Below are 57,671 nucleotides of genomic sequence, written 5' to 3' on the forward strand. Positions count from 1 at the left end.
TTTCCAGAAAGGGATGCAGCTCTATTTCGAACGTCATGACGGCAGTGCCGCCACCTGCGACGATTTTGTCCAGGCGATGGAAGATGCGTCTAACGTCGATCTGTCCCATTTCCGCCGCTGGTACAGCCAGGCCGGTACGCCAGTTGTTACCGTCAAAGACGACTACAACCCGGAAACCGAGCAGTACACGCTGACCATCAGCCAGCGCACGCCGCCAACGGCCGAGCAGGAAGAGAAGCACCCACTGCACATTCCGTTCGCCATTGAGCTGTATGACAGCGAAGGCAAGGTGATCCTGCTGAAGAAAGGCGGGCACCCGGTGCACAACGTGCTCAACGTGACGCAGGCCGAGCAGACGTTTGTCTTCGATAACGTCTACTTCCAGCCGGTACCTGCGCTGCTGTGCGAGTTCTCCGCGCCGGTCAAGCTCGAGTACAAGTGGAGCGATCAGCAGCTCACCTTCCTGATGCGTTACGCGCGCAATGACTTCTCCCGCTGGGATGCGGCCCAGAGCCTGCTGGCAACCTACATCAAGCTGAACGTGAACCGTCATCAGCAGGGGCAGCCGCTGTCATTGCCGGCCCATGTTGCTGATGCCTTCCGCGCGATCCTGCTGGATGAGAAGATTGACCCGGCGCTGGCGGCTGAAATCCTGACCCTGCCGTCGGCGACTGAAATCGCCGAGCTGTTCGACATTATCGACCCGATTGCGATTGTGGCCGTGCGTGAAGCCCTGACCCGTACTCTGGCCGCTGAGCTGGCGGATGAGTTCCTGGCGGTTTACAACTACCACAAACTGGATGCGTATCGCGTTGAGCATGCCGACATCGGCAAGCGTGCGCTGCGTAACACCTGCCTGCGCTATCTGGCGTTTGGGGAAACGGCGCTCGCCGACGAACTGGTGAGCAAGCAGTATCACACGGCCGACAACATGACCGACGCCCTGGCTGCGTTGGCCGCGAGCGTCGCCGCTGAACTGCCTTGCCGCGATGCCCTGATGCAGGAGTACGACGACAAGTGGCATCAGGACGGCCTGGTGATGGACAAGTGGTTTATTCTGCAGTCCACCAGCCCGGCGGCCGATGTGGTGAACAAGGTGCGCAGCCTGCTCAACCACCGTTCATTCACAATGAGCAACCCGAACCGCGTCCGTTCCCTGATTGGCGCGTTTGCCAGCAGCAACCCGGCTGCCTTCCATGCGGAAGATGGCAGCGGCTACCAGTTTATGGTGGAGATGCTGACCGAACTTAACAGCCGTAACCCGCAGGTGGCGTCGCGTCTGATTGAGCCGCTGATCCGTCTGAAACGCTATGACGCCAGACGTCAGGCGAAGATGCGTGCCGCGCTGGAGCAGCTGAAAGGGCTGGAGAACCTGTCCGGGGATCTGTACGAGAAGATCAGTAAGGCGTTAGCTTAAAAGAAATGCCCGGTGGCGCTACGCTTACCGGGCAGTGATCCTGTAGGCCCGGTAAGCGTAGCGCCACCGGGCATCAGGCCGCACAGCAGTGCCGGGTGGCGGCTTTGCCTTACCCGGCCTACAAAAAATAACCGTAGGCAGTTACCCGGCTTTTTTTATCCGTGCTTTCTGGCGGGTACCTCGCTGGCACCACGCTTCATCACCCGATCCAGCACCTCTGCTTCCAGCTCCGCCAGTCGCGCGGATCCCACCCGGCGAGGGCGAGGCAGATCCACCGTCAGATCCAGGCCAATCTTGCCCTCTTCAATCAGCAACACCCGGTCAGCCATGGCGACGGCTTCGCTCACGTCATGGGTCACCAGCAGTACCGTAAAGCCATGCTCCTGCCATAACGAGACGATCAGATCCTGCATCTCGATCCGCGTCAGCGCATCCAGCGCCCCCAGCGGCTCATCCAGCAGCAACAGTCCCGGGCGATGGATCAACGCTCTGGCCAGCGCCACGCGCTGTTTCTGTCCGCCGGACAGGGCGGCAGGCCACTCTTCGGCGCGATGGTCCAGCCCGACGGCGGCCAGCGCCTGGCGGGCGGATGCTTTCCAGTTGCCTTTCAGCCCCAGCCCGACGTTATCTATCACCGTTTTCCACGGCAGCAGTCGCGCGTCCTGGAACATCATGCGGGTATCATCCTGGATGTCAGCCAGCGGAGTATTCCCGGCCAGCAGTTCGCCGCCATTCGGCGCCTCCAGCCCGGCCAGCAGGCGCAGCAGGGTGCTTTTCCCACCGCCGCTGCGGCCCACCACCGCCACAAACTGTCCGGCGGGAATATGCAGTTCCAGTTCGTTCAGAATGGTGTTATTGCCGTAGCGTTTGGTCACGCCATTTAACAGCAGCGGCGTACCCTGATTTAAGCGAGCCGTGTTCATGCGTGTGCCTCCTTCTTAACGTAGGCTGGATTCCAGCGCAGCCAGCTTCGTTCCAGCCACTGGGCGCTGACATCTGCAAGTTTACCGAGCAGGGCATAGAGAATAATGGCCACCACAACGACGTCGGTTTGCAGGAATTCGCGTGCGTTCATCGCCAGATAGCCGATGCCGGAGTTGGCGGAGATAGTTTCCGCCACGATCAGCGTCAGCCACATCAGACCCAGGGCAAAGCGCACGCCCACCATAATCGAGGGCAGGGCACCCGGCAGGATGACGTGGATGAACAGGGCGAAGCCGGACAAGCCGTAGCTGCGCGCCATCTCCACCAGCCCGCGATCGATATTACGGATCCCGTGCCAGGTATTGATATAGATCGGGAACAGGGTGCCGAGGGCGACGAGGAAGATCTTCGCCGTCTCATCGATGCCAAACCACAGGATCACCAGCGGGATCAGCGCCAGATGCGGCACGTTACGCAGCATCTGGATTGAGGTGTCCAGCAGACGCTCGCCCCAGCGGGAGAGGCCGCTGACCAGGCCGAGCGTCAGGCCAATCGTCCCGCCGATGGAAAAGCCAATCACCGCGCGCCAGGAGCTGATCGCCAGATGCTGCCACAGCTCTCCGCTTGAACTCAGCGACCAGAAGGCCTCCACAACGCCTTCGGGTGAGGGCAGTATGCGGCTTGAGAGCCAGCCCACGGAGGAGGCCAGCTGCCAGATAAGCACAATACCGACAGGGAGCAGCCAGGGCGCAATGCGCAGCAGCCATTTTTGGGAAGGATTAGCCATAGTGACTCCTTAGCTCTGGGCGACTTTACGCGGGATAAATTCGTTAGCGACCGCTTCGCCCTGCTGCAACAGCCGCTGCGGCTGCGGGATTTCCGGGATGGCGACATCCAGATGCGGGAACAGCAGTTCCCCCACCTTCCAGGCCTCTTCCAGATGCGGATAACCGGAAAGAATAAAGCTGTCGATACCGAGGTCTGCATATTCATTAATACGCGCCGCCACCGTCGGGCCATCGCCCACCAGCGCGGTCCCCGCGCCGCCGCGCACCAGCCCCACGCCCGCCCACAGGTTCGGGCTGATCTCCAGGTTTTCTCGCTTGCCGTTGTGCAGGGAGGCCATCCGGTGCTGCCCGACAGAATCGGTGCGGGCAAAGGCGGCCTGCGCTTTGGCAATGGTCGCATCGTCCAGATGGGAGATCAGACGGTCGGCGGCCTGCCACGCCTCTTCGTTGGTTTCGCGGACAATCACGTGCAGGCGGATCCCGAACCGGACCTTACGACCGTGGGCCGCGGCTTTGGCGCGCACCTGCTCAATCTTCTCTTTTACCAGCGCCGGCGGCTCGCCCCAGGTGAGGTAGAGATCCACCTGTTCGGCAGCCAGGTCCTGGGCAACGTCGGACGAACCACCAAAATAGAGCGGTGGACGCGGCTGCTGAACCGGCGGGAAGAAGAGTTGAGCATCACGGACATGAATATGCTTGCCCTCGAAGGTCACGTTCTCCCCCTCCAGCAGACGACGCCAGACGTGGGTGAACTCAGAAGAGGCTTCATACCGCTCGGTGTGATCCAGGAAGACGCCGTCGCCCGCCAGCTCCTGCGGATCGCTGCCGGTGACCAGGTTAAACAGAGCGCGTCCGTTCGACAGACGATCCAGCGTCGCGGCCTGACGTGCGGCCACCGTCGGGGAGGTCACGCTTGGACGCAGGGCCACCAGAAACTTCAGGCGCTGGGTCACCGGGATCATCGACGCCGCCACCAGCCACGCATCCTCGCAGGAGCGCCCGGTGGGGATCAGCACCCCGGTAAAGCCAATCCGATCTGCGGCCTGGGCGATCTGCTGAAGATAAGCATGATCCACCGGGCGGGCGCCCTCTTCGGTGCCAAGATAGTGACCATCACCGTGGGTAGGTAAAAACCAGAACAGATTCAGACTCATGACTTATCTCCTTTAGAGGAAGTGGGGTGCCAGATGCGGTCGCGAATATCGATTTTTTTCGGTACCAGGCGGTTCTCGTAAAACAGGTCGGCGGTTTGCTGCTGTAACACGGCGGTTTTGGCATCCACCGGTTTGATGACGGTTGGCGGGCGATGGTCAAGGTAGGAGGCAATGACCGGCTCCGGAAGACCCATCGTTTTTGCCAGCAGTGCGATACTGGCCTGACGCTGACTCTGGGTAAGGGCGTCTGCCTCGCTGAAGGTATTCAGTACGCCCTGAACAAATGCGCCGTTTTTCTCCGCATAAGGACGCGCGGCAAGGTAGAAGGAGCCGGTCTGTTTCAGGGTTTCACCGTCCTTCAGCACCTTCACGCCACCCTGCAGCAGGGCGGCAGAGTAGTAGGGATCCCAGATAGCCCAGGCGTCGACATTATTTTGCTGGAAGGCGGCGCGGGCATCCGCCGGGGAAAGATAAACCGGCTGAATATCTTTAAAGGTCAGTCCCGCCTGCTGCAGGGCACGCAATAAAAGATTGTGCGAGCTGGAACCCTTCTGGAAAGCCACCTTGTGGCCTTTAAGATCCGCCACGGTTTTAATCGGGCTGTTTTCAGGCACCAGGATCACTTCGGCTTTGGGCTTTGGCGGCTCAACGCCAACGTAGACCAGATCCGCCCCGGCGGCCTGAGCGAAGATCGGCGGGATGTCACCGGTACTGCCCAGATCGATACTGCCCACGTTCAGCGCCTCGAGCATCTGCGGGCCTGCCGGGAACTCCACCCAGGAGAATCTGGTGTCCGGGTAGCGTTTTTCCAGCAGCTGATGGCTTTTCGCCAGCACCATGCTGACGCTGCCTTTCTGGTAACCAATACGCAGGCTTTCAGGGGCGGGCTCTGCGGCGTGCGCCAGGCCAGAGAGGGCCACCAGGCCTGCCAGGCTAAGGCGGGCAAGAGATTTAAACATGGGCGACTCCTTTCTGAAGGCCAAAGGCAGGAACCTCGACGTCGCGGCGATGCAGCGCCTGCCAGAAGGTCTCCAGCGCGCTGTCGAGGCGGGTTTGCAGGTTCGGGGTAAAGTGCGGCTTGTGCTGGTAGTCGATCACCTGAGAATCGTCGGCAAACACGCCGTGGAGGATCTCCTGGGCTTTCAGGGCGTTGAGCACCGGCTTCAGGGCGTAATCCACCGCCAGCAGATGGGCTACGGTGCCGCCTGTCGCCAGCGGCAGCACGATTTTGCCCTCCAGCGCGCGCTCCGGGAGCAGGTCCAGCAGGGTTTTCAGCGCACCGGAAAACGAGGCTTTATACACCGGGGTGGCGACAATCAGCCCATCGGCATCCTTCAGTTGTTCATTGAGGGTCTTCAGCGCCGGGCTGTCGAAGCGGGCATAGAGCAGATCTTCCGGGGCAAAATTATGCAGGTTCCAGTGGAACACCTCCACATCCAGAGAGGTAAGCTGCTCCCGGGCATACTCCAGCAGCGCGCTGGAGCGGGAAGGGAATCGCGGACTGCCGGCCAACGTAATGACGCGCATACATGCTCCTTATAACCAATTGTTTGCTTTTATCTAACATTGATAACATTTGTTGGCAGTGTGGCACCGCTGGCTTATTCCACTAAATGATTTATCCGCAAGTGAAATGCCAGAAAATGAATAAAGGAGGGATGAAAAGTAAACGATTGCGCGGCATGCGGCTTTTTTTGCCTCAGGTCAATTCCCTTTCCCGCTGCGATCGCAGATAATACGCCCCCGGTTTGCACACCGGGAATCCAGGAGAGTTCATGTACTACCCCTTCGTTCGTAAAGCCCTTTTCCAGCTCGATCCTGAGCGCGCTCATGAATTTACATTCCAGCAATTACGCCGTATTACGGGAACCCCGCTCGAAGCGCTGGTGCGCCAGAAAGTGATGGAGAAGCCGGTCACCTGCATGGGGTTAACTTTTAAAAACCCTCTGGGTCTGGCGGCAGGTCTGGATAAAAATGGCGAATGTATTGATGCGCTGGGTGCGATGGGCTTCGGCTCCATTGAAATTGGCACAGTCACGCCGCGTCCGCAGCCGGGTAACGACAAGCCACGCCTGTTCCGCCTGGTCGAGGCCGAAGGGCTGATCAACCGCATGGGGTTCAATAATCTCGGCGTCGATCACCTGGTCGAGAATGTGAAGAAAGCCCATTTCGACGGCGTATTAGGCATTAATATCGGCAAAAATAAAGACACGCCGGTAGAGCAGGGCAAAGATGACTATCTGATCTGTATGGAGAAAGTCTATGCTTACGCCGGGTATATTGCGGTGAATATCTCATCGCCTAACACCCCGGGTCTGCGCACTCTGCAATACGGTGAAGCGCTGGATGACTTATTGGTCGCCATCAAAAATAAGCAAAATGAACTGCAGGCGACGCACCATAAATATGTCCCGGTGGCCGTTAAAATTGCCCCGGATCTGACAGAAGAAGAGCTGATTCAGGTAGCCGACAGTTTAGTTCGCCATAATATTGATGGCGTTATTGCCACCAATACTACGCTCGATCGTTCTCTGGTTCAGGGGATGAAACATTGCGACGAAATGGGTGGGTTGAGCGGACGTCCGGTACAGTTAAAAAGCACCGAAATTATCCGTCGCCTGTCGCAGGAGTTAATGGGTCGCCTGCCGATTATTGGCGTGGGCGGGATTGATTCGGTGATGGCTGCCCGGGAAAAAATGGCCGCTGGCGCTTCGCTTGTTCAGATATATTCAGGCTTTATTTTTAAAGGCCCGCCGCTGATTAAAGAAATCGTTAATCATATCTAATCTTTTATCGCTATTGACAACCAGGGCTTTATTTCCAGCTCTGGTTGTTTTATATTCCCGGACTGTTGCTTTATTAGACATTGTAGTCTTTTATTATTGAAGTTAAAAAGCGAAGCGGCAATAAGGACTTTCTTACTACAGGACGTTTCGGGAACGGGAGAGACAGATGCGAATTAAACCTGACGATAACTGGCGATGGTATTTCTGCGAAGAGCACGATCGTATGATGCTCGATCTGGCTAATGGTATGCTGTTCCGCTCGCGTTTTGCCCGCCGGATGTTAACCCCGGACGCCTTTGCCGATACCGGTTTTTGCGTCGACGATGCCGCGCTCTATTTCTCTTTTGAAGAGAAATGTCGGGATCTGGACCTCTCTAAAGAACAACGCGCCGAACTGGTGCTCAATGCGCTGGTGGCGATCCGCTTCCTTAAACCTCAGATGCCAAAAAGCTGGCACTTTCTTGCTCACGGTGGGCGCTGGACGCCGGTCACCGGTGATGCCGCGTGCGTCAGCCTGAGCGAGAATGCCGAGCAGGTGAATTTGCTGGTAGTGGAGCCAGGCGACAACGCCGCGCTCTGTTTACTGGCGCAGCCGGCGGTAACTATCGCCGGGCGCACCATGCAGCTGGGGGACCCGATTAAAGTGATGAACGACAGGCTGAAACCGCAACCGGTCAGCTTCAGCCTCGAGCAGGCCGTTTAGGCTTCGAGCTGTAACGACGTTTTAGGTACGCAGCTGCAGCACAGAATGGTGCCGTCGCTGCCAATGGCTGATTTCTTCAGTGCACTCACTTCACCTTCTACCAGCGTGATGCGACAGCATCCGCAGATCCCCGCACGACAGGAATAGGGCACGCGAATACCGGCCTGTTCAAGCTGCTCCAGTAATACCTGCTGATTGTTGCCCCGAATGGTCTGCCCTTGCCACTGGATAGTCACCGCCGTTGCGGGCTGGGTTTCCACTTCAGTGGGCTCTTCCTCGGCGCCAGCACCGTAAATACGGCCCGGCCCGGTCGAGAGGATCTCCACCTCATCGCCCACGCGGATCACCCCGCTGGAGCGTGGGATCAGGTTCTGCCCAAAATCGACATCGCCGTTATCCTGCGCGGTGCGGAAGGATTGCAGGGTCTTCAGCGGTTCGCCGGCCGGGTGCTTCTGCCCCTTTTCCGGGCTGACGGTGGTAAAGATGCAGCGGCTGCACGGTTTCACCACATCGAAAATCACGTCGCCGATGCGGATCGTTTTCCAGGTGTCTTCTTCCCACGCGGCCGCGCCGGTCACCACCAGGTTAGGGCGGAACTGCTCCATCTGCACGCTGGCCGGGCAGCGCTGTTGCAGATCGCGCAGCGAGGCCTCGTTGGTCAGCAGGAAGGGGAACCCGTCGGCAAACGACAGCGGCACTGCGGCAAACTTCTCCACGCGGCGCGTCAGCTCAGGCCCCACCCAACGGAGCTGGACCGGGCGCGAAAAGAACTCGCTCAGCCAGCGGTTAATCTCGTCCGGGGCAATGCGGGCGGTAAAGTGGTTGCCCCAGACTTCGGTGGGGGCGTCTGCTGGCGCAAAGTCGCTGAAGCGGACGATACTACTGGAACCATCCGGCGCGGTGAGATGCAGACCGTCATGCACCGGCACCGGCGTGAAGCGAACCATTTGCGGGAACTGGCGTGCGGTAATGAACGTGCCGTCCGGTTCGGTGACCATAAAAATGCGGTCAAAGGCAAAGCCGCTCATGTCTGCGAGGGCATGAGTGAGCCCAATACCGCGCATGGATTTAACCGGATGAATGAAAAGCCTGGATAACGTCGCCACGGCACCGCCCCCTAAAATGAAAATAAGCCCTCAACTTTATGACATAGAGCCCAGATTGGCTATAATGCGCAGCAATTTTCTTAGAGTAAAAGTGACGATATGAATTCTCTGTTTGCCAGTACGGCCCGTGGGCTGGAAGAGCTGTTAAAAACTGAACTGGAAAGCCTGGGTGCACAAGAGTGCCAGGTGGTTCAGGGTGGTGTCCATTTTCAGGGCGACACACGGCTTATTTACCAGAGCCTGATGTGGAGTCGCCTGGCCTCACGCATCATGTTGCCGATGAGAGAGTGCAAGGTTTACAGCGATCTCGATCTTTACCTGGGCGTGCAGACTATCGACTGGACAGAGATTTTTGCGCCGGGTGCCACTTTTGCCGTCCACTTCAGCGGCCTGAATGACGAGATCCGCAACAGCCAGTACGGCGCGCTGAAGGTCAAAGATGCCATCGTCGACTGCTTCACCCGTAAAAATCTGGAGCGTCCGAACGTCGATCGTGAAAACCCGGATCTGCGTATCAACGTTCGCCTGAATAAAGAGATTGCCAGCATTGCGCTGGATCTCTGTGGCGAAGGCCTGCACCAGCGCGGCTACCGCGATCGTGCCGGTATCGCGCCAATCAAAGAGAACCTGGCGGCCGCCATCGTGATGCGTTCCGGCTGGCAGCCGGGCACGCCGCTGCTGGATCCCATGTGTGGTTCCGGCACGCTGCTGATCGAAGCGGCGATGCTGGCGACCGACCGTGCGCCGGGCCTGCATCGTGGCGCGTGGGGTTTCAAAGGCTGGGCACATCACGACGAAGCAGTCTGGCAGGAAGTGAAAGCCGAAGCCCAGACCCGCGCCCGTGCCGGGCTGGCGGTCTATGAATCCCGCTTCTACGGCTCTGACAGCGACGCCCGCGTGATTGAACGCGCGCGCAGCAACGCCCGTCGCGCCGGGATCGGCGATCTGATTGCCTTCGAGGTAAAAGACGTTTCTCAGCTCACTAACCCGCTGCCAAAAGGCCCGTACGGCACGGTGATCAGCAACCCGCCTTACGGCGAACGTCTGGACAGCGAGCCAGCGCTGATTGCCCTGCACAGCCTGCTGGGGCGCACCATGAAGGATCTGTTTGGCGGCTGGAATCTCTCCCTGTTCAGCGCCTCGCCAGAGCTGCTGAGCTGCCTGCAGCTGCGCGCCGAGCGCCAGTTCAAAGCCAAAAACGGCCCGCTGGACTGCGTGCAGAAGAACTACCATCTGGCCGAGAAAGAGGCCGACAGCAAGCCGTCCAGCATCGCGGAAGATTACGCTAACCGTCTGCGTAAGAATCTGAAGAAATTTGAAAAATGGGCGAAGCAGGAAGGCATCGAATGCTATCGCCTGTATGACGCCGATCTGCCGGAGTACAACGTGGCGGTCGACCGTTACGGCGACTGGGTGGTGGTGCAGGAGTATGCTCCGCCAAAAACCATCGATCCGCAGAAAGCCCGTCAGCGTATGCTGGATATTATTGCCGCGACCATCAGCGTGCTGAATATTGCCCCGAACAAGCTGATCCTCAAAACCCGTGAGCGTCAGAAAGGCAAAAACCAGTACGAGAAAATGAACAGCAAGGGCGAGTTTATCGAAGTGGGCGAATACAACGCGCGCCTGTGGGTGAACCTCACCGACTATCTCGATACCGGCCTGTTCCTCGACCACCGCATCGCCCGTCGTATGCTGGGTCAGATGAGCAAAGGCAAGGACTTCCTGAACCTCTTCTCCTATACCGGCAGCGCCAGCGTGCACGCGGGTCTGGGCGGCGCGCGTACCACCACTACCGTGGACATGTCCCGCACCTATCTGGAGTGGGCAGAGCGCAACCTGCGCCTCAACGGCCTGACCGGCCGCGCGCACCGTCTGCTGCAGGCCGATGTGCTGGGCTGGCTGCGTGAATCTGAAGAGCAGTTCGATCTGATCTTTATCGATCCGCCAACCTTCTCCAACTCCAAACGCATGGAAGAGTCTTTTGATGTCCAGCGCGACCATTTAACGCTGATGAAAGACCTGAAACGTATGCTGCGTAAAGGCGGCACCATCATGTTCTCGAACAACAAACGCGGATTCCGCATGGATCACGAAGGGCTGGAAAAACTGGGGCTGAAAGCACAAGAGATCAGTCAAAAAACCCTGTCCCAGGATTTTGCCCGTAACCGTCAGATCCACAACTGCTGGCTGATTACCGCGGCCTGAAAGGAAAAGTAAATGTCATTAATTAGTATGCATGGGGCGTGGCTGTCGTTCAGCGACGCGCCGCTTCTCGATAATGCTGAACTGCATATCGAAGATAACGAACGTGTCTGTCTGGTAGGCCGTAACGGCGCCGGTAAATCGACGCTGATGAAGATCCTGAATCGCGAGCAGGGGCTGGACGACGGGCGCATTATCTATGAACAGGATCTGATTGTGGCGCGTCTGCAACAGGATCCGCCGCGTAACGTTCAGGGCAGCGTCTACGACTTTGTTGCCGAAGGCATCGAAGAGCAGGCCGAGTATCTGAAGAGCTATCACGAGATCTCGCATCTGGTCATGACCGACCCGAGCACCAAAAACCTCAATGAGATGGCGCGCCTGCAGGAGCTGCTGGATCACCACGGCCTGTGGCAGCTGGAAAACCGCATCAACGAAGTGCTGGCGCAATTAGGTCTGGAAGCGGACATGCCGCTGGGCTCGCTCTCCGGCGGCTGGCTGCGTAAGGCCGCGCTGGGCCGGGCGCTGGTCAGCGGGCCGAAAGTGCTGCTGCTCGATGAACCGACGAACCACCTGGATATCGAAACCATCGACTGGCTGGAAGGGTTCCTGAAAACCTTCAACGGCACCATCATCTTTATCTCGCACGACCGTTCGTTTATTCGCAACATGGCGACCCGCATTGTCGATCTCGATCGCGGCAAGCTGGTGACCTATCCCGGCGACTACGACACCTACCTGCTGGAGAAAGAGGAAAACCTGCGCGTTGAGGAGCTGCAAAATGCCGAGTTCGACCGCAAACTCGCCCAGGAAGAGGTGTGGATCCGTCAGGGTATTAAAGCACGTCGTACCCGTAACGAAGGTCGCGTTCGCGCCCTGAAAGCGATGCGCCGCGAGCGCAGTGAACGCCGCGAAGTGATGGGCAGCGCGAAGATGCAGGTCGAAGAGGCGAGCCGCTCAGGCAAAATCGTCTTCGAGATGGAACACGTCAACTACCAGGTTGATGGCAAAGTGCTGGTGAAGGACTTCTCCGCCCAGGTGCAGCGCGGGGACAAAATCGCCCTTATCGGCCCGAACGGCTGCGGTAAAACCACGCTGCTGAAGCTGATGCTGGATCAACTTAAGGCCGACAGCGGCCGCATCCACTGCGGAACCAAGCTGGAAGTCGCCTACTTCGACCAGCACCGCGCAGAGCTGGACCCGGACAGAACGGTGATGGACAACCTTGCCGAAGGTAAGCAGGAAGTGATGGTGAACGGTAAGCCGCGCCACGTGCTGGGCTATCTGCAGGACTTCCTGTTCCATCCGAAACGGGCAATGACGCCGGTGCGCGCCCTCTCCGGCGGGGAGCGTAACCGCCTGTTACTGGCGCGTTTGTTCCTGAAACCCAGCAACCTGCTGATCCTTGACGAACCGACCAACGATCTTGATGTCGAAACGCTGGAACTTCTGGAAGAACTGATTGATAGTTATCAGGGAACCGTGATGTTGGTGAGCCACGATCGTCAGTTCGTGGATAACACCGTCACCGAGTGCTGGATCTTTGAAGGCCAGGGCCGCATTGGTCAGTATGTGGGCGGCTACCATGATGCCCGCGGACAGCAGGCGCAATCGCAGGCGACAAAACAGTCAAAAGCGAAGGTTGAAGCGGAAGTTGCTGTTACAAAAGCAGAAAACATCAAACGCGGCAGTAATAAATTAAGCTATAACCTTCAGCGCGAACTGGAAGGCCTGCCGCTGCGTCTGGAAGAGCTCGAAGCCAGTCTGGAAAGTTTGCAGGCTCAGGTGGCCGACGCGTCATTCTTTAGCCAGCCGCATGACTATACTCAAAAAGTCCTGGCCGATATGGCCCAGGTTGAGCAGGCGCTGGAAGAAGCATTTGAACGCTGGGAATATCTTGAGGCTCTGAAAAACGGCGCATAAGTTAACCATGGAGCCAGTATGTGTGAACATCACCATGCCGATCGGCATATTTTATGCTCACAGTGCGACATGCTCGTGGCGCTTCCCGCGCTCGAGCATGGGCACAAAGCGGCATGCCCGCGCTGCGGGACAACGCTGACAACTGAGTGGGACGCGCCGCGGCAGCGTCCCACCGCGTATGCTTTTGCTGCGCTGTTCATGCTGTTACTCTCCAACCTCTTTCCTTTCATTTATATGAAAGTGGGGGGCATCACCAGCGAAGTGCATTTGCTGGAGATACCCGGCGTGATGTTCTCAGAAGATTACGCCAGCCTCGGCACGTTCTTTATGCTCTTCGTTCAGATCGTCCCGGCATTTTGCCTGGTGGTGATCCTGCTGCTCGTCAACCGCGTCGTGATGCCTATGGCGCTGAAAATCAGGCTGGCGCGGATCCTCTTCCAGTTAAAAAGCTGGGGAATGGCGGAGATCTTCCTCGCCGGTATTCTGGTGAGCTTCGTTAAGCTAATGGCCTACGGTGATGTCGGAGTGGGCCTCAGCTTTATCCCCTGGTGCCTGTATTGCATCCTCCAGTTACGCGCTTTTCAGTGCGTTGATCGCCGCTGGGCGTGGGACGACATCGCCCCTGCGCCCGTACTGCATCAGACGCTGAAAGCCGGGGTACCGGGTATTAATCAGAATCTGCGCCTGTGTCCGTGCTGCACGGCTATCCTCCCGGCCAACCAGGAGATCTGCCCGCGCTGCGAAACCAAAGGGCACGTGCGGCGTAAAAACAGCCTGCAGTGGACGATGGCGCTGCTTATCACGTCGATGATTCTCTATCTTCCCGCCAACATTCTGCCGATTATGATCACCGATCTACTGGGCGACAAAATGCCGTCGACCATCATGGCCGGGGTGGTGTTGCTGTGGGGGGAAGGCTCCTATCCGGTGGCGCTGGTGATCTTTATCGCCAGCATCATGGTACCGACGCTCAAAATGATTGCCATTGCCTGGCTCTGCTGGGATGCCAAAGGGCACGGCAAGCGCGACAGCGAGCGCATGCATCTGATTTATGAGGTTGTGGAGTTTGTCGGACGCTGGTCAATGATTGACGTGTTTGTGATTGCCGTACTCTCTGCGCTGGTGCGTATGGGAGGATTAATGAGCATCTATCCCGCCATCGGAGCGGTGATGTTTGCATTGGTCGTTATTATGACCATGTTTGCGGCCATGACCTTCGATCCGCGGTTATCGTGGGATCGTGAGTCAGAGCCGAGCCATGAGGATGAATAAAAGCATGGAAAATAAGAGTGGAGAGGCGAAAGTGCAGAAGGTCAGAAACTGGTCGCCGGTGTGGATTTTTCCCATCGTGACGGCGCTGATCGGTGCATGGATCCTGTTTTATCATTACAGCCATCAGGGCCCGGAAGTGACGCTCATCACCACCAACGCCGAGGGCATTGAGGGCGGTAAAACCACCATCAAAAGCCGCAGCGTGGATGTGGGCGTTGTCGAAAGCGCCACCCTGACCGACGATCTGACGCATGTAGAAATTAAAGCCCGCCTCAATGCTGGCATGGAAAAGCTGCTCCATGGCGACTCGGTATTCTGGGTGGTGAAACCGCAGGTGGGCCGTGAAGGCATTAGTGGTCTGGGAACCCTGCTATCCGGGGCCTACATCGAACTTCAACCGGGGAAAAAGGGCTCGCAGCCGGAGAATTATCAGCTGCTGGACTCTCCGCCGCTGGCGCCGCCGGATGCGAAGGGCATCCGTATAACCCTCGACAGTAAAAAAGCGGGCCAGCTCAGCCCGGGCGATCCGGTGCTGTTCCGCGGTTATCGTGTGGGATCGGTGGAAACCAGCACCTTCGACGCCCAGAAGCGCACCATCAGCTATCAGCTGTTTATTAGTGCGCCAAACGATCGCCTGGTCACCGGCAATGTACGCTTCTGGAAGGATAGCGGCATCGCCGTTGACTTAACCTCCGCAGGCATGCGCGTCGAGATGGGTTCCCTCTCCACGCTGTTCGGCGGCGGAGTGAGCTTTGACGTGCCGGAAGGCATGGATCAGGGCCAGCCGGTGGCGCAACAGACCGCGTTCAGGCTCTATGACGATCAGAAGAGCATTCAGGATTCGCTCTATACCGACCATATCGACTACCTGATGTTCTTCAAGGATTCGGTCCGCGGCCTGCAGCCGGGCGCGCCGGTTGAATTCCGTGGTATCCGTCTCGGAACCGTCGGTAAGGTGCCGTTCTTCGCGCCGGGCCTGCGTCAGGTGCTCGATGACGATTACCGTATTCCTGTGCTGATCCGCATCGAGCCAGAGCGCCTGATTAATCAGGTTGGTGATACGCCTGATATCGCTGAGCATATCGACGGGTTGATGAAGCGTGGCCTGCGCGGCTCGCTCAAAACCGGTAACCTGGTGACCGGAGCGCTGTACGTGGATATGGACTTCTTCCCGAAAGAGCCACCGGTTAAAGAGATCCGCGAGTTTGGCGGCTATAAAATCATCCCGACCGTGAGCAGTGGCCTGGCGCAGATCCAGCAGCGTCTGATGGAGACGCTGGATAAGATCAACAGCCTGCCGCTCAATCCGATGATTCAGCAGGCAACCAATACGCTTAGCGAAAGCCAGGCGACGATGCGCCGTCTGCAGGCCACGCTGGATAACCTGAACAAGCTGACCGCCAGCCAGTCGATGCAGCAACTGCCGCAGGACATGCAGAAAACCCTGCGTGAGTTGAACCGCAGTATGCAGGGCTTCCAGCCGGGCTCCGCCGCGTACAACAAGATGGTGGCGGATATGCAGCGCCTCGATCAGGTTCTGCGCGAACTCCAGCCGGTGCTGAAAACGCTGAATACGAAGAGCAATGCGCTGGTATTCGAAGCAAAAGACAAAAAGGACCCTGAGCCGAAGGGGGCTAAATAATGAAAAAATGGCTAATTATCACCGCAGTGGCGCTCCTGTCCGCCTGTAGCTCTTCCGAGAACAAGAGCTACTACCAGCTGCCGGTGGCAGCGCAGGCGGGCGGGCAGAGTATCGCCAGCCAGGGGAATCGCCTGCTGTGGGTAGAGCAGGTGGCCGTGCCTGACTACCTTGCCGGCAATGGCGTGGTCTATCAAACCAGCGATGTGCAGTATGTCATCGCCAACAACAACCTGTGGGCCAGCCCGCTGGATCAGCAGCTGCGTAATACGCTGGTCGCCAATCTGGGCAGCCAGCTGCCGGGGTGGGTGGTGGCATCGCAGCCGTTGGGCAGCGACCAGGATACGCTCAACGTCAACGTGACCAATTTCCACGGGCGTTACGATGGCAGAGTTATCATCAGCGGGGAGTGGCTGTTGAACCATCAGGGTCAGCTGATCAAGCGGCCTTTCCATCTGGAACTGGTACAGCAGAAAGATGGTTATGATGAGATGGTGAAAGTCCTGGCACAGGGCTGGGCGCAGGAATCCGCCAGTATTGCCAGGGAGATCTCCCGTCAGCCATAAGTAAAATTCATCGCACCGGGCCGCATTTAGCGTCATGCTAATTGCGGCTTTTTTTTCGTTTGAAGCTCAGGCGGTTACTTGTGCCGCATCACAGTTTTTGTACAAATGAACTTTTGTATAGGTCACATTTATGACACTGGCGTGAATTTTGCGCATTGACGCTAAGCGGGATTCGCGGTATTCGTTAGTCGTGATTGCATGTTTTGTAATCACTGTTTTCTTTTCCACCAGATCAAATAATGAGGGAAACGAGGCATGAAGAGACAGAAACGAGATCGCCTTGAAAGGGCTCATCAACGTGGTTATCAGGCTGGCATCGCCGGACGTTCTAAAGAAATGTGTCCCTATCAGACCATCAATCAAAGGTCGCAATGGTTAGGGGGCTGGCGAGAAGCCATCGGAGACAGGGCAGTACTTGCTTGATAGCGTCTCTTTAAGAAAAGAAACCTCCGCAGTGCGGAGGTTTCGCTGTTTTATGCTTTGAGAAAAGTAAAAATCAGAATGCGGAGGTATCCTGGAACAGACCCACTTTCAGGTCAGTTGCGGAGTAGATCAGACGACCATCAACCAGCACTTCGCCATCCGCCAGGCCCATGATCAGGCGACGGTTAACAATGCGTTTGAAGTGAATACGGTAGGTGACTTTCTTCGCGGTCGGCAGAACCTGACCGGTGAATTTCACTTCGCCCACGCCCAGGGCGCGGCCTTTGCCTTCGCCGCCCAGCCAGCCGAGGTAGAAACCAACCAGCTGCCACATCGCGTCCAGACCCAGACAGCCTGGCATTACCGGATCGCCAATAAAGTGGCAACCGAAGAACCACAGGTCCGGGTTGATATCGAGCTCTGCTTCTACGTAACCCTTATCGAAGTTGCCGCCGGTTTCCGTCATCTTCACGACACGGTCCATCATCAGCATGTTCGGGGCCGGTAACTGTGGGCCTTTAGCGCCAAACAGTTCACCGCGACCAGAGGCAAGAAGATCTTCTTTTGTATAGGATTCGCGTTTATCTACCATGTTCTCAGTAAGCCTTATTTTAGTGAAGGACGCAGGATAGCTAACACGTGTACGCTGAACAAGTCCGATCAGTTTGGCGTGAACCAGTTCAACCAGCGTAACGGCCAGGGATAACGATGACGTGCTTCCTGCTGCGTTGCCTGCGCAATGCGTTCCTGGATGGTTTGCATCAGTGATGTCTGCCCTTCGGCACCCCACACCAGGTTTGTCAGTAAGGGTAGCGCATCAGCAATATCTTCGATGGCCCAGAGGCTGAATTGTTCCTCTTCGACCGCTTTCAGCAGCTCCTGACTCAGGCTGAGGTGGCGCACGTTCGCCAGTGGAATGATCACGCCCTGTTTACCGCTCAGCCCACGCTGCTGGCAAATATTAAAGAAGCCTTCGATCTTCTCATTCAGCCCGCCGACCGGCTGCGCGCGGCCAAACTGGTCTACAGAGCCGGTAATAGCAATGCTTTGATTCACCGGCACATCGGCCAGGGCGCTGATAAGTGCGCACAGTTCAGCCATTGACGCACTGTCGCCATCCACTTCGCTGTAGGACTGCTCAAAGGTCAGCGAGGCGGTAAACGGGAGCTGCTGCTCAAGCTGTAGCTCCGACATCAGGAAAGCCTGCATGATCATCATGCCCTTGGCATGAATGTTCCCGCCCAGCTCTGCTTTACGTTCGACATCGATAAATTCACCGTCACCAATGTGCACCACGCAACTGATACGCGACGGCTCGCCAAAGGCGCGCGGATGGCCAGGGAATTCAATCACCGAAAGGGCGTTAATCTGTCCCACGCATTCGCCTTCGGTTTCGACCAGGATCTGCTCGAGCAGGATCTCATCCTGCATACGATCGGCGAGATAGCCTTCGCGCCACTCGCGCTGCACCAGCATTTGGGAGAGCTGCTCGCCGTTCACCGTATCGTCTTCGGTCATGGCAGCGGCTTCACGCAGCTGCTTGCCAAGCCAGAGAGGGCAAAGCGGCAGTGTCTCCTGATCGCCGGTATAGCGGACCGCTTCGCGAATCAGCACCGGCCATGCATCCGCAGCAGGCGTTGGCAGCTGCGCGCGTTGGCAGACGGCGTAAACCCACTGCAGCCACTGCTGCATGTCTTCGGCATCCGCAATTTGGGTGCTCTCTTCAAATTCGCTGTAGACCACCTGATCAGCCAGCTCGGGCTCCATCTCCTGGAAATCAGCCAGCGCTTCGCGATCGCCTGTCAGGACGACTTTCAGGGAGAGCGGCATCGACGGCACGGCGACCGGAAGAGGGCGCGACTCATCCCAGCCAACCCAGTCAAAGCGCTGCTGGCTAACGATATTTTTCAGGCGCATCCACAGCAGGGGCTGTGCAAGCAGCGAACGCAGGGAGATGATCAGCACGCCGCCGTTGGCCTGATGAACCAGACCAGGATGCAGGGTCAACTCACCGTTAAACTGGCGCAAGCAGCCGAACAACTGCTCTGCTTCTGTCCAGCCCGCCTGGATGACGTTGCCGGTGACAGCAAAACGGCCATCGGGTACGGTAGCGGGTGCAAAGGTAACGGTGTGCCCTTTAATGCTGTATTCACCACCAAAGACCGTTCCGGCTTCTGGCTGCAACTGCCGTACGGCATCCGCCAGAAGACTCAGATACTCCGCTTCGTCTGGCGCTTTCAACAACATGAATGGTGAGGTTGTCCATGGGCTTAACATCTGCTCCAGCGCGTAATGCAAACGGGGCTGAGTGTCGCTGAGGATGTATTCGTGTTCTTTCGCGAGATCTGGCTGTGCAAACAGTTCCTGATAGCTATCTGTATCCGGAACAAGGTCACGCCATGCAAGTTTCGTAATGGTCAAAGTTGATGTTTTTTAGTCAGATGTAAAACGATGGAGTATACCGTAAGGCGCAGGCTCTGCACATGAGGGAATGGGAGTTTCCGGGCATGAATGCGTTACCGCGCGTCACAGGATATGATTTCTTTTCAGCAGATTGCCAAAAAACTGATATTCTGAACACAGTTACACGGTCACACTGAGATCGCAATGAAATACCAACAACTGGAAAATCTCGAAAGCGGCTGGAAATGGAAGTATCTGGTCAAAAAACACCGTGAAGGGGAGTTGATCACGTGCTACCTCGAAGCCAGTGCTGCAAAAGAAGCTGTAGATTTATTGCTGACCCTCGAAAATGAACCCATTCTGGTCAATAGCTGGATTGAAAAGCATATCAATCCTGCATTACTGAACCGAATGAAGCAGACTATCCGTGCGCGGCGTAAGCGGCATTTCAACGCTGAGCACCAGCATACCCGTAAGAAGTCGATCGATCTGGAGTTTATGGTCTGGCAGCGTCTGGCTGGCCTTGCCCAGCGACGCGGGAAAACCCTGTCAGAAACCATCGTGCAGCTGATTGAAGATGCGGAACATAAAGAGAAGTACGCCAGTCAGATGTCGACCCTGAAAACCGATCTCCAGGCGCTGCTGGCCGGAAAGAAGTAGCGTTCTCCTTTTCTTCAGGCAATAAAAAACCCCGCAACATGGCGGGGTTTTTTGTCAGACGATAACTTATGCCGCTGGCTGAGTTACAACGTCTTTGATGCCTTTAACTTCGATCTCTACGCGACGATCTGGAGCCAGGCAGTCGATCAGTGCAGCGCGAGGTTTCACGTTGTCACAGGTAGAACCGGTAACTGGGTTAGATTCGCCCATACCACGTGGGGAGATCTTGTTAGCCGGGATACCTTTAGAGATCAGGTAATCAACAACGGACTGAGCACGTTTCTCAGACAGACCCTGGTTGTAAGCGTCAGAACCGATACGGTCGGTGAAGCCCAGAACCACTACGGAACCGTCTTTCGGATCCAGGTTGCTCAGCTGGGTGTACAGCTGATCCAGTGCCTGCTGGCCTTCTGGTTTCAGAGTTGCTTTGTTGAAGTTGAACAGAACGTCAGACTTCAGAGTGAAGTGCTTGGTCTGTACTTCTGGAGCTGGTGCTGGAGCTGGAGCAACAACTGGTGCTGGCTCAGCCTGACCGAAGCGGTAAGAAACACCTACGCTCAGCATGCCGTTGTCTGGACGAACACCAACGGTGTTGCCGTCGCCGATGTTGTTAACCCACTGGTATTCCAGACGGGTAGCGATGTCACGGGTCATAGCCCACTCAACGCCACCAGCGAATACTGGGGATACGCCAGTGTCGTGGTCGTCGCCAGCGATGCTGTTGCTGGAGTCTGCACGCCATACCATGCCGCCCAGACGGGTGTAGATGTCTACAGCGTCATTTACTGGGTAGCCCAGTTTAGCAGTCAGCTGAACGCCTTGAGCTTTGAATGCGCCGTTAACGTTGTCGCCTTTGTAAGGCATACGGCCCAGCCAGTCGTAACCCATTTCGAAACCAACGTACGGGTTAACCTGATAACCACCGAACGCGCCTGCGCCCAGCTGGCTTTCGTGAGTTGGGCCGTCGTTGTTCAGAGCGTCGTTATACCAGCCGGTGTCGTGGAACTGAGACCAGCCCAGTTTACCACCTGCGTACCAGGTATTATCTTTTGGAGCGGCCTGCGCTACGGTAGCGAAACCTGCCAGTGCCACTGCAATCGCGATAGCTGTCTTTTTCATTTTTTGCGCCTCGTTATCATCCAAAAATCGCCATGAGAATCTCAATGAGAGTCACGGTTAAATCCTTCACCGGGGGGCGGGGACAAAGAGTAAAACTTACCGATATCTTCGGTTTAGGCCGAGCACCCCTGGCGATGTAAAGTCTACAACGTACCTGAAAACTTACAAGTGTGAACTCCGTCAGGCATATGAAAAAAAAAGTTTTGTATACACAATATTTAACATTTATTGCGCAATTTGAGGCGTGCTAAAATGGAGGAAGCCGCGGCAGACAAGACTTTTCGCGGCTTTTACACAGGGAACCAACGGCGTACAGAGACGGCAAAAAAAATTCCAGGAAAACTCTTATTTTTACTCAATGATACAAATTCGAGTGAATTTTTAGCCCAGAAAGGTGTCCGTTGCTCAAAGTGTTCATTCGAATGGGACGCATAATGAAGCCGAGTGCATTCCCTTCTTCGGCAGCTTCAGCCAGACGGTGTTGTTCCGATTCCGTCAACTCATGCGTAAACCAGCCAATCACTACGCTGTAATTTCCGGTACGCAGCGCCCTCGCCATTGAGTCTACAGTATGGCATGGATCCATCTGACTAATCTGCATCACTTTCGTTAGCGGCAAGCCTACGGATTGCACCCATTCCCGACTTAATTTCTGCTGTGGCGTGAGCCACAACTGCCAGCGCGACTGCTGACCAAGCTGTTGCAACAGTGGCAGCAATAACAGCTGTGTCATCATGGGCTGGTCTTCACGGTAGAGCACTTCACTAATCAGCCCGATGGACATTTGCGCCGCGGAGTTCATCGCGCTTTTGCCAGCGGAAGTAGAGAAAGTTGTTGAACGGTTTGCATAGCCTGAAGAGTACATAATCAATCCAGCCCTGTAGTTACTGTATGGATATACAGTAACCCCTGTGCGACTAAAGATCAACCTCATTTTCGGAAAGCTCCTCGCAAATTTGGTTTGTAATTCAGGCGTATTGAAAATTCACCTTGCCGTTCGATCGTAAGTTACCTATTTTCTGGCTAACGGATCCGTTAATACTCGACTCAACCATTACGCCATGATTTAAAAGGGAAATATCATGAAAAAATTATCTTATGAACGGATCTATCAATCTGCAAAATATCTTTCACCCCTCGGCGAAGTTCATTATCGCGCCCTGTTTGGCGGATACACCCTGGCGGTTGATGACACGGTTTTTGCCATGGTGTCGGAGGGGGAGTTGTATCTGCGTGCCTGCGAAGAGAGCGCGTCTTACTGTGTAAAGCATGCCTCTTCTTTTCTGTCGCTGGTGAAGCGGGGGCGGCCCGTTTTGTTGAATTATTATCGCGTCGATGAAGGGCTCTGGCAGGATCAGGAGAAATTGCTGCAACTCTCCTCGTTTGCCCTGGAAGCTGCGCGGCGGGAACGCTGTGAACGCTACAAACGCGAGCGCCTGAAAGATTTACCCAATCTCACCTTTCAACTCGAAATCCTGCTGTTTGAGGCGGGTATCACCACCGAAGAGGCATTACGCACGCTGGGGGCTGAACAGTGCTGGCTCAAGATCAGGGCGCTCAACAAGCACCTGAGTTACAAGGTGCTGTTTGCGCTGGAGGGGGCAATCACCGGATTACACGTCGCAGCGCTCCCGGAGATAAGACGCCGGGAGCTGGTGGAGTGGTACAAAAGACTGCCGGCAGAGAGCAGTGCTCACTCCGGCAGTTGATTAACGTGCTGCTGTAATCGACAAATTTCTGGCAGCAACGCGATAAGCAGACCGATTTGCTGCAGAACCAGAGGCGCTTTGCTCTCGGCTCCCGGCTCGATATGTGAAATGCGTTGCGCCAGTTCGGTTAAGGCCTGCTGAACACGAGGCTCATCCGCGGGGCGTTGATGTAGCGCATCATCAACGTAGCAGACAGCATCGTCCAGTAATCCGAGGATTGCGGGGCTGGTGAGCCGCTCTCGGTGTGCGCCCAGTGCGGCGATATAGCTGGTAAACGTATGGTTCAGGCACAGCAGACGGAACGCGACTTCCCGGGTTTCCGCTGTTGCCCTCGGTTCCGTAGACATATTCGACACCACAGACGCCAGCTCCGCGTCGCGGTTATAGGCGTCACGTCGTGCGATACGATACGCCAGGCGGTTATCACGCCCCTGATGATACTGCTCCAGGATAGCATCAAGATAACGGCAGTTGGCGTTCATGGCCTGATCCAGCACGCGGGGCAGATTACGGAACCGCCAGTCCGGCCAGATAAAGCTTACCGCAGCCCAGGCGATGGCGCAGCCAATCAGGGTATCAATGACGCGCGGCAGGGCAACTTCAAAGCCTTCCCCGAGCAGGTTGAAACAGAGCAGCACCAGCAGGGTGATAAACATCGTGGCGTGCGCATACTGCACGTTGCGAAAGGCGAAGAACAGCACGCCGGTGATCACAATTAAGATCAGCTGTCCTTCCAGCGAGGGGACAAAGTAAAGGATGGGTAACCCGATGGCGACCCCCACCAGAGTGCCGATAATACGCAGCGCCAGACGATGCCGGGTGGCGTTGTAGTTGGGCTGACAGACAAACAGGCTGGTGAGCAGGATCCAGTAGCCATGGTCCAGGCCGGTTATCTGTATAAAAGCATAGCCAATGCAGAGCACCACGGACATCCTTACCGCATGGCGAAACAGCGCCGATTCCGGGGAAAAGTTGCGGCTCAAACGCAGCCACATATCGCTAAAACCATGCAGGCTGTCGTCCGCAAGCTGATTTTCCACATCATTACCGGGTGTAGCCAGCGCCTGTTCGGATTCGATGGTGGCGAGCTGGGCATCAATGGCGCGCAGGTTATTCAACAAAAAGCCCAGCGCTTTCATCTGCTCGGCAGAGGTACCGCTGGCCTGAACCCTGTCGAGGGCCGCATCGAGATGGGTAAACGCCCGTTCAAATCGCGGATCGTGCTGATAAGGGGTACGCAGCAGGATAGAGCGCGACAGCTGGTGGCAGGCCTGCGACTGCATGGACAACAGACGCTGGAAGCGAAACATTACGTCGCTGTAGCGAAATTTCTCGCGAAGATCGGCGTACTGAATATGCGATGAGCTGGCGCGCTCGTGGATATCCTGCGCCACAAAGTAATAGTGCAGGGTCCGGCGGGTGCCGCGCTGACCGCGATCGCCGCGCAGGCGGGTAAGTAACGAGGCCTTGGTCTGGTTTAAGGTTGTCACCAGTTGCCCGTTCGCCAGCGCCAGATCGTACAGCGGCCCCTGGCCGTCACCTTCGATATCCGGATCGAACAGCCGGGACTTTAACTCAAGGTAATGGGCCAACTGCTCATAGCTGCGGGCCAGATTGTCCTGCAGCGGGCGAATGGGAAATATGAGATGCCCGGCCAGCGTCAGCAGGTTATACCAGACCGCGCCCAGCAACAGCAGCAACGGCTGTTGATACCACTGGTCGTACAGCGATACCCCCAGCATGGTGTAGATGGCAATAAGCAATGCGCCGAAAGCGATGGTGGCGTAGCGCTGGCCTAGCCCACCGAGCAGAATAAACACGCTGGTGGAGAGCATCAGCCCAATCGCAAAAAGCCAAGGCCATGGGAAGAGCAGCTCCACCGACGCCGAGGCGATAAAAAAGCAGATCAGGGTGATGACCAGATTGCGCAGCCGACCGGTAAGGCGGTCATCCAGATCGGCCAGCGCGCCGGCAACCACCCCCAGCGTCAGGGGGATGGTCAGCTTCACGTCGCCCAACCACCAGGGCAGGGCGGTACTGCCACACAGGGCAATAAAGATCCTGACATTGTAGAGCCAGGCGCTGTTCAGGGTGTAGCGGCGAAGCAGTGGGCTTAGCATGTGCGCGCGGGGTCCTTGTTACGGAAAACGACGGCGGGCATTAGCTTCCCGCGCGGCGCGGGCCACTTCCACCGGGACAACCCGGCGTCCGACAGGCCACAGGGCGATGGCGGCAATTTTGAAATTGGCGATCCCGACGGGGATGCCGATAAGCGTCAGGCACTGGGCGATCCCCGCCGCAATGTGCATCAGACACAGCCACCAGCCGAAAAAGATCAGCCACAGAATATTGAGCAGCGTTCCGCCGGTGTTCATCAGCGCGCTTTTATTGCCAGGCTCCAGTTCGTCTACGTGAACCGCTTCGTTGCCGTATGGGACCAGCGAGAGTTTGGTAATTTCCCAGCAGGAGCGGGTTAGCGGAAGGGTGAATATCAGGACCACGCTGACCAGCGTCGCCAGCAGCCAGGAGAGAGTGGTGGCAAAACCACCCAACACAAAATTCAAAATATTCAGAATGGTACGCATAAAACCTCAATTCTTTCCGTAATGTTGAAGCCCTGATGATTGTAACGTTTTTTTGCGCTGGAGCACCTGAAAACTGGCAGTTAAACTGTTATGCAATTATTCACGTCGTGGATCAGGCTGGACATGGAACTGAAAGCAACATCGTTAGGCAAACGCCTGGCACAACATCCGTACGACAAAGTCGTTCTGCTCAATGCCGGGGTTAAAGTCTCGGGTGAACGTCACGAATATCTCATCCCCTTCAATCAGCTGTTAGCAATTCACTGTAAGCGCGGCCTGGTCTGGGGCGAGCTGGAGTTTGTGCTGACAGACGAAAAAGTGGTGCGGCTGCATGGCACCGAGTGGGCGGAAACCCAGCGTTTTCACCGCCATCTGAACACGCTCTGGCAGCAATGGAGTGCTGAAATGAGTGAGGTTGCGGCACAGGTGCTGCAAAACGCGCTGAATGACATTGCCGCCACGAATGAGCAAAACAGCTGGCTGACGCGGGAAAAAACGCTCGGCCTTCAGCAAAAAATCCGCCAGGCGTTGCAGGCCTTGCCGTTATCCGTCTCGCGGCTCGACGAGTTTGATAACTGCCGTGAAGCCTGGCGTCAGTGTCAGGCCTGGCTACAGGACATTGACCAGAGCCGGCTGGCGCACAATCAGGCGTGGACTGACACCATGCTCAGCCAGTATGCCGATTTTTTTGCCAGTATTGAGTCATCCCCATTGAACCCGGCCCAGGCCCGGGCGGTGGTCAATGGCGAACAGTCGCTGCTGGTGCTGGCGGGGGCCGGTAGCGGAAAAACCTCGGTGCTGGTGGCGCGGGCAGGCTGGCTGCTGGCCCGCAATGAAGCCGCTCCCGAGCAAATATTGCTCCTGGCGTTTGGGCGTAAGGCGGCTCAGGAGATGGATGAGCGAATCGAGGCGCGACTGCATACCCGCGACATCACCGCGAGGACCTTCCACTCCCTGGCCCTGCATATCATCCAGCAGGGCAGCAAAAAGGTGCCGGTGGTCAGCGAGCTTGAAAATGACACCGTGGCGCGGCAGAAGATTTTCATCGACGCCTGGCAGCAGCAGTGCAGCGAGAAAAAAGCCCAGGCCAAAGGCTGGCGACAGTGGCTCGAAGAGGAGCTTGACTGGAGCGTGCCGGAGGGCAGTTTCTGGCAAAACGAAAAGCTGGCGCGCCGACTGGCACCCCGGCTCGATCGCTGGGTGAGCCTGATGCGTATGCACGGTGGCGCGCAGGCCGAGATGATTGCCGGCGCGCCGGAAGAGGTGCGGGCCCTGTTCTCAAAGCGGGTCAAGTTAATGGCTCCGCTGCTTAAGGCGTGGAAAGCCGCCCTCAAGGCGGAGAACGCCGTCGACTTTTCCGGGTTGATCCATCAGGCGATCGTTATTCTGGAGAAAGGTCGCTTTATCAGCCCGTGGAAACACATTCTGGTGGATGAGTTTCAGGATATCTCTCCTCAACGCGCGGCGTTGCTGGCGGCGCTGCGGGCGCAAAACAAGTACACCACTTTGTTTGCCGTGGGGGATGACTGGCAGGCGATCTACCGTTTCAGTGGTGCGCAACTGTCGCTGACGACGGCGTTTCATCATTACTTTGGCGAAGGGGATCGCTGCGATCTGGACACCACCTACCGTTTCAATAACCGGATCGGTGAGATCGCCAACCGGTTTATCCAGCAGAACCCGCATCAGCTGGCAAAACCGCTGAACAGTCTGTCGGCTGGCGACAAGAAAGCGGTTACGCTGCTGGCAGAGGATCAGCTCGATGCCCTGCTGGATAAGCTGAGCGGTTACGCCCGGGCGGATGAGCGTATTCTGGTGCTGGCGCGTTATCACCACCTGAAGCCCGCCAGCCTGGAGAAAGCCGCGACCCGCTGGCCGAAACTTCAGCTGGATTTTATGACCATTCACGCCAGCAAGGGCCAGCAGGCGGACTATGTCATTGTGGTGGGATTGCAGGAAGGGAGCGATGGTTTCCCGGCACCTGCCCGGGAATCGGTCATGGAGCAGGCCCTGCTGCCAGTGGTGGAAGATTTTCCCGACGCCGAGGAGCGGCGATTACTCTACGTGGCTATCACCCGTGCTCGTCACCGGGTCTGGTTGCTGTTCAACAAAGAGCAGCCATCACGCTTTGTCGATATCCTCAAAGAAATTGATGTTCCGGTGGCACGCAAACCCTAGCGTTGTTTTGCCCGGTGGCGCTTCGCTTACCGGGCCTACGGGGCGTGCGGTCTGTTGCCCGGTGGCGCTTCGCTTACCGGGCCTACGGGATGTGCGGTTTGTTGCCCGGTGGCGCTTTGCTTACCGGGCCTACGGGGCGTGCGGTTTGGGGTTTTGTAGGCCGGGTAAGGCGGAGCCGCCACCCGGCGATGCCCACTTTTACTTCAGACGTTCAGCCAGATAGCGCTGATAGTCCGGGATCAGGATCTCGACCGGAGAGTTGAACTGCGGAGACTCGATAATAAAGTCAGCCGTAGACAGGTTAGTGGCGACCGGAATATTCCACACCGTTGCCAGACGCAGCAGGGCTTTTACATCCGGATCGTGCGGCACCGCATTGAGCGGGTCCCAGAAGAAGATCAGCACATCAATCTTACCTTCCGAAATCTGTGCGCCGACCTGCTGATCGCCGCCCATCGGACCGCTCAGCATGGCATTCACTTCAAGTCCGGTCTCGCGATGAATCAGGTTGCCGGTGGTCCCGGTGGCCGACAGCTGATGTTTTTCCAGCAGGGATTGATGACGCTGAACCCAGTTGAGCAGCATCTGTTTGCAGTGATCGTGCGCCACCAGGGCGATATGTTTTCGTTCCGGCAGTGTGCGGGTTGTGGATTCCATAATCTCTATCCGTTAGTTAACTGGTTACAGATTACTGGAAGCACCTGACGCTGCAAGAGAAAGGGAGAAAAAATGCGGCTCAGGACGAGGGTTGTTGCTTCGCCCATTGCAGGAAACGGCTTCGGGTTTCAGGATCGGCCTGGGCAAACCAGTATTTGAGACGCTGCTCCGTCATGCTCTGGGATTGCGGCGGCGGCATGTCCAGCTCAGACACCCCGGATAACAGCGTACTGTCATCCGCCATGGTGGTTGAAAACTGCGGCAGCGAGGCGCTCTGCCCTGCTTTGTTATAGCGCTCGGTATCATATTCGTAATTCACGCCGTTCGGCGTATCGGTGAGCGCCAGAATATCCAGCTTCACCGGGATCGGGGTCGCGTCGCCATCCAGCAACTCGATTTGCGGTGATTTATCAAAAAGTTGTGACTCTTTTTCTGTTTCCAGCCGTGGAAGGCTAAAATTAACCTGACTGATGCGCTGGGTGTTGAAGCTGGCGACAAGGGGAGGAGAGATATAGACCCGCTCCTCGTGATTGCCAAGGCGAATGGTTTTTTCTACCCGGAAGACGATCTGATGCGGGCCGTTATCCAGCTCAATACTGTCCGCACCGCGCAGCAGGGAACTGGAAACTTTTTTGCCATCCAATACCAGCAGGTCGATGTCCGTAGAGAGCCGCAGCGTTGTGGCAAAAACGCAAACCGGCATGAGCAGCGCAAACAGACTCCAGGCAATGCCGGTTTTCATAGAGAGCCCTCTTAAAAGACATGCGTCATGAATAATGTATCAAAATTTTTCGCTAATCATATTTACTAACATATAGACATATCCCGGCAATTTGCCCTCATGCAGACGTATGGGATGGCAGTTGCTGTAACGGCATTGATACCCAGATTGAACGAGCCAGGAGGACATAAATGAAAGAGAACGATATCGCTGACATCCTTACTACCACCCGTACCATTGCGCTGGTGGGGGCAAGCGACAAGCCGGATCGCCCGAGCTACAGGGTGATGAAATACCTGCTCGATCAGGGCTACCACGTGATCCCGGTTTCGCCAAAAGTGGCAGGTAAAACGTTGCTGGGCCAGCAGGGATACGGCACCCTGGCGGAAGTGCCGGAAAAAATTGATATGGTGGACGTGTTCCGCAATTCCGAAGCGGCCTGGGGTGTTGCTCAGGAGGCAATTGCGGTCGGGGCAAAAACACTTTGGTTACAGCTCGGGGTGATTAATGAACAGGCGGCGGTTCTGGCGCGCGATGCGGGCATGAATGTAGTGATGGACCGCTGTCCGGCCATTGAGATCCCCCGCCTGGGGATGGCGAAGTAATAAAAAACCCGGTCAGCCGTCGGCTACCGGGTTTTCATTAGTTGCGCAGGCGCGGAGCCTGTAACTGTCTGCGGATCGTTTGCGCCAGTTCATCCATAGATGGCTGCTCTGGGTGTTCATCCTGCTGTTCGCCACTTAACTGGGCTTCGGCAAGATAGGTATGCACGGCCTGTCCGTCGTCATCTTCCATGACCACGTGGTACCAGGGCGCGGCGCGGAGTTCTGCGTTCACCGCCAGCTCATCCGCTGACGGTTCGTCGAGGGAATATTCCGGGTCGATATCCACGACCACGCCCAGATAACCTAACAGGGAGTGGCGGACCTGCTGGCCGATACCGAATTTGCTGGCAATCATAGTCACCTCCCGGGAAACGTTACTTACACTATAGGTGTGGGCAACATTCCACTTTTCAAGTTACATGATGCGACAGGCAAATCCTTTCAGATACAGCCCTTCCGGATAGGTAGCGATCACCGGATGATCGGCCGCCTGACGGAACTGCTCTATAAATTGTACATCACGCCCAGCATCTACAGCGGCATCTGCGATAATTTTCTGGAATAATTCGGTGGTCATCAGGCCCGAGCAGGAGAAGGTCAGCAGCACGCCGCCCGGGTTAAGCAGCTGGATCGCCAGCATGTTGATGTCTTTATACCCACGACAGGCGCCCATCAGCTGGTTCTTGTTTTCCACGAACTTTGGCGGATCCATCACAATCACGTCAAACTTTTCACCCTGGTCGCGGTATTTGCGCAGCAGTTTGAAGACGTCGTCGCGGACAAATTCCGCTTTGCTCAGATCCAGCTGGTTCAGCTCAACGTTCTGCTTCGCCACGTCCAGCGCTTCCTGTGAGGTATCGACGCTCACCACCTGGCTGCAGCCGCCCATCAGGGCCGAAACCGCAAAGCCGCCGGTGTAGGAGAAGCAGTTCAGAACGCGTTTGTCGGCAACGTACTGGCGGGTTGCCAGGCGGCTGTCGCGCTGATCGAGGTAGTAACCGGTTTTATGGCCGCCCTGAATATCCACCAGCAGCTTCATGCCGTGCTCTTCGATAGGCAGCAGGGCAGGCGGCAGTTCGCCCGTCACCGGACCCTGGGTCAGCTCCATCCCCTCTTTTTTACGCACCGCAACGTCGCTGCGATCGTAAATGGCGCACTCGGGGAACAGCGTCTGCAGGGCGCTAATTAACGCCGCACGCTGATACTCAGCACCCGCGCTTAACAGCTGCAGCACCAGGAAGCTGCCGAAACGGTCGATGGTCACGCCCGGCAGACCGTCGGATTCGCCGGCGATCAGACGATAGCTGTCCAGCCCGTCGCGTTTTGCCAGCCAGTCGCGCCACTGCTGCGCCTGCTGCAGGCGGCGGACAAAGAAGTCGATGTCGATGGATTCATCTTTATCAAACGTCCAGACGCGGGCACGGATCTGCGAGGCAGGCGAGTATGCGCCGCGCGCTAACCATTTCCCCTGGTGGTCAACGATATCGATGGTTTCACCGAGGCTGGCTTTGCCTTCTATGCGGGCAACCGCGCCGGAGAAGACCCAGGGATGGCGGCGCAGCAATGACTTCTCGCGCCCTTTGGCTAACACTAAACGTACACTCATAATTTTCTGTTCTGTCGATTCCAGGGAAATGGCGCGTAGAGTAGCACAGATGGCCAGTGGCAATCATCTGCGGACACTATTGAGCGTTTCGGCACATTTTAAAATCGGTCAGGCACATTATGAGTGTGTCGCAGGCTTTACAGTGTGGTTTCCGGTTCAGCAAAAGGAGACAACAATGAAAAAGCATATTGCCATCGCCGTCAGCGCCCTGGCGACAATCAGTTTTACGGTTTCTGCAGCCCTGCCGTTTAGCCTCAGCAGCCAGGATATCGCCAACGGTCACCCCTTAACGCAACAGCAGGTCTTTGCCGGGTTCGGCTGCCAGGGGGGCAATGCCTCGCCACAGTTGGCCTGGCAAAATCCACCCGCAGGCACAAAAAGCTTCGCCATTACCGCCTACGATCCTGACGCACCCACCGGCAGCGGCTGGTGGCACTGGACGCTGGTCAACATTCCCGCTAAGACGCAGAGCCTGCCTTCAGGTGCCGGGAAAACGAACAGCGATAAATTACCGGCGGGAGCGGTGCAGGGACGTAATGATTTCGGTTATGCTGGCTTCGGCGGGGCATGTCCGCCTGAAGGGGATAAACCGCACCCTTATCAGTTCACCGTCTGGGCGCTGAATGTGGAAAAACTGCCGCTCGACGGCAACGCCAGCGGGGCACTGGTTGGCTTTATGCTCAACAGCCACATGCTCGCGAAAGCACAATTAACCGCAACATACGCACGATAAAGGTGGCCCGGTGCAGGAGTTTCATTTTCAACATAACCATCTGACAGCGGCTGAGGTCAATGCCAGCAAAATGCATCGCCTGCACCACGTAAAGCTCTTCTACCCGGCCATCTGTCACATTACGCACGGCAGTAAGGTGATTATCCAGGATGAGAGGCGCTTAGTGGCGACGCCGGATGAGCTCATTATCATTCCGGCGAACACCCCGATGGAGATTATCAATCAGCCTGCACAGGACGTGTTTCATTCCGATCTGCTGCTGTTATCCCCCGACCTCATCGCCGAGTTTAAAACGCGTTATCTGCAATCCTGGCCGCGCGCAAAAACGGACTCACTCTGTGCTCCGCTCAGCGAAGGACTCGCTTTCATGTGGGGCAACCTGCTGCATGCGGTGCGGCATAATTTTTCGGATGAGCTGCAAAAATACCAGGCCTTCGGGCTCCTGCTGGCGCTGCTGCATGATGGGGTGGCCGGTCCGCTGTTGATCGAGCGAAATATCAATCTTACCGAGCAGGTGCGGCATTTCATTATGCTGGCGCCCGCCCGGGCATGGACTGCTCATGATGTGGCCAGTCGTCTGGCCTTAAGCGTGCCGACCTTACGCCGACGCTTACGGGAAGAGTCGCAAAGCTTTCGCCAGATCGTGGAGGAGGTGCGTATGGCGGTTGCGCTCTCTCAGCTGCAGTCGACCCGTCTGCCCATTGGCGAGATCGCCATGCAGTGCGGGTATCTTTCCAGCTCCCGATTTACGGCCCGTTTTCGTCAGCATTACGGCTGTTTACCCAAAACGCTGCGCTAATTCTCCGGCCATAATTTGCTATTCTTTGGGTTCAGAGCCAGGCATGGATAAGGGGAAGGAGTATGGCAAAAGTCTGCATCATCGCGTGGGTTCACGGCACGGTTCAGGGGGTTGGCTTTCGATACAGCACGCAGCGTGAAGCCACTGAGCTGGGGCTGACCGGTTACGCGCGCAACATGGATGACGGAAGCGTCGAGGTGGTGGCGTGCGGGGAGGCGGAGCAGGTCGATAAACTGCTCGACTGGCTTAAGGCGGGCGGGCCACGCATCGCCCGGGTCGAAAAGGTTCTCTCAGAACCGCATCAACCCGGCCGGGAATACGTGAATTTCGGTATTCGCTATTAAATGCACTTCACGGGCTTAGGCAGACCGGCGATTTTGGTCGCCTGTTTTGCCGGGCCTTTCGGGAACAGGCGGTAAAGATAGCGGCTGTTGCCTTTCTCCTCGCCGTACTTATTGGCCATTGCTTTCACCAGCATGCGGATGGCGGGGGAGGTGTTAAATTCCAGATAGAAATCACGCACGAAGCGCACCACTTCCCAGTGCTCTGGCGTCAGGGCGATAGACTCTTTTTCGGCAATCACAGCCGCCAGCCCTTCGCTCCACTGGCTGGTCTCTTTCAGATAGCCTTCGCTATCGGTCTCAATCTCTTTACCTTCAAAGTTCAGCATAATCATCACGGGTTTATCGAAAACCGCGGCAGTTTACCAAAAAAGAAAGCCCCGCATAAGCGGGGCTCGTTATACAGCACTGTCGGTTAATCGCGGCTCGCAAAGCCCAGGATGCTCAGCAGGCTGACGAAGATGTTATACAGCGACACATACAGGCTCACGGTGGCGCGGATGTAGTTGGTCTCGCCGCCATGAATGATGTTGCTGGTTTCCATCAGGATCGCCCCGGAGGAGATCAGGATGAACACGGCGCTGATAGCCAGGTGCAGAGCTGGCAGCTGCAGGAAGATATTTGCAACCATACCGATCAGCACCACGACGATGCCCGCCATCAGCATCCCGCCGAGGAAAGACATGTCTTTGCGGGTGGTCAGAACGTAGGCTGAACAGCAGAAGAACACCGCAGCCGTACCACCCAGCGCCAGGCCGATCAGGTCGCCCATACCGGCAGACAGGTAGGTGTTAAGCATTGGCCCCAGGATGTAGCCCAGGAAACCGGTGAATGCGAAGGCGGACAAAATGCCTACCGGCTTATCCGCGGTTTTGTAGGTCAGGAACATCAGACCATACATGCCGACCAGGGTGAGGATCAGCCCCGGTGACGGCAGCATCAGCACGGTGCTGGCAGTTGCCGTCAGCGCGGAGAAGGCCAGCGTCAGGCTGAGCATAAAGTAAGTATTGCGCAGCACCTTGTGGGTGCTGAGTAGCGATGTGCGGTCGCGTGAAGAACTAATAATACGATCCATGAGTCACTCTCTTATGACAGATGTAATTAACGGCAAGAATAGAAAACGACGCGCCGGTTACAAAGTGATTTTACCCATCTTTACTCAACGTCTTAGGCCTCGATATAGCATGATGTGTTCCATAACGCCTCTAACGCAGAATGAACCCCGGTTTGTCAGGATTAATCAGATCAAGCTCTTATAGGTCACTGAAATATATTGCCTTATTCCAGCCGCAGCGCTAAGAGTTATTTTGCATCGTCAAAACTAAACTATAAGGCGAAGGACATGAAACCCTCATCACAAGTAACATTTACCCTCTCTTTGCTGACAGCAGGCATCCTGTGCGCAAGCGCAACGGCGTTTGCAGCCAGCGTGCCGGCAGGAACCGAGCTGGCTGAGAAGCAGGAACTGGTCAGGAATAATGGCAATGAGCCGGCATCGCTCGATCCGCATAAAGTCGAAAGCGATGTCGAATTCAATATTATCAGCGATTTGTTCGACGGGCTGGTCAGCGTCTCGCCGCAGGGGGAGATCCAGCCGCGGCTGGCCGAGAAATGGGAGAACAAGGACAACACCGTCTGGACCTTCCATTTGCGCCCGGGCATTACCTGGAGCGACGGCACGGCCATTACCGCCCAGGACGTGGTCTGGAGCTGGCAGCGGCTGGTGGATCCGAAAACCGCCTCGCCGTACGCCAGCTATCCGGGCAATATGCACGTGGTTAACGCCGCCGATATCGCCCAGGGCAAAAAGGCCCCCGACACCATGGGCGTGAAGGCGCTGAACGACACCACGCTTGAAGTGACGCTGACCCAGCCCAACGCGGCGTTCCTGGCCATGCTGGCGCACCCGTCGCTGGTGCCGGTGGATAAGGTCCTGATTGGCCGCTATGGCGATAAGTGGACGAAACCGGAGCACTTTGTCAGCAGCGGCGCCTATAAGCTCAGCCAGTGGGTGGTCAACGAGCGGATCATCGCCGAGCGCAACCCGCGCTACTGGGACAACGCCCATACCATCATCAACAAGGTGACGTATCTGCCGATCACTTCTGAAGCCGCCGATGTTAACCGCTACAAGGCGGGGGAGATCGATATTGCCTACACCCTGCCGATCAACCAGTTTGCCCAGCTGCAAAAGACGCTGGGTAAAGAAGTAGATGTCTCACCGCAGCTGGCAACCTACTACTACGAATTCAACACCACCCGTCCGCCTTTTAACGATCCGCGCGTGCGTAAGGCGCTGAACATGGCCCTGGATAAAGACATTATTGCCGGGAAAGTGCTGGGGCAGGGGCAGCGTCCGGCGTGGGTCATTAGCCAGCCGGATATCGGCGGAGTGCAAATAAAAAATCCGGATTACGCCAGCTGGCCGATGGATAAACGCATCGCTGAGGCGAAAAAGCTGCTGACCGAAGCGGGCTTTAACGAGGGCCATCCGCTGAGCTTTAATCTGCTCTATAACACCTCGGAATCACACCAGCGTATTGCCATCGCCGTCAGCTCAATGTGGAAGAAAAACCTTGGGGTAGAGGCGAAGCTGCAAAACCAGGAGTGGAAAACGATGCTGGATACCATGCACACCCACAACTTTGATGCCGTACGCTACGCCTGGATTGCCGATTACGACGATGCGGCGACCTTCCTGAACAACTTCCGCACCGGCGACAGCGAGAACACCAGCCAGTACAGCAATCCGGCCTATGACGAAGCGCTGGTCAACGCCGCCAAAGCCAAAACCACCGCCGAGCGCGGAGCATTCTACCAGCAGGCGGAAGATCTGCTGGCGCGGGATGTTCCGGCGATCCCGGTCTATCACTACGTGCGTACCCACCTGGTGAAGCCGTGGGTAGGCGGATTTACGCCGGATAAGCTCGGGTACTACTTCACAAAGGATATGTACATCAAAAAGCACTAAGGGTCATTACTGAGATCCGGTGCTGAGAAAATGGCCAATGCGTTGTCTATTCAACCGATTAAACAGGTTTTGGCTATTTTTCAGGCGAACGATTGGGTTCATACTTTACAGCGCACACGGAGGTGTTTATAGTTCGCCTCACTTAGGAAGCGTGGCCGAGCGGTTGAAGGCACCGGTCTTGAAAACCGGCGACCCGAAAGGGTTCTAGAGTTCGAATCTCTACGCTTCCGCCAAATTTGAAAGCCCTGCGATAGCAATATCGCGGGGCTTTTTCTTTTATCTTTGTTACCAAAGAATAACGTAATGTCAGCCAGATTCAGACCCGTACTGAATAAAATTAACCCCAGAAAACTCAGGAGCATAAAAAAGTAACTCTGCCATCATCAACTGCACAAGCAGACTCGTTTTGCTAAGCTGAAAGAGATGATTCCTCTCATCCGGAGCGGTTTCAGTTTTAATGGAATACATAACATATGAGTGAAAATACCCCCATCCCAAAGCAGTCCACAAGCAAGATTAACAAAGCGGTCTTCTATACATCTGCTTTGTTAATTTTCCTTCTCGTTGCATTTGCAGCGATTTTCCCTGACGTTGCCGACAAAAATTTCAAACTGCTGCAGCAGCAGATATTCACTAACGCCAGCTGGTTCTACATCCTGGCGGTCGCGCTGATATTACTGAGCGTGACGTTTCTTGGTTTGTCTCGCTACGGCGATATCAAGCTGGGTCCCGACCATGCCCAGCCCGATTTCAGTTATCACTCCTGGTTTGCCATGCTGTTTTCCGCAGGGATGGGGATAGGCCTGATGTTCTTCGGCGTCGCCGAGCCGGTCATGCACTATCTCTCTCCGCCGGTAGGCACCCCCGAGACCGTTGCCGCTGCCAAAGAAGCAATGCGGCTAACCTTCTTCCACTGGGGGCTTCACGCCTGGGCTATCTATGCCATTGTTGCGTTGATCCTCGCCTTTTTCAGCTACCGCCACGGCCTGCCGCTGACGTTGCGCTCGGCGCTCTATCCTATCATCGGTGACAAAATTTATGGGCCGATAGGCCACGCCGTCGATATTTTTGCCGTTATCGGCACCGTTTTTGGGGTGGCGACCTCGCTGGGCTATGGCGTATTGCAGGTGAATGCCGGGCTTAATCATCTCTTCGGTGTGCCGGTCAATGAAACGGTGCAGGTGATCCTGATCGTCGTCATCACCGGTATGGCGACCATTTCCGTGGTCTCCGGGCTGGATAAAGGCATCCGCATCCTGTCCGAGATTAATCTGGGTCTGGCCTTGCTGCTGTTGGCGCTGGTGTTGTGCCTGGGGCCTACCGTCCTGCTGCTGAAATCTTTCGTTGAAAACACGGGCGGCTATCTCTCTGAACTGGTAAGTAAGACGTTCAACCTTTACGCCTACGAGCCAAAATCCAGCAACTGGCTGGGAGGCTGGACGCTGCTGTACTGGGGCTGGTGGCTCTCCTGGTCGCCCTTTGTCGGGATGTTTATTGCCCGAGTCTCCCGCGGCAGAACCATTCGTGAATTCGTGACCGGCGTGCTCTTTGTCCCTGCGGGTTTCACCCTGATGTGGATGACCGTTTTCGGCAATAGCGCGATTTATCTCATCATGAGCCAGGGGGCAACCGATCTGGCGAACACGGTGCAGCAGGATGTGGCGCTGGCGCTGTTCAATTTCCTCGAGCACTTCCCGTTCTCATCCATACTGTCGTTTATCGCCATGGCGATGGTCATTGTCTTCTTTGTCACCTCAGCCGACTCGGGTGCAATGGTGGTGGATACGCTGGCGTCCGGCGGCGAGCCGAATACGCCCGTCTGGCAGCGCATTTTCTGGGCCGCGCTGATGGGGGTGGTGGCGATTGCGCTGCTCCTTGCAGGTGGGCTAAGCGCGCTGCAAACGGTCACCATTGCCAGCGCGTTACCGTTTTCCGTCATCCTGCTTATCTCCATCTACGGGCTGTTGAAGGCGCTACGTCGTGATTTAACCAAGCGCGAAAGCCTGAGTATGGCGACTATCGCGCCCACCGCAGCCCGCAATCCAATTCCGTGGCAGCGGCGTTTACGTAATATCGCCTATCTGCCGAAGCGCTCCCTGGTGAAACGCTTTATGGATGAGGTGATCCAACCGGCGATGACGCTGGTTCAGGAGGAGTTGCAAAAGCAGGGCACGGTGAGCCGAATCAGCGATGTGCCGGACGATCGTCTTCGTCTGGAAGTGGATTTAGGCAATGAGCTGAACTTTCTCTATGAAGTCAGGCTGCGTGGCTATAACTCGCCGACTTTCGCCCTGGCGGCTATCGATAACGACGAACAGCAAGCGGAGCAGCACAGATACTACCGTGCAGAAGTCTACCTCAAAGAGGGGGGACAGGATTACGATGTCATGAGCTGGACTCAGGAACAGCTGATCAACGACATTCTGGACCAGTACGAAAAGCATCTGCACTTCCTGCATCTGGTTCGTTAATCTTCCGGTGCCGCCAACCCTGGCGGCATTTTTTTTGCCCTGCAACTTACGAAGAGAGGTCAACGATGATGTCGCGCTGGCGGTGGATACTGGCACAGGTCTTTAAAAAACTCTGGTTCAGGGCAACGCTGTTCGCCATTGCAGCCATTATCACCGCGCTGCTATCTATCGTCTTTAAGGCGATGATCCCGGAGTCCTTATCGGTCAAGGTGGGCGCCGAAGCGGTAGACAACATCCTCAATATCCTCGCTTCAAGCATGCTGGCGGTGACCACCTTTTCCCTCAGCATTATGGTCTCCGCCTACGGGTCAGCGACAACAAATGTTACCCCCAGGGCCACGCGCCTCGTTGTCGAAGATGTCACTACCCAAAACGTACTGGCCACCTTTATCGGCTCGTTTCTGTTCAGCCTGGTAGGGATCATCGCCCTGAATATGGGCGCATACGGGGAACGGGGGCGGGTGATTCTATTTTTCGTCACCCTGATCGTTATTGCGCTGATTCTGTTAACGCTGCTGCGCTGGATCCAGCATCTGACTTCCCTTGGCCGCGTCGGCGAGACAACCAAAAAAGTGGAGGATGCGGCGTTAGAAACCTTTATTGAACGCGCCAAAAACCCCTGTCTCGGCGGCTTTCCCTGGCCTGAAAGCGACACGCAGCCAAAAGGCACCACCGCTCTTTTTCCCCGGGATATTGGATACGTTGAATATATTGACGTCGACAGGCTTCAGGCGCTGCTGTCCGACAGTTCGTTGCATGTCTATCTGGTGGCGCAACCGGGCAGCTTCGTTCATCCTTCCCGGCCCCTGATCTACGTGACCGATAGCGTAGACGCGGCACTCAGTTCAGCGATCCTGTCAGCAGTTCGCGTGTCTGACGTGCGCTCCTTTAATCAGGACCCCCGTTTTTGCCTTTGCGTGCTGGCGGAAATTGCCTGCCGCGCACTTTCGCCCGCGGTGAACGATCCCGGAACCGCCATTGACGTTATCGGCCGCGGGGTGCGGGTACTATCTGAATATGCCCGCCACGCCAGCACCGGGAGCGAGGTGAAATTCCCTGCCGTTCACGTGGCACCTCTGCGGGACTGCGACCTGATGGAAGACTTTTTTTCACCCATCGCGCGCGACGGCGCGGCGATGCGGGAAATACAGCTGAGAGTGCTGAAAAGCCTCAGCATGCTGAGCTGCGGCTGGCCCGAACGCTTTGGCTCAGCCGCAGCGGGCATGGTCGAGGAGATGAAAGAGCGCATAGAAATCACGCCCTATATTGCGTCAGATAAACAACGGCTGAGAGCGGCCTGTCACGCTTTGTTTCCGGAGGCGGGATCTCCTCGTGACGTGCAGAGCTGAACGTCGTCTTGCTGCCATCCCCGGTTAACAATGCGTGCTTTACGCCTGGTTACTGCCAGGCTTTCAGGCGTTTGAGCGTCCCCTTTAAAAACCTTCTTCTATACTCAGTAACGTTCAGTGATCTATGCCGCTGTTTTCCTTAACTGCCTGAGTTTTTAGCTATTGCCCATGCACACAACAGCCGCATCCATCCGGGAACAGGACATATTGGCTCATTTTTATTTTTGATAGGGGACTTCCTGGTATGTTGCATTCTCATCCCTCCCGTACCGGCAGCATTTTGCTGTTGCTGGCTGCGGTCATTGGCTTCGCGGTGGCGTTATACGCCTGGCTGACGCCCCTTACCGGCGTCACCGGTACCATTGGTGCGCTGGGCGTCGCCATAGCCTGCGCCGTGCTGGCGGTACTGACCTTTATACTGCGTGCCGCATCCGGTCGCGGCGGGCGTATATTCCTGATTATTGTCACTCTTGTGGTTCTGGCTGGTACGGGTTTTGCAGCCGCGCTGCTGCACCAGTACATCATAACGGCAGCCATGGTGGTCGGCCTGATTGGTCTGATTATGCTGAGCAGCACTTCCGTTCACCACCATCCCCGCGTCAGAGCCTGAGGAGCCACCCGTGCATAACGATAAACACTACCCGTTAATGAAAGTCAGCATGACAGCGCTGGCACTGCTGATCGCGCCACTCTCACTGCATGCGCAGGATAAAGCCGCTGAGGCCTCTCAGGGAACGCAGGAAGAGCTCAACGTGGATGCGGCCGACCAGCAGGCGCCGGGCACCACCAAAACCACCGATGACGCCGCAAGCGGAAAAAGTGAAGGGCAGTCCGTGACCTCGGCAGAGCATCCGGGGACGCCGCTTGTGCCTTCCACCGCCACCTGGGACAGCTTCCACGGGCAGCTTAATGCCCAGAAATACAGCCCGCTGACCCAGATCACCGCAGAGAACGTCGGAAAATTAAAAAAAGTCTGGGAGTTTCATACCGGCGATGTATCGGATGGTAAAGGCGATACCCCGGCGACCGTCTGGTCAGCCACGCCCATCTTCGCCAACGACACGCTCTACATCGGCACCCCTTTCGATCGCCTGATTGCGCTCGACCCGGGCACCGGGAAAGAGAAGTGGCACTATGACACCAAATCGCCGCGCAAGGCACTGACCCAACCGGTGCTGAAGAACCGCGGTGTCTCTTACTGGCAGGCTAAAAATCCGGTCGCCGGCGAAGCCTGCCAGAAGATCGTCTATATGGGCACCGTTGACGGTAAGCTCTTCGCCCTTGACGCCGACTCCGGCAAGCCGTGCAGCAACTTTGCGGATAACGGCGTGCTGAACGTAAACCAGTGGAACACGGTGAACGCCAAGTTCCCGCTCTCCATCCTGCAGCCGCCGACGGTGGTGGGTAACCATCTGCTGGTGGGCTGGGCTGGTAAAGACTGGGCCTATGCCGAAGCGCCTCCGGGCACCGTATTTTCCATCAACGCCCAGACCGGCGAGCGGGAATGGTCCTTTGAGGCGATTCCAGCCGAAATCCGCCAACGCACGGGGACCGCTAACGTCTGGACGCACATGTCCGCCGACGAAGCCAACGGTCTGGTCTATCTCCCTGTTTCCTCTCCGTCACCTAACTACTGGGGCGGTAACCGTGTCGACGCGATCCCGCTTGGCACCTCGACAACCGCGCTGGACATCAATACCGGTAAAGTGGTCTGGTCCCGCCAGTGGGTGCATCATGACGTCTGGGATTACGATATCAACTCCGCGCCAACGCTGATGGATATCACCGTTGATGGCAAGCAGATCCCGGCGCTGATTCAGGCCACCAAGCAGGGCTTCCTGTTTGTGGTTAACCGCCTGACCGGAGAGGACGTCTGGCCTATCGAAGAGCGTCCGGTCCCGCAGGGCGACGGTTCTGTACAGGGTGAAAAACTTTCGCCAACCCAGCCGTTCCCGACGAAGCCTGCGCCGCTGCTCGATCAGTCGAAAAAGCCGGAGATCTGGAAACTGGCCGATATGGTCGGGGCCGGTCAGTGCTCACGCCTGTGGGATAATCTGACCTATGAGGGCATGTACACCCCACCGACCACCAAAGGCGAAGGCGCGCTGACCTATCCCGACAGCGCCGGTGGCGTGCAGTGGGGCGGGGTGGCGTTCGATCCGAATAAGCAGATCGCTATCGTCAATACCTCACATATCGTGCAGTACGTGAAGCTCTACAGCCGTGAAGATTACGATAAGGCCGATAAAGACTCCGGCAACGAGAGTGGTTTTGCGCCGCAGGAAGGCGCGCCGTACGGTATGCGTCTCCTGGTGGCCAATAACTGGCTGGGCATGCCGTGCTGGAAGCCACCTTTTGGTGAGATTGTCGCGCTGGATATGCATACCGGTGACGTGAAGTGGCGCCGTCCGGTGGGGGCTTCGCAGCAATACGGCTTCTTTATGCCGGAAAGCTGGGGCTCGCCAACCATCGGCGGCCCGGCGATCACCGCGGGTGGGGTGATCTTCATCGGTGCCTCTATGGATGCCAAAGTACGCGCTTACTCGGTGGAGAGCGGGGAAGAGCTGTGGTCCGATCAGGCTGAAGCCCCGGCGGTTGCCAACCCGTCAGTCTATGAATATAAAGGCCGTCAGTATGTGGCTTTTGTCGCGGGCGGGAACACTATCCTGAAGGATCAGGTGGGCGACCAGGTTGTGGTTTACGCGCTGCCTGAATAGTTCCACAAAGCGCAATATCACTGTAATGGGGCCCGCGGGCCCCTTTTTTGTCAGTCTTTAATTAAACCGGGATTCGCTTGCGTCCCAGCTATACTCGCCGTTTGCGGTCAACGTATCGCCCAGTTCCTGATAGACGAAATCATAAAAATCTGCGCTGGCATCGTACCCCGAGTAATCGACGACCGCGAGGCCCACGAATGCCCCGGTAAAGAACCCGCCATAGCTTTGCAGGACATAATCATCTGAGAGAACGGCGGCATCCAGTTTGACGGGGATCTCGATGAACGTGACGCCATCAAAGCTGTATTCGTAGGTATAGGTTTCCTTACGAACTTTCGAGCGGAACCAGACGTATTCTGTTCCCTGCGGAATTTTGATCGCGTTATCTTTCAGGTAAGAGGTATATCTACCGCGGTTATTTTCCCCTATTTCGATAACGGCACCGTTTATTTCATTCCAGGTAATGAATACGAAACTCCAGTGACGATCGTTATAATAATTCGTTAGGCCAGCCATCTGCTGATAGCTAAATGGATTGAATTTAACTTTAACCTGAGCATCAAAATAGAAGGCTTGCCAGCGGCGGGCAATCAGCGAAAGATCGTGAGTATTGGCTAAAGAACCCTGGCCGTTTAACGTCAGTTTTCCGTCGCCCGTTGTGCCCATTTTTTCGGTGAACGGCACGCGAAGCGTATTCCAGTTAATATCGAGCGTCGCAGTGTTAAAATCATCGCGCTGGCTATGATCTTGTGCGCTTTCGGTGTAAATAGCATCGGCAGGGCCTTCGACAAAGGTTTTACCCCCATGGCCGCCTTCAATGCGTGGCCAGCCCGCTTCATCCCAGTACACTTTCTGAATCGAAGTTTCACGGCCCAGGGTTGACCAGCCCCGGGGATCGTAGGCTGACTCGCCCGGGCGATTCCACGGCCGTGCGCAGAGCGAGGCGTAATACCATTCACCGCCAGGGGTGGAAACTAACGCACCATGACCCTGTTTCTGAATATAGCTGTACGGAGTATCGACGTTCGTCAGGAAGACCTCTCCTGGCTCGGTTTCAAAGCTATCGGCCTCTAAAGTTTTTGAACGGGCAACCACCTCCTGGTGGGTGAACACCGTCCCCCCCTGAGCGGCGAAAAGATAGTAATAGCCGTTCAGTTTATAAAGATGTGGCCCCTCAACCAGTGCAACGGCGGTGCCCCGGTAAATCGTTCGCGCTGTCTCTGGTTTTAATTTTAGCGTCTCGGTATTCAGCTCAGTTAACGTGATGCCGTTGAAGGGATGATGGTACTCGCGATGGTCCCAGGTTTGTTGAACCAGATATTTACGCCCATCGTCGTCGTGGAAGAGTGAGGCATCGAAACCGACACCGTTAAGTTTGACAGGATCGGACCAGGGACCCCGAATATCGGTGGCGGTGGTCAGGTAGTTTTTCATGTCCTTGAAGGCACCTTCGGTGATTTTCACGTCCGTGTACACCAGCCAGAATTTGCCATCGGCGTAAGAGAGCGCCGGTGCCCAAATCCCACCGGAAGAGGGATTTCCTTTCATATCTAAAAGCGCTGTCGTTGATAATGGGCTGGGCAGAAGATCCCAGTTTTTTAGGTCTTTTGATTCATGCAGACGCACGCCAGGGAACCACTCAAAGGTTGAGTTGGCGATGTAGTAGGTGTCTTCTACACGAATAATACTTGGGTCCGGGTTAAAACCAGGCAGTACAGGGTTCTGGATAAGCGACATATCATTCTACCTTTTAACGTTTTCTGAATTTTATTTTTAAATACTTTTTAGTTCATATTTGAAATTACACGCGGATCTCATCAAGCTGGCGATTGATATCGGTGACATGTTTATCGGAGATGGGGTAAATGTGAATGACGATCATCGAGATAAAAGCTAAAGCAATAGGGATCCAAACTGCGGTGATAATAATGCCGTCGATTGCGCTCGCACTTTGCTGCGCCCCGGTTTCGCTAAATCCATAGGCCGCCAGTAACCAGAGTGGAATTGCGCCGCCGATAGTAAATCCAATTTTGAAAAAGAGCCCCATAATGGCATTGATGATGGCGGCATTGCGCTTGCCTGATTTTAATTCACCATAAGCGATCACTTCCGGCACCAGTGCCCACATGAATCCGGTCGCCGAGGTTAAGCCCCACTGCTTGATAAAGGTGGCGATATACGCGAGCCAGAGGGCATCATGCATACCCTCGCGCGACCAGACGTAGGTCAGTAATTCGCCGACAATAAACATGCCGAGGAAAATGTGGAAGAATCCTTTTTTACCAAAAATCTTCTTCAGCTTAGGCCAGAAAATGGGGAACAGAATGCCGGGGATTGAGGCAACAAGGCCGACGGCGCCCATCCATTCGGAATGGCCGACAACAAACTGATTGAAAAAGCCATTCACGGTGTTCATGAAGAACATAAATGTGAATGCCAGCATGAAAAACAGCCCAAGAATAACCAACGGACGGTTATTTTTGAGTTCAAGGAAGAGGTCGGTGGTTTTAACGTTGGCCGTCTGCTCTGCTGAAGCCACAACGCGTTCTTTGGTGAATTTATAGCAAATGAACAGGGCAACTGCGCCGATGACCATATAGATCGAGTAAACGCCAAACCAGGCATAGTTCGCTGAGGGATCGGTATAGTTGCCCATATTGAGCTCAAGGCCAAAGAACCCGGTGTCCTTGAGGCTGCGATCCTTGGGCGAGGCCATCTGGACAAACATAGGGAAGAGGGTATAGACCAAAAGATTGGCGCTGTTGGCCAGCATCATTCGCGTACTGGTCAGTTTATCGATAGATTCAGGATCCCGGGTCAATGAGGCATTTAGTGAACCATAAGGAATGTTCACCACGGAATAAACCAGATCCAGAGCCAGATAAACAATAAAGGCAAAAGGCGCTGAACCTTTTACGCCAGGAATAGGTGCAAAAAGTAAAGCGGACAGAATAACGAGCGGAACGCCGGCTCTTAAAATCCACGGACGATATTTCCCTGCCGATGAACTTCTTTTGTCAACATAGGTTCCGACCATCGGATCCCAAAAAACATTGAGGATGCGTACAAAAAGAAAGATGAATCCCGCCGTCGCGGTACCGATGGTATTTACCGTCAACATGTGAAGCGCCAGAAAACCACCAATCGTGCCAAAGACCAGGTTTTGCGCAAAGTCGCCCATTCCATAGCCAATGCGCTCCCCACGAGATAATTTGTGATATTCATCATGCCGGCTATGCATTATGTTTTTACTCATTCTAATCCGATCTCCGATTTGTTTTATGAACGCGAAGCTCTTTCTGACACAGGAGGCCAGGGAGGATCCATTACGTTTTTAAATTAATTTATTATGTTTTTTTATTTCTGTGATCGTCGAGCACAGGTTCTATATAAAGCCATAAAATAGCTCTGGTGAAGCGGTGTAAATGTGCTGGAAATATAAGGGTGATTTTGCGACGAAGTTCACGTTTGAGCATTATCTTACCCGGATAGTGAAATAACGTAATTGAGCAACAGGCCAGGAAAATAGAGGGTATGTCTCAGCCGATCCTTGCCGCTACCTGAGAGCGCTCTCGCTTTAACAGTCAGCGCGCATTATAAGTTTCAAAGAAGGAGATAGCCTTACGATAATTGTGTAAAACCTCTGGCCCTATAAAAATAAAAATCAACTTGTTCTGATGATAGCGACATATTCTGTCAATCCGGAACGGGGTGGTTATTGTCTGAATAAAATTTAAATATATTGAGATAACCATGAACATGATTAAAAAACTTCCATTAACAATGGCGGTTATCGCCGCGCTTTGCCCGATTTCTGTCCTCGCACAAGAATTTACTCAGGAGCAAATCGACGCCATTGTGGCCAAAGCGGTGGATAAAGCCCTGGCAGAACGCCAGGCGAAAATGGATGCCGCGGTGGCGAAAAAAGCCGACGTTATTAACGAGCCGCAGAGCGCCGCCCAGTCCCCGGATATGGCTATCCCGTTCGGGATTAAATTTACCGGCTATGCCCGTTACGGGGCGCACTTCCAGGCTGCGGATCAGAAGTATGTGGCGGTGGACGGCTCCTACAACGGAGCCTCGGCCATCGGCCGTCTGGGTAACGAAGGCAACGGCGGCGAGTTCCAGCTCTCCAAGGCCTTCAAGGGCGAGAACGGCGCCATCTGGGACGTCAACGTGATGATCGACCACTGGGGCGACGAAGTTAACCTGAAAAAAGCCTACGCGGGGGTGACCAACATTCTGGAATCCAACCCGAACGCCTATATCTGGGCGGGGCGTGACTTCCACCAGCGTCCGCAGCAGGGCATCAACGACTACTTCTGGATGAACCACGACGGCCAGGGCGCCGGGGTAAAGAACTTCGACATCGGCGGCGTGCAGTTTGACGTGGCCACCGTGGCGGCGGTCGAATCCTGCAGCCCGGAAGTGATGGACGATGAGGCCAACCCGTCGCGCATCACCTGTACCGGCGGCTCCGGCACCGGGGACAAGGGCAACTACGCGGCCACCTCCAAAATTCACGGCATGAAGCTCGGCCCGATCGACCTCGAGCTGTACGCCAACTACGGCTTTGACTCGAAGGCCATCGACACCGAAGAGCGGACCAACGCCTGGCAGGGCGGCGTGGTGCTGAGCCACACCAACGACAGCGGCGTGAACAAGGTGATCGCCCGCTACTCTGATAACTCGGACAACAGCGTGTTCAACAAAACCGAGGATCTGACCACGGTGTACGCCAGCTTCGAAGGGCTGCACAAGTTCACCCAGGCGACCCAGGTGGAGTACATTCTGGCCTTCCACGACTTTGATAACAGCCGCGACAAGACCGACAACCGCAAGAACTACAACGCCATCGTGCGCCCGATGCACTGGTGGAACGACGTGCACTCCACCTGGCTGGAAGCGGGCTGGCAGCATGTTGATTACGACAACGGCGGCGACAACAAGGGCTGGAAGCTGACCCTGTCGCAGAACATGTCCATCGCCATGGGCCCGGAATTCCGCCCGATGCTGCGCTTCTACGTCACCGGCGGCAAGGTGGATAACGAACGCACCGCCCGCGTGAACAACACCAAAGACGAAACCCTCGACGACTTCAACGTCGGCGCGATGTGGGAGGCGTGGTTCTGAGGTAAAAGCAAAACGGCAACCAGGTTGCCGTTTTTAGTGTTTGCGCCCTCTCCCGGTGGGAGAGGGGCGGGGTGAGGGCATCAGGCCGCACACCCCCATTGCGCCCGGCGGCGCTGCGCTTACCCGGCCTACAAGGTTTTGTAGGCCGGGTAAGCGTAGCGCCACCCGGCAATGGTATGCGAAAGACGCAAAAACCATCACATTATCAAATTCTTCAATTCACCCCTTTACATAGCGCGCAGAGATGTTTATAGTGCGCCTCACTTTGGAAGCGTGGCCGAGCGGTTGAAGGCACCGGTCTTGAAAACCGGCGACCCGAAAGGGTTCTAGAGTTCGAATCTCTACGCTTCCGCCAAATTCTGCAAAAAAGCCCGTGAAAACGGGCTTTTTTGTATCTAAAATTTGTACCTTTCTCACTCCGCCTCTTTTCAGTTATTCATTTTTCAGGTGAGGGCAACGCCCGCCCAGGTTCTGCGAAGGAAGAGACTCTATGAGCAGAAAGCGTTTTAAAGAGGAGCAAATCGCAGATTTTCTTCGACAGGCTAAAGAAGGCATGCCTGATAAGGCGTTGTGTGAACAATACGGTTTCAGTATCACTACGCTTCGACGCTGGAAAGAGCTGCACGACGGTGCTATCAGAAACAAACTAAAAAAAATGGAATCGATCGCAGCGGTGGTCTATTTAGCGATCATCGCCACTAGCGTGCTGCTTGCGATCGTTTTTGATAAGGTCGTTGGTGTCCTGTTCATATTCCTGATGCTGGGTTATTGCGTTTATTATATTGTTCAGTTTCGCAAGGTGTCCGGGTTATTTATCTCAGGTGATAATGTATTTCTCTCTCGCAGAGGATTAGGAGCGAGTAATGCATTTTATTTGTTTAGCTGGATCTTTGTTGTTTTGTTTACGCTCTTCATCATTAGCTCAGCTGCTGTCGGCGTTTTTCGGGGCTGAGGCATAAAGCGTACCCGTGTGACCACGGGTACTTGCCCTAAGAAGGATCAGGACTTAAACAGGTTCTTCAGGGTGTGGGGCTGACAGCGCAGATACTGTTCCGGCGCATGCACCTGCGCACCCAGTGCCGCCGCCGCATGCCACGGCCAGCGTGGGTTGTAGAGCGCCCCTCGGGCGATGGCGATGATATCCGCATCCCCGCTCGCCACGATAGATTCCGCATGCTCCGGCTCGGTGATTAACCCCACCGCCACCACCGGAATGTTGACCGCCGCTTTAACCGCTCTTGCCAGCGGCACCTGATAGCCAGGATAGACAGCAATTTTCTGGTCAGGATGCAGGCCGCCGCTGGAGACGTGAATCGCGTCGACGCCGTGCGCTTCCAACATCTCAGAGAACGCGACCGCTTCCTCGAGGTCAAATCCGCCGTCCACCCAGTCCGTCGCAGAGATACGCACGCTGATGGCTTTGTCCGCAGGGAAGACTTCGCGCACCGCATCGACAATCTCCAGCGGGAAGCGGGCTCTGTTTTCCAGCGAACCACCGTAATTATCCGTGCGCTGGTTAGAGAGCGGCGATAAGAACTGGTGCAGCAGATACCCGTGGGCAGCGTGGATCTGAATCAGATCAAAATTCAGTCTGGCGGCACGCTTGGCGGCCTCGACGAACTGATTGCGGATTTCGGCCAGGCCGTTGCTGTCGAGGGCCGTCGGCGGGATATAACCCTCGTTGTAGGGCACCGCCGAAGGGGCCAGGGTTTGCCAGCCACCCTGCCGATCGGGTGGGATCTGGCCCTGTTTTTCCCACGGTTTGTACGTTGAAGCTTTGCGGCCAGCATGAGCCAGCTGAATGCCTACAGGAATATTTGACCACTTACGAATCGTGTTAAGCACCTGGCCCATGGCTTCTTCGGTTTTATCATCATAGAGCCCGACGTCCGCGTACGTAATGCGGCCTTCAGGGGAGACCGCTGCCGCCTCGATGGTCAGCAGGCCCGCGCCGGACAGCGCCAGTTGCCCAAGATGGAGAGTGTGCCAGTCATTCATACAGCCCTCTTCGGCGGAATACTGACACATGGGGGCGATCACGATGCGATTATCAAGTTCAAGATTGCGGATACGTAACGGTGTAAACAGCTTGGGTTGAGACATACATGTCACTCCAGATTGCAGCGTTAGAAACAGGGTGTTTAATGCTGGAATACTCAGCAATATAACGCAGGGATACCGGTAGATGAATGTTCATTTTATGCTACAAACGTATCCGGGTTAGGGCTTATGGACTTATCCGAGGCCGACAAGAAGCGCGTCAGTGTAAAGTTATTTAAGCCTGGCGGCATAAACGATACAGCACCATCAGCATCACGCTGATGGTGCTGGCATGCTCTATTTTTTCTCGTCAGCATAGCGACGGGCGTTGTCATAAAGACCTGTACACATCAGATTCACCTTTTTAAATTATCCCCTGCCCACCATGGACAGGGGAAGATACAGCGCTTAATTTGTATTCTGCGCACGGTCATTATCAATATCACAAATTAATTCCGTAATCATCCCGCGTCACGATGAATATTTTAATGTAAACATTTACGCTGTGATTTTTATTTAAATTACACCTTAGGATTTTTCCTAATATTAATTTCACTGCTATTTTTACTGTCGGGGATAATTTCTTGGGTAGCCATTTTAAACGCTTAAATGTTATGTTTCTGTAGCTATATTTCACCATTGTGGTGCAACTCAATACAAAAATAACCATATTAATCAGGCGCATCAATGTTGACATGTATACATTGATGGGCGCGCAGTTTTACGTCGTCGTGCAATGGTTGTGTTTTATTGTTACGGGAAATATCATTTTTCTGTGCGTAAAAGAATTAAACGTATTTTATTCATTTATAAAGGGCGATTAATCAGGGGAATAATGCACTCCGGTTAACCAGACGAGGCATTTTAATTTAAAGGGAAACGCATAAGGGATGAATGTCACGACCGGAGGGCTTCGGTCAACGTCATCATGAATAACAATTAAAGTTGAGTGTAATAATGAAAAATCACTTTCGCGTCGCCGCAGCCCTGATGGGCATTCTGGCTTCTGGTGCGGCATTTTCTAACAATATAACCACCAACCCGGGCGCTGCCGCAGGTACGCAAAGCACCGGCGGCGTCGTCGAGTTCAGCGGTGAAATCGTCGACAACTCCTGCGATGTCACCACCTCCAGCAAAGATGTGAAGGTGGATCTGGGGAAATGGAGCGCAAGCTATTTCACCGCAGCCAATGTCGAAACAACAAAAACCCCCTTCAAAATTCAGATAGATAACTGCCCGACGTCGGTTAAGACGGTGGCGGTGCTGTTTGATGGTCAAAAAGATGCCGACGATGCCACGCTGCTGGCGGTAGCAGGCGGAGCGAAGGGCGTGGGCATTAAATTGTATAACGGCGGCGCATCCAGCTCGCAGGTCAACCTGGGGACCGTCTCTGCCAGCGTTCCGGTGGCCTCCGGTAAAGCCACGGTGCCGTTTTTCGCTGACTACACCTCCACGGTGGCAACCGTCACCTCGGGTGCGGCCAACGGCGTTGCAAACTTCCTGATGGTTTACAACTGATCTCCGCATGAGCAGGCCCCGCGCCTGTTCATCTCTTTGAATTCGATGGTAATTGCACGATGAAACAGCTTCTTGCCGCTGTGATGGCCTCTTTTTTTCTGTTCTGCGCCAGCGCGCAGGCCGGCATCGTTATGGGGGGGACCCGCGTTATTTATCAGGAAGGTAAACGCGAGGCCGCCATTACGGTGACCAATATGGATACCCACGTTCCGTACCTGGTGCAGTCGTGGGTGGAAAACCTGGCCGCGGACGATAAACGCCCGGTGCCTTTTGTGGTGACACCGCCGCTCTTTCGCCTCGATCCCGAGCAGGAGAACATCCTGCGTATCAGCTTTACCGGCGGGACGCTGCCCGGTGACCGGGAATCGGTTTTCTGGCTGTGCGTGAAAAATATCTCCCCGACGCAAAAAGGGGAGTCCAACAAGCTGCAGATCAACGTCAAATCCAAATTCAAGCTCTTCTGGCGACCGAAAGGGCTGGGCGACGCAAAAGAGGCCTGGCAGAAGCTGACCTTTACCCGCAGCGGCAACCGGCTGGTGGCCCATAACCCGACGCCGTTTTACGTCTCATTTTACAGTCTGGCGGTTGGCGGAAAAGAGATCTTCGAGCCGGGGATGATCGCCCCGATGAGCAGCCAGACGTGGACGGTTAGCGGCACCGGGCAGGTGACGTGGCGCGCCATTAATGATTCGGGCGGTATCACTGACGCCGCGCAGCAGTAAACCGGGGAGCGAGGGTGAAAAAGCAGACATCACGCCGTCACCGCGCGCAGACGGCCTCGTCCGGCGGCGCGTTACTGCTGGCGACGGTTCCCACGGCGCTGTTTATGCTGTGCCGGCCCGGGCTGGTACGGGCTGAGGATTACTTCGATCCGGCGGCGCTGGAGCTAAGCTCCCCGCAGCAAAAAACCGCCGACCTGCACTATTTTGCGTCAGCGGGCGGGCAGCAGCCCGGTACGTATCCGGTCAGCATCTGGGTCAACGGTCAGCAGGTGAGCGAGGGCAACATCACCTTTGTAGAAGAGAACGACAAACTGACGCCGGTACTGACGGCCCCGCAGCTGGCGGAATATGGCGTCAACGTCAGCGCGTTCTCGTCATTTGAACGGCTGCATGAAGGGGAGACCTTTACCCGCATCGGGGAATACATCCCGGATGCCAGCAGCGCGTTCGACTTCTCCACCCAGCGTCTCAATCTGAGCATTCCCCAGGCGGCGATGAACGTGCAGAGCCGTGGCTACGTCGATCCGGCGCGCTGGGATGAGGGGATTCCGGCCGCGTTTGTCGACTACACGCTTAGCGGATCGCAAACCGGGCAGTCCACTCATGACGGGCGCGCCACCTTCCTGAGCCTGCGCAGCGGCGTAAACCTTGGCCCGTGGCGGTTACGCAATACCTCGTCCATGCAGTATGACACCACCCGGCGCTGGAATTCGCTCAGCACCTGGCTGCAACGGGACGTCACGGCGCTGAAAAGCCAGCTGCGGATGGGGGATACTTACACCAGCGGCGACGTGTTCGACAGCGTGCAGTTTCGCGGCGTCCAGCTGATGTCGAATGAGGAGATGCTCCCGGACAGCCAGCGCGGTTTTGCCCCGGTGATCCGAGGCGTGGCCCACAGCAACGCCAAAGTCACCGTCTCCCAGCACGGCTACGTGATCTACGAAACCTATGTCTCGCCCGGGGCGTTTGCCATCAAGGATCTCTACCCGACGGCGCAGAGCGGCGACCTTGAGGTCAAAGTGAAGGAGAGTGACGGGTCGGAACGCACCTTCACCCAGCCGTTTTCCTCCGTGCCGTTTATGCTGCGCGAGGGCCGGGTTAAATACAGCCTCAGCGCCGGGCGCTTTCATTCCGGTGAGGATGAGAGCCGCTCGCCTGTTTTTATCCAGGGCACGCTGTTTTACGGTTTACCGGCCGCGTTCACGCTCTATGGCGGCACGCAGGTTGCCGACGATTATCACGCCCTGGCCCTCGGGTTGGGGCACGGCTTAGGCGAGCTCGGGTCTCTTGGCGCGGACGTGACGCTGGCAGGCACCGCCGCACCGTCCGGCAGGCGCTACAAGGGCCATTCCCTGCGAGTGCAGTATCAGAAAAGTTTTGCCCAGGCGGGTACCACCTTCAGCCTCGCCAGCTATCGCTACTCCTCCAGCGGGTTTTATGATTTCAGCGAGGCGATGATGCTGGAGCGTCGCGACGGGCTGATTGACAACAAACGCAGCCGGGAAGAAATAGCCATCAGCCAGACCCTCGGCGATGTGGGGAACCTGTCGTTTTCCGCCTGGTCCCAGGATTACTGGCACAGCCAGAGCAGCGACAAAACGCTCCATGCCGGGTTTTACAGCGCCTGGAAAGGCATCTCCTGGGGGCTCGGCTACTACTACACCCGATCCAGCAGCCACAACAATCCCGATCGCTCCTGGTCGTTCAACGTCAATATTCCGCTGGGCGGCGCGCTGGCCAGCAGTTCCGTCAGCTACACCACCTCGTCGGATAACCGCGGCTACACCTCGCACCAGGCGGCGATGTACGGCTCGGTGCCAGAGAACCCGAACCTTTATTACTCGGTGCAGCAGGGCTACGCCCGCCAGGGGCAGGGGAGTAACAGCGGCGCTTCCCTTGATTACCACGGCGGCTACGGTCAGGCGCAGCTCGGCTATCGACGCGACCGCGACAGCAGCCAGCTCACCTGGGGAGCCTCGGGCTCCATCGTCGCGCACCCGCACGGCGTCACGCTGGGGCAAAATCTCGGCGACAGCTTTGCCATCGTGCGGGCACCGGGGGCCGCTAACGTGGCTATCCAGAACGGCAGCAACGTCCACACCGACTGGCGGGGCTACGCGGTGGTGCCCACCCTGACGGCGTATCACAAGAACGTCATCACTCTTGATACCGAATCGATGACCAGCGATACCGACGTCGATCAGTTCGGCGCAACGGTGATCCCCGGCGGTGGAGCGGTGGTCGAGGCCAACTACCAGACCCATATCGGCCATCGCGTGCTGTTCACCCTGCATGACAAACAGGGCCCGGTGCCGTTTGGCGCCAGCGCGCAGCTGGCGGGTGATAATACCGCCGCCACCGGCATGGTCGCCGACGGTGGAACCGTCTATCTGAGCGGTATCCCGGATGACGGCATCCTTGAGGTGAACTGGGATGACGACGGGGTGGCCCACCGGTGCACGCTGCCGTTCCACATTACTGGCGACCAGCAGGACGCGGTGAAACGTATCTATGCCGCCTGTTTATCTCCCGGAGGAAATTAATCATGCGCTTAATGTATTTACTTCTGATAGTGGCCGGGCTGTTCAGCCCCGGCGTGTGGGCGGCAGCCTGCAACGGCGACACCGGGCAGATGACCATTAATTTTCAGAACATCAAATATCTGCCTTCGCTGCGTAATAACACCCAGATGACCAGCATCATGGCCGACAGCGGCAGCGGGTTTCGCTTCACCTGCGACCAGCAGGCCCAGCAGGCGAGTGCGTTAAGCGTCCACTATGCCCAGACGCGCACCGGGAATGAGACCTTTATCAACGGGCGGATGGTGTTTGAGTCGGCCATTCCCGGCATCGGTTACGCGCTGGGCTTCCAGTGTGACGGCGGGCCAGTTCACTACCTGGACGGCTCCGGCGTGCATGACGAGGAAGTCTGTAGCAGCAGCGAAAATCATGCCCTGCTGAATCAGGAGCATATCGTGGTGAAAGCGTTCATCACCTTCTATAAAACCGGCGACGTCAGCCTGACCAGCGGCAACCACACCAACGCGCAGCCCCTGGGAAACGTCGGCAAACTGTATGTCGAGTTCCCGGGTTCAGGCACCACCGGCACCCCCATCAGCGCCGATCTGACAGCGATGAACGTGGATATCGGCTCGGCGGGCAGTTGCAACGTGACCACCCCGAGCATTTTTGTCGATCTGGGCAAGGTGAACCGCGCCGACTTTAAAGGGGTGGGGCAAACGGCGGGGACGGCAAAAACGTTTACCATTCCGGTCTATTGTTCCCAGCCCGCGACGATCAAAATTGGCTTTTTCGGCACGCCTGCCGACACCGGTGTCACCGATACCCTGGCCATCACGCAAAGCCCAACAAGCGCCAGCGGCGTAGGGGTCAAGCTGAGCTACGGCAATAATGGTTCCGGTGCGCCGTCGGCAGGCAGCAGCCTGCACATCAACGAAGCCGGAAACCTGCCGGGGCTGGGACAGGTGACCGCGACGGACGCGGCCAACGCTCAGCCTTTCCACTTCGTTGCCCAACTGGTGCAGACGGAGCCGACCGTGACGGCGGGCTGGGCAAACACCACCGCCACCTTTGCGCTGGAGTATAACTAGCCCTGTGAGCACGGGCGTCGGTTCGCGCGCCCGTTTTACATCTCCCCGTCAGGTCTGCAAAATAGCGCTCTCACTTTTCGCTAAAGATCATAACGATGAAAAAATCCCTGCTCTGTACGCTCCTCGTTTGCCTGTCCGCTTCCGCCCTTGCCGCCATCCCGGAGGAGGCGCAGGTCGCACAGGCGGTCAACCCCACCATGACCGCGCTGATGAATGCCCAGGCGATCCCGGGGATGGCCGTCGCGGTCATCTATAAGGGCCAGGCCTATTACTTTACGCAAGGGGTGGCGGATGTCGCCGGGAAAAAGCCCGTTACCCGGCAAACCCTGTTTGAGCTGGGCTCGGTGAGCAAAACCTTCACCGGGGTGCTCGGCGGCGATGCGGTGGCGCGGGGGGAGATAGCGCTCAGCGATCCGGCCAGCAAGTACTGGGACGCGCTGTCAGGCAGGCAGTGGCAGGGCATCACTCTTCTGCATCTGGCGACCTACACCGCAGGCGGTCTTCCGCTTCAGGTGCCAGAAGAGGTGACCGATACCGCCGCGCTGAAAAAATACTACCAGACCTGGCAGCCGGAGTGGGCCCCGGGCACCCGACGCCTGTACGCCAACGCCAGTATTGGGCTGTTCGGTGCCCTGGCGGTCAAGCCCTCGAAGATGAGCTTTGAGCAGGCGCTGACGAGTCGGGTGCTTAAGCCTCTGAATCTTAACCACACCTGGGTGAACGTCCCGGCCAGCGAGCAGGGGGACTACGCCTGGGGCTATCGCGACGGCAAAGCGGTGCACGTCTCGCCGGGCATGCTCGATGCCGAGGCCTACGGCGTGAAAACGTCCATCGTGGATATGGCGGGCTGGCTCAGGGCCAACCTGCAGCCGGAAAACATCAAAGACGCTTCGCTGAAGAAAGGGGTGGAAATCGCCCAGTCACGCTACTGGCAGGTGGGGGAGATGTATCAGGGGCTGGGCTGGGAGATGCTCAACTGGCCGGTCTCCTCAGCAACGCTGGAGGAGGGCGCGGATAATAAAAACGCCCTGGCCGCGCGGGAGGCCACGGCAACCACCCCCGCACAGCCGCCGGTGCAGGCCTCGTGGGTTCACAAAACCGGCTCTACCGGCGGGTTTGGCAGCTACATTGCTTTTATTCCGCAGAAGCAGCTTGGCATTGTGATGCTGGCAAACAAAAGTTATCCCAACGCCGAGCGGGTGAAAGCGGCGTACCGGATCCTGGAGGCGTTGCAGTAGCACAGGTCTGTTTTCCCGGCCCTGTGCCGGGAAAATATCATCACGGATGATCCTGAACGCCTTCCACCGTAGTCCCTCTCACCACCAGCTTCACCGGCAACAAAATGGTCGTTTCGTCGCTCTCCTGCATCACCAGTTCAAAGGTCTTGCGTGCGAGCTGCTGCTTATCCACCGAGATGGTGGTCAGGGGCGGGGTGGTTAACAGGGAATAATCGATATTATCGAATCCGACGACGGCGATATCCTGCGGAACGCGGAAACCCTTTTGCTGACAGACCCGCAGCGACACCATGGCCGCTACGTCGTTGTAGGCAAAAATCGCATCCGGCGGCTCCGGCAGCGCCAGCAGTTCATGCATATTGGCAATCAGGGACTGCTCAATATCCAGCAGCGGCGGGGAGGCCAGCTCATAGTCAGGCGGGAGTAAAATCTGCGCCTCGTACAGCGCCTTGCGATAACCCTTTTCACGCTGGCGGATACTGTAATGCGCCGAGCTGCTGGCGAGAAACGCAATGCGCTTGCGCCCCTGCTCAATCAGGTGGCGTGTCGCCAGATAGCCCCCTTCATAGTTGTCCGGATTCACCGACGGCAGGCCCGGGAACCACAGGTCCACCAGGGTGATGGGGATATTCGCCTGCTGCAGCAGGGTCAACAGTTCGGGCTCAAAAAAACCGGCGCAGATCAGGGCGTCAGGATTATGCACCTGGAGCTGTTCCTGAATGGGATCGCCGGGCTGGATCGCCAGAAAACTCATCGCAATACCGTTCTGACGACAGTTGTTTTCGATCTCCAGAATCAGCGGAGAGTAGAACGGCAGGGCCTTACTGAGATCGTGCTGGCGGTGCAGTAAAAACAGAATGCGCTTAATTTTGTTGGTGCG

50 protein-coding genes and 2 tRNA genes (2 of these 52 cut by a window edge) are annotated in these 57,671 nt (G+C 56.2%); 30 read left to right on the forward strand and 22 right to left on the reverse strand.

All coding sequences use genetic code 11. From position 1 onward, the window contains the following. Nucleotides 1–1,417: the 3' portion of an aminopeptidase N gene (pepN, locus tag ACOYA6_RS03675; protein WP_422654064.1), read on the forward strand. The gene continues 1,196 nt to the left of window position 1, outside the view; the window shows 1,417 of its 2,613 coding nt (coding positions 1,197–2,613); its start codon lies beyond the left edge, outside the window; the stop codon is at nucleotides 1,415–1,417. A 155-nt stretch (nucleotides 1,418–1,572) separates the two neighbouring features. On the opposite strand, the gene ssuB is transcribed toward pepN, so the two are convergent. Genes ssuB through ssuE form a run of 5 tightly spaced genes read right to left on the reverse strand, consistent with a single transcriptional unit; the run spans nucleotide 1,573 to nucleotide 5,810 of the window. Continuing rightward, complete coding sequence (gene ssuB / locus ACOYA6_RS03680; RefSeq protein ID WP_039029458.1) at nucleotides 1,573–2,340, reverse strand: aliphatic sulfonates ABC transporter ATP-binding protein; 768 nt, start codon at nucleotides 2,338–2,340, stop codon at nucleotides 1,573–1,575. Continuing rightward, nucleotides 2,337–3,128 (reverse strand): aliphatic sulfonate ABC transporter permease SsuC, encoded by a 792-nt coding sequence (ssuC, locus tag ACOYA6_RS03685; protein ID WP_039029457.1) that lies wholly within the window; start codon nucleotides 3,126–3,128, stop codon nucleotides 2,337–2,339. Before ssuC ends, ssuB begins: the two co-directional genes overlap by 4 nt. 9 nt (nucleotides 3,129–3,137) lie before the next feature. Then, a complete protein-coding gene (ssuD, locus tag ACOYA6_RS03690; RefSeq protein WP_139564699.1) occupies nucleotides 3,138–4,283 on the reverse strand; it encodes an FMNH2-dependent alkanesulfonate monooxygenase in 1,146 nt (381 codons plus the stop codon). Continuing rightward, the gene (locus ACOYA6_RS03695; protein WP_039029455.1) at nucleotides 4,280–5,242 is read right to left on the reverse strand and encodes a sulfonate ABC transporter substrate-binding protein; all 963 of its coding nucleotides are present in this window, start codon (nucleotides 5,240–5,242) and stop codon (nucleotides 4,280–4,282) included. The genes ssuD and ACOYA6_RS03695 overlap by 4 nt, the downstream gene beginning before the upstream one ends. Beyond that, entirely contained in the window at nucleotides 5,235–5,810 is a 576-nt protein-coding gene (gene ssuE, locus ACOYA6_RS03700; RefSeq protein ID WP_039029454.1) for an NADPH-dependent FMN reductase, read from the reverse strand. Before ssuE ends, ACOYA6_RS03695 begins: the two co-directional genes overlap by 8 nt. 248 nt (nucleotides 5,811–6,058) lie before the next feature. On the opposite strand from ssuE, the gene pyrD reads away from it, so the two are divergent. Further along, a complete protein-coding gene (pyrD, locus tag ACOYA6_RS03705) occupies nucleotides 6,059–7,069 on the forward strand; it encodes a quinone-dependent dihydroorotate dehydrogenase (RefSeq protein ID WP_039029453.1) in 1,011 nt (336 codons plus the stop codon). A 166-nt stretch (nucleotides 7,070–7,235) separates the two neighbouring features. Then, nucleotides 7,236–7,772 carry a cell division protein ZapC gene (gene zapC, locus ACOYA6_RS03710; RefSeq protein WP_039029452.1) on the forward strand — a complete coding sequence of 179 codons (537 nt, stop codon included), beginning with the start codon at nucleotides 7,236–7,238 and terminating at the stop codon, nucleotides 7,770–7,772. Here zapC and ACOYA6_RS03715 read toward each other — a convergent pair. Then, a complete protein-coding gene (locus tag ACOYA6_RS03715; RefSeq protein ID WP_039029451.1) occupies nucleotides 7,769–8,878 on the reverse strand; it encodes a YcbX family protein in 1,110 nt (369 codons plus the stop codon). The two genes, zapC and ACOYA6_RS03715, sit on opposite strands and share 4 nt — an antisense overlap. A 99-nt stretch (nucleotides 8,879–8,977) precedes the next feature. Here ACOYA6_RS03715 and rlmKL point away from each other — a divergent pair, with 99 nt between their 5' ends. From rlmKL to rmf, 6 genes are all read left to right on the forward strand, one after another. Beyond that, the gene (gene rlmKL, locus ACOYA6_RS03720; RefSeq protein WP_223075094.1) at nucleotides 8,978–11,086 is read left to right on the forward strand and encodes a bifunctional 23S rRNA (guanine(2069)-N(7))-methyltransferase RlmK/23S rRNA (guanine(2445)-N(2))-methyltransferase RlmL; all 2,109 of its coding nucleotides are present in this window, start codon (nucleotides 8,978–8,980) and stop codon (nucleotides 11,084–11,086) included. Between the two features lie 12 nt (nucleotides 11,087–11,098). Next, complete coding sequence (locus tag ACOYA6_RS03725; RefSeq protein WP_422654065.1) at nucleotides 11,099–13,006, forward strand: ABC transporter ATP-binding protein; 1,908 nt, start codon at nucleotides 11,099–11,101, stop codon at nucleotides 13,004–13,006. A gap of 18 nt (nucleotides 13,007–13,024) precedes the next feature. After that, nucleotides 13,025–14,278: a membrane integrity-associated transporter subunit PqiA gene (gene pqiA, locus ACOYA6_RS03730; RefSeq protein ID WP_039029448.1), complete on the forward strand. Its 1,254-nt coding sequence runs from the start codon at nucleotides 13,025–13,027 to the stop codon at nucleotides 14,276–14,278. Nucleotides 14,279–14,282: 4 nt separating this feature from the next. Then, on the forward strand, nucleotides 14,283–15,920 hold the full coding sequence (gene pqiB, locus ACOYA6_RS03735) for an intermembrane transport protein PqiB (protein ID WP_138369422.1): 1,638 nt from the start codon (nucleotides 14,283–14,285) through the stop codon (nucleotides 15,918–15,920). Further along, entirely contained in the window at nucleotides 15,920–16,483 is a 564-nt protein-coding gene (gene pqiC, locus ACOYA6_RS03740) for a membrane integrity-associated transporter subunit PqiC (protein ID WP_039029446.1), read from the forward strand. Before pqiB ends, pqiC begins: the two co-directional genes overlap by 1 nt. A gap of 255 nt (nucleotides 16,484–16,738) precedes the next feature. Further along, nucleotides 16,739–16,906, forward strand: a complete 168-nt coding sequence (gene rmf / locus ACOYA6_RS03745; RefSeq protein ID WP_032617397.1) for a ribosome modulation factor — start codon at nucleotides 16,739–16,741, stop codon at nucleotides 16,904–16,906. 73 nt (nucleotides 16,907–16,979) lie between these two features. On the opposite strand, the gene fabA is transcribed toward rmf, so the two are convergent. Continuing rightward, a complete protein-coding gene (fabA, locus tag ACOYA6_RS03750) occupies nucleotides 16,980–17,498 on the reverse strand; it encodes a bifunctional 3-hydroxydecanoyl-ACP dehydratase/trans-2-decenoyl-ACP isomerase (RefSeq protein WP_039029445.1) in 519 nt (172 codons plus the stop codon). 68 nt (nucleotides 17,499–17,566) lie between these two features. Further along, a complete protein-coding gene (locus tag ACOYA6_RS03755) occupies nucleotides 17,567–19,327 on the reverse strand; it encodes an AAA family ATPase (protein WP_422654066.1) in 1,761 nt (586 codons plus the stop codon). Between the two features lie 186 nt (nucleotides 19,328–19,513). Between ACOYA6_RS03755 and matP the strand changes: the two genes are divergently transcribed. Continuing rightward, nucleotides 19,514–19,969 carry a macrodomain Ter protein MatP gene (gene matP, locus ACOYA6_RS03760; protein WP_039029443.1) on the forward strand — a complete coding sequence of 152 codons (456 nt, stop codon included), beginning with the start codon at nucleotides 19,514–19,516 and terminating at the stop codon, nucleotides 19,967–19,969. Between the two features lie 66 nt (nucleotides 19,970–20,035). Here matP and ompA read toward each other — a convergent pair whose 3' ends face one another. Both ompA and sulA read right to left on the reverse strand, forming a co-directional pair. After that, a complete protein-coding gene (gene ompA / locus ACOYA6_RS03765; RefSeq protein WP_138369420.1) occupies nucleotides 20,036–21,088 on the reverse strand; it encodes a porin OmpA in 1,053 nt (350 codons plus the stop codon). 355 nt (nucleotides 21,089–21,443) lie between these two features. After that, the gene (sulA, locus tag ACOYA6_RS03770) at nucleotides 21,444–21,953 is read right to left on the reverse strand and encodes an SOS-induced cell division inhibitor SulA (protein ID WP_422654067.1); all 510 of its coding nucleotides are present in this window, start codon (nucleotides 21,951–21,953) and stop codon (nucleotides 21,444–21,446) included. Between the two features lie 217 nt (nucleotides 21,954–22,170). Here sulA and ACOYA6_RS03775 point away from each other — a divergent pair, with 217 nt between their 5' ends. Next, entirely contained in the window at nucleotides 22,171–22,797 is a 627-nt protein-coding gene (locus ACOYA6_RS03775) for a TfoX/Sxy family DNA transformation protein (RefSeq protein WP_039029440.1), read from the forward strand. Here ACOYA6_RS03775 and yccS read toward each other — a convergent pair. Then, nucleotides 22,782–24,917 carry a YccS family putative transporter gene (gene yccS / locus ACOYA6_RS03780; RefSeq protein ID WP_422654068.1) on the reverse strand — a complete coding sequence of 712 codons (2,136 nt, stop codon included), beginning with the start codon at nucleotides 24,915–24,917 and terminating at the stop codon, nucleotides 22,782–22,784. The two genes, ACOYA6_RS03775 and yccS, sit on opposite strands and share 16 nt — an antisense overlap. An 18-nt stretch (nucleotides 24,918–24,935) precedes the next feature. Further along, complete coding sequence (locus ACOYA6_RS03785; protein ID WP_039029438.1) at nucleotides 24,936–25,382, reverse strand: YccF domain-containing protein; 447 nt, start codon at nucleotides 25,380–25,382, stop codon at nucleotides 24,936–24,938. 123 nt (nucleotides 25,383–25,505) lie between these two features. Here ACOYA6_RS03785 and helD point away from each other — a divergent pair, with 123 nt between their 5' ends. Next, nucleotides 25,506–27,560, forward strand: coding sequence for a DNA helicase IV (gene helD / locus ACOYA6_RS03790; RefSeq protein WP_422654069.1), 2,055 nt, complete (start codon nucleotides 25,506–25,508; stop codon nucleotides 27,558–27,560). Between the two features lie 198 nt (nucleotides 27,561–27,758). Here helD and mgsA read toward each other — a convergent pair whose 3' ends face one another. Together mgsA and csgI are read right to left on the reverse strand one after the other, a co-directional pair. Then, nucleotides 27,759–28,217, reverse strand: a complete 459-nt coding sequence (mgsA, locus tag ACOYA6_RS03795; protein ID WP_138369416.1) for a methylglyoxal synthase — start codon at nucleotides 28,215–28,217, stop codon at nucleotides 27,759–27,761. Between the two features lie 79 nt (nucleotides 28,218–28,296). Beyond that, nucleotides 28,297–28,959, reverse strand: coding sequence for a curli synthesis inhibitor (gene csgI / locus ACOYA6_RS03800; protein WP_039029435.1), 663 nt, complete (start codon nucleotides 28,957–28,959; stop codon nucleotides 28,297–28,299). Nucleotides 28,960–29,129: 170 nt separating this feature from the next. On the opposite strand from csgI, the gene ACOYA6_RS03805 reads away from it, so the two are divergent. Further along, nucleotides 29,130–29,543 carry a CoA-binding protein gene (locus ACOYA6_RS03805; RefSeq protein ID WP_039029434.1) on the forward strand — a complete coding sequence of 138 codons (414 nt, stop codon included), beginning with the start codon at nucleotides 29,130–29,132 and terminating at the stop codon, nucleotides 29,541–29,543. 37 nt (nucleotides 29,544–29,580) lie between these two features. On the opposite strand, the gene hspQ is transcribed toward ACOYA6_RS03805, so the two are convergent. Both hspQ and rlmI read right to left on the reverse strand, forming a co-directional pair. Continuing rightward, nucleotides 29,581–29,898, reverse strand: coding sequence for a heat shock protein HspQ (gene hspQ, locus ACOYA6_RS03810; protein WP_422654070.1), 318 nt, complete (start codon nucleotides 29,896–29,898; stop codon nucleotides 29,581–29,583). Nucleotides 29,899–29,958: 60 nt separating this feature from the next. After that, nucleotides 29,959–31,149 (reverse strand): 23S rRNA (cytosine(1962)-C(5))-methyltransferase RlmI, encoded by a 1,191-nt coding sequence (gene rlmI / locus ACOYA6_RS03815; RefSeq protein WP_039029432.1) that lies wholly within the window; start codon nucleotides 31,147–31,149, stop codon nucleotides 29,959–29,961. Between the two features lie 175 nt (nucleotides 31,150–31,324). Between rlmI and ACOYA6_RS03820 the strand changes: the two genes are divergently transcribed. The 3 genes from ACOYA6_RS03820 (at nucleotide 31,325) to yccX (ending at nucleotide 33,025) form a co-directional block, all read left to right on the forward strand. Then, on the forward strand, nucleotides 31,325–31,882 hold the full coding sequence (locus tag ACOYA6_RS03820) for a kinase inhibitor (protein WP_039029431.1): 558 nt from the start codon (nucleotides 31,325–31,327) through the stop codon (nucleotides 31,880–31,882). A 10-nt stretch (nucleotides 31,883–31,892) separates the two neighbouring features. Continuing rightward, nucleotides 31,893–32,681: a helix-turn-helix transcriptional regulator gene (locus tag ACOYA6_RS03825; protein WP_422654071.1), complete on the forward strand. Its 789-nt coding sequence runs from the start codon at nucleotides 31,893–31,895 to the stop codon at nucleotides 32,679–32,681. Nucleotides 32,682–32,743: 62 nt separating this feature from the next. After that, entirely contained in the window at nucleotides 32,744–33,025 is a 282-nt protein-coding gene (gene yccX / locus ACOYA6_RS03830; protein ID WP_039029429.1) for an acylphosphatase, read from the forward strand. Here the strand turns inward: yccX and tusE are convergent. Together tusE and yccA are read right to left on the reverse strand one after the other, a co-directional pair. Continuing rightward, on the reverse strand, nucleotides 33,022–33,351 hold the full coding sequence (tusE, locus tag ACOYA6_RS03835; protein WP_032617485.1) for a sulfurtransferase TusE: 330 nt from the start codon (nucleotides 33,349–33,351) through the stop codon (nucleotides 33,022–33,024). The genes yccX and tusE overlap by 4 nt on opposite strands. Nucleotides 33,352–33,437: 86 nt before the next feature. After that, nucleotides 33,438–34,097 carry an FtsH protease modulator YccA gene (gene yccA, locus ACOYA6_RS03840; RefSeq protein WP_039029428.1) on the reverse strand — a complete coding sequence of 220 codons (660 nt, stop codon included), beginning with the start codon at nucleotides 34,095–34,097 and terminating at the stop codon, nucleotides 33,438–33,440. Between the two features lie 267 nt (nucleotides 34,098–34,364). On the opposite strand from yccA, the gene ACOYA6_RS03845 reads away from it, so the two are divergent. The 6 genes from ACOYA6_RS03845 (at nucleotide 34,365) to ACOYA6_RS03870 (ending at nucleotide 42,530) form a co-directional block, all read left to right on the forward strand. Continuing rightward, complete coding sequence (locus ACOYA6_RS03845) at nucleotides 34,365–35,993, forward strand: ABC transporter substrate-binding protein (protein ID WP_422654072.1); 1,629 nt, start codon at nucleotides 34,365–34,367, stop codon at nucleotides 35,991–35,993. A gap of 145 nt (nucleotides 35,994–36,138) precedes the next feature. Beyond that, nucleotides 36,139–36,226: transfer RNA gene (locus ACOYA6_RS03850), tRNA-Ser, on the forward strand. Nucleotides 36,227–36,466: 240 nt separating this feature from the next. Further along, nucleotides 36,467–38,464, forward strand: coding sequence for a BCCT family transporter (locus ACOYA6_RS03855; RefSeq protein ID WP_039029426.1), 1,998 nt, complete (start codon nucleotides 36,467–36,469; stop codon nucleotides 38,462–38,464). 65 nt (nucleotides 38,465–38,529) lie between these two features. Next, nucleotides 38,530–39,813: a DUF2254 domain-containing protein gene (locus tag ACOYA6_RS03860; RefSeq protein WP_422654073.1), complete on the forward strand. Its 1,284-nt coding sequence runs from the start codon at nucleotides 38,530–38,532 to the stop codon at nucleotides 39,811–39,813. Between the two features lie 244 nt (nucleotides 39,814–40,057). Beyond that, nucleotides 40,058–40,423, forward strand: a complete 366-nt coding sequence (locus ACOYA6_RS03865) for a hypothetical protein (protein WP_039029424.1) — start codon at nucleotides 40,058–40,060, stop codon at nucleotides 40,421–40,423. Between the two features lie 10 nt (nucleotides 40,424–40,433). After that, the gene (locus tag ACOYA6_RS03870; protein ID WP_422654074.1) at nucleotides 40,434–42,530 is read left to right on the forward strand and encodes a pyrroloquinoline quinone-dependent dehydrogenase; all 2,097 of its coding nucleotides are present in this window, start codon (nucleotides 40,434–40,436) and stop codon (nucleotides 42,528–42,530) included. A 57-nt stretch (nucleotides 42,531–42,587) separates the two neighbouring features. Here the strand turns inward: ACOYA6_RS03870 and ACOYA6_RS03875 are convergent, their stop codons facing one another. After that, on the reverse strand, nucleotides 42,588–44,267 hold the full coding sequence (locus tag ACOYA6_RS03875) for a glycoside hydrolase family 43 protein (RefSeq protein ID WP_422654075.1): 1,680 nt from the start codon (nucleotides 44,265–44,267) through the stop codon (nucleotides 42,588–42,590). Nucleotides 44,268–44,331: 64 nt separating this feature from the next. Next, complete coding sequence (locus ACOYA6_RS03880) at nucleotides 44,332–45,771, reverse strand: MFS transporter (protein ID WP_171029947.1); 1,440 nt, start codon at nucleotides 45,769–45,771, stop codon at nucleotides 44,332–44,334. Nucleotides 45,772–46,283: 512 nt separating this feature from the next. Between ACOYA6_RS03880 and ACOYA6_RS03885 the strand changes: the two genes are divergently transcribed. From ACOYA6_RS03885 to ACOYA6_RS03895, 3 genes are all read left to right on the forward strand, one after another. Then, nucleotides 46,284–47,663, forward strand: coding sequence for a carbohydrate porin (locus ACOYA6_RS03885; RefSeq protein WP_139563899.1), 1,380 nt, complete (start codon nucleotides 46,284–46,286; stop codon nucleotides 47,661–47,663). A 267-nt stretch (nucleotides 47,664–47,930) separates the two neighbouring features. Then, a tRNA-Ser gene (locus tag ACOYA6_RS03890) sits at nucleotides 47,931–48,018 on the forward strand. Nucleotides 48,019–48,153: 135 nt separating this feature from the next. Beyond that, nucleotides 48,154–48,615: a transposase gene (locus ACOYA6_RS03895; protein ID WP_422654076.1), complete on the forward strand. Its 462-nt coding sequence runs from the start codon at nucleotides 48,154–48,156 to the stop codon at nucleotides 48,613–48,615. Nucleotides 48,616–48,662: 47 nt separating this feature from the next. On the opposite strand, the gene ACOYA6_RS03900 is transcribed toward ACOYA6_RS03895, so the two are convergent. Continuing rightward, on the reverse strand, nucleotides 48,663–49,766 hold the full coding sequence (locus ACOYA6_RS03900) for an NADH:flavin oxidoreductase/NADH oxidase (RefSeq protein ID WP_138368573.1): 1,104 nt from the start codon (nucleotides 49,764–49,766) through the stop codon (nucleotides 48,663–48,665). An 894-nt stretch (nucleotides 49,767–50,660) separates the two neighbouring features. On the opposite strand from ACOYA6_RS03900, the gene ACOYA6_RS03905 reads away from it, so the two are divergent. The 5 genes from ACOYA6_RS03905 to ampC all read left to right on the forward strand — a co-directional run bounded on the left by ACOYA6_RS03905 (nucleotide 50,661) and on the right by ampC (nucleotide 56,791). Further along, nucleotides 50,661–51,221, forward strand: a complete 561-nt coding sequence (locus ACOYA6_RS03905) for a fimbrial protein (RefSeq protein WP_422654077.1) — start codon at nucleotides 50,661–50,663, stop codon at nucleotides 51,219–51,221. Nucleotides 51,222–51,280: 59 nt separating this feature from the next. Continuing rightward, nucleotides 51,281–51,943 carry a fimbrial biogenesis chaperone gene (locus ACOYA6_RS03910; protein ID WP_422654078.1) on the forward strand — a complete coding sequence of 221 codons (663 nt, stop codon included), beginning with the start codon at nucleotides 51,281–51,283 and terminating at the stop codon, nucleotides 51,941–51,943. 14 nt (nucleotides 51,944–51,957) lie between these two features. Then, entirely contained in the window at nucleotides 51,958–54,486 is a 2,529-nt protein-coding gene (locus ACOYA6_RS03915; RefSeq protein ID WP_422654079.1) for a fimbria/pilus outer membrane usher protein, read from the forward strand. Nucleotides 54,487–54,488: 2 nt separating this feature from the next. Beyond that, nucleotides 54,489–55,553 (forward strand): fimbrial protein, encoded by a 1,065-nt coding sequence (locus ACOYA6_RS03920; protein ID WP_422654080.1) that lies wholly within the window; start codon nucleotides 54,489–54,491, stop codon nucleotides 55,551–55,553. Between the two features lie 95 nt (nucleotides 55,554–55,648). Next, on the forward strand, nucleotides 55,649–56,791 hold the full coding sequence (gene ampC, locus ACOYA6_RS03925; protein ID WP_422654081.1) for a CMY2/MIR/ACT/EC family class C beta-lactamase: 1,143 nt from the start codon (nucleotides 55,649–55,651) through the stop codon (nucleotides 56,789–56,791). Between the two features lie 40 nt (nucleotides 56,792–56,831). On the opposite strand, the gene ACOYA6_RS03930 is transcribed toward ampC, so the two are convergent. Continuing rightward, nucleotides 56,832–57,671 carry the 3' portion of a LacI family DNA-binding transcriptional regulator gene (locus ACOYA6_RS03930; protein WP_422654082.1) on the reverse strand. Its footprint extends 159 nt past the window's final position, so 840 of the gene's 999 nt are visible here — the last part of the coding sequence; its start codon lies off the right edge, out of view — the gene reads right to left on this strand; it ends in the stop codon at nucleotides 56,832–56,834.

The organism is Leclercia barmai, from assembly GCF_049312895.1.
GTDB lineage: Bacteria > Pseudomonadota > Gammaproteobacteria > Enterobacterales > Enterobacteriaceae > Enterobacter > Enterobacter barmai.

Bases quoted from the DNA above. Each gene is read 5' to 3' on its own strand.
- ssuB (WP_039029458.1), bottom strand. From the start codon at position 2,340: ATGAACACGGCTCGCTTAAATCAGGGTACGCCGCTGCTGTTAAATGGC.
- ssuC (WP_039029457.1), bottom strand. From the start codon at position 3,128: ATGGCTAATCCTTCCCAAAAATGGCTGCTGCGCATTGCGCCCTGGCTG.
- ssuD (WP_139564699.1), bottom strand. From the start codon at position 4,283: ATGAGTCTGAATCTGTTCTGGTTTTTACCTACCCACGGTGATGGTCAC.
- ACOYA6_RS03695 (WP_039029455.1), bottom strand. From the start codon at position 5,242: ATGTTTAAATCTCTTGCCCGCCTTAGCCTGGCAGGCCTGGTGGCCCTC.
- ssuE (WP_039029454.1), bottom strand. From the start codon at position 5,810: ATGCGCGTCATTACGTTGGCCGGCAGTCCGCGATTCCCTTCCCGCTCC.
- pyrD (WP_039029453.1), top strand. From the start codon at position 6,059: ATGTACTACCCCTTCGTTCGTAAAGCCCTTTTCCAGCTCGATCCTGAG.
- zapC (WP_039029452.1), top strand. From the start codon at position 7,236: ATGCGAATTAAACCTGACGATAACTGGCGATGGTATTTCTGCGAAGAG.
- rlmKL (WP_223075094.1), top strand. From the start codon at position 8,978: ATGAATTCTCTGTTTGCCAGTACGGCCCGTGGGCTGGAAGAGCTGTTA.
- ACOYA6_RS03725 (WP_422654065.1), top strand. From the start codon at position 11,099: ATGTCATTAATTAGTATGCATGGGGCGTGGCTGTCGTTCAGCGACGCG.
- pqiA (WP_039029448.1), top strand. From the start codon at position 13,025: ATGTGTGAACATCACCATGCCGATCGGCATATTTTATGCTCACAGTGC.
- pqiB (WP_138369422.1), top strand. From the start codon at position 14,283: ATGGAAAATAAGAGTGGAGAGGCGAAAGTGCAGAAGGTCAGAAACTGG.
- pqiC (WP_039029446.1), top strand. From the start codon at position 15,920: ATGAAAAAATGGCTAATTATCACCGCAGTGGCGCTCCTGTCCGCCTGT.
- rmf (WP_032617397.1), top strand. From the start codon at position 16,739: ATGAAGAGACAGAAACGAGATCGCCTTGAAAGGGCTCATCAACGTGGT.
- fabA (WP_039029445.1), bottom strand. From the start codon at position 17,498: ATGGTAGATAAACGCGAATCCTATACAAAAGAAGATCTTCTTGCCTCT.
- matP (WP_039029443.1), top strand. From the start codon at position 19,514: ATGAAATACCAACAACTGGAAAATCTCGAAAGCGGCTGGAAATGGAAG.
- ompA (WP_138369420.1), bottom strand. From the start codon at position 21,088: ATGAAAAAGACAGCTATCGCGATTGCAGTGGCACTGGCAGGTTTCGCT.
- sulA (WP_422654067.1), bottom strand. From the start codon at position 21,953: ATGTACTCTTCAGGCTATGCAAACCGTTCAACAACTTTCTCTACTTCC.
- ACOYA6_RS03775 (WP_039029440.1), top strand. From the start codon at position 22,171: ATGAAAAAATTATCTTATGAACGGATCTATCAATCTGCAAAATATCTT.
- yccS (WP_422654068.1), bottom strand. From the start codon at position 24,917: ATGCTAAGCCCACTGCTTCGCCGCTACACCCTGAACAGCGCCTGGCTC.
- ACOYA6_RS03785 (WP_039029438.1), bottom strand. From the start codon at position 25,382: ATGCGTACCATTCTGAATATTTTGAATTTTGTGTTGGGTGGTTTTGCC.
- helD (WP_422654069.1), top strand. From the start codon at position 25,506: ATGGAACTGAAAGCAACATCGTTAGGCAAACGCCTGGCACAACATCCG.
- mgsA (WP_138369416.1), bottom strand. From the start codon at position 28,217: ATGGAATCCACAACCCGCACACTGCCGGAACGAAAACATATCGCCCTG.
- csgI (WP_039029435.1), bottom strand. From the start codon at position 28,959: ATGAAAACCGGCATTGCCTGGAGTCTGTTTGCGCTGCTCATGCCGGTT.
- ACOYA6_RS03805 (WP_039029434.1), top strand. From the start codon at position 29,130: ATGAAAGAGAACGATATCGCTGACATCCTTACTACCACCCGTACCATT.
- hspQ (WP_422654070.1), bottom strand. From the start codon at position 29,898: ATGATTGCCAGCAAATTCGGTATCGGCCAGCAGGTCCGCCACTCCCTG.
- rlmI (WP_039029432.1), bottom strand. From the start codon at position 31,149: ATGAGTGTACGTTTAGTGTTAGCCAAAGGGCGCGAGAAGTCATTGCTG.
- ACOYA6_RS03820 (WP_039029431.1), top strand. From the start codon at position 31,325: ATGAAAAAGCATATTGCCATCGCCGTCAGCGCCCTGGCGACAATCAGT.
- yccX (WP_039029429.1), top strand. From the start codon at position 32,744: ATGGCAAAAGTCTGCATCATCGCGTGGGTTCACGGCACGGTTCAGGGG.
- tusE (WP_032617485.1), bottom strand. From the start codon at position 33,351: ATGCTGAACTTTGAAGGTAAAGAGATTGAGACCGATAGCGAAGGCTAT.
- yccA (WP_039029428.1), bottom strand. From the start codon at position 34,097: ATGGATCGTATTATTAGTTCTTCACGCGACCGCACATCGCTACTCAGC.
- ACOYA6_RS03845 (WP_422654072.1), top strand. From the start codon at position 34,365: ATGAAACCCTCATCACAAGTAACATTTACCCTCTCTTTGCTGACAGCA.
- ACOYA6_RS03855 (WP_039029426.1), top strand. From the start codon at position 36,467: ATGAGTGAAAATACCCCCATCCCAAAGCAGTCCACAAGCAAGATTAAC.
- ACOYA6_RS03860 (WP_422654073.1), top strand. From the start codon at position 38,530: ATGATGTCGCGCTGGCGGTGGATACTGGCACAGGTCTTTAAAAAACTC.
- ACOYA6_RS03865 (WP_039029424.1), top strand. From the start codon at position 40,058: ATGTTGCATTCTCATCCCTCCCGTACCGGCAGCATTTTGCTGTTGCTG.
- ACOYA6_RS03875 (WP_422654075.1), bottom strand. From the start codon at position 44,267: ATGTCGCTTATCCAGAACCCTGTACTGCCTGGTTTTAACCCGGACCCA.
- ACOYA6_RS03880 (WP_171029947.1), bottom strand. From the start codon at position 45,771: ATGCATAGCCGGCATGATGAATATCACAAATTATCTCGTGGGGAGCGC.
- ACOYA6_RS03885 (WP_139563899.1), top strand. From the start codon at position 46,284: ATGAACATGATTAAAAAACTTCCATTAACAATGGCGGTTATCGCCGCG.
- ACOYA6_RS03895 (WP_422654076.1), top strand. From the start codon at position 48,154: ATGAGCAGAAAGCGTTTTAAAGAGGAGCAAATCGCAGATTTTCTTCGA.
- ACOYA6_RS03900 (WP_138368573.1), bottom strand. From the start codon at position 49,766: ATGTCTCAACCCAAGCTGTTTACACCGTTACGTATCCGCAATCTTGAA.
- ACOYA6_RS03905 (WP_422654077.1), top strand. From the start codon at position 50,661: ATGAAAAATCACTTTCGCGTCGCCGCAGCCCTGATGGGCATTCTGGCT.
- ACOYA6_RS03910 (WP_422654078.1), top strand. From the start codon at position 51,281: ATGAAACAGCTTCTTGCCGCTGTGATGGCCTCTTTTTTTCTGTTCTGC.
- ACOYA6_RS03920 (WP_422654080.1), top strand. From the start codon at position 54,489: ATGCGCTTAATGTATTTACTTCTGATAGTGGCCGGGCTGTTCAGCCCC.
- ampC (WP_422654081.1), top strand. From the start codon at position 55,649: ATGAAAAAATCCCTGCTCTGTACGCTCCTCGTTTGCCTGTCCGCTTCC.